Source organism: Stenotrophomonas sp. CCNWLW57 (assembly GCF_037203925.1).
Lineage (GTDB): Bacteria > Pseudomonadota > Gammaproteobacteria > Xanthomonadales > Xanthomonadaceae > Stenotrophomonas > Stenotrophomonas rhizophila_A.
The window spans coordinates 458,803-516,473 of the sequence record NZ_JBBCBJ010000004.1 but is presented as its reverse complement, the minus strand read 5'-3'; the positions used below and the strand labels follow the sequence as shown (position 1 = coordinate 516,473).

Annotated in this window: 49 protein-coding genes and 1 pseudogene (2 of these 50 only partly in view); 33 read left to right on the top strand and 17 right to left on the bottom strand. The window is 67.6% G+C overall.

Going from position 1 to position 57,671, the window contains the following annotated elements; genetic code table 11:
- Window positions 1-189 carry the 3' end of a DNA topoisomerase IV subunit A gene (parC, locus tag V9K91_RS12740; protein WP_095363323.1) on the top strand. The gene continues 2,055 nt to the left of window position 1, outside the view, so 189 of the gene's 2,244 nt are visible here — the last part of the coding sequence; its start codon lies beyond the left edge, outside the window; the stop codon is at window positions 187-189.
- A 114-nt stretch (window positions 190-303) separates the two neighbouring features.
- On the opposite strand, the gene V9K91_RS12735 is transcribed toward parC, so the two are convergent.
- Window positions 304-792, bottom strand: a complete 489-nt coding sequence (locus V9K91_RS12735) for a bacterioferritin (RefSeq protein ID WP_068850537.1) — start codon at window positions 790-792, stop codon at window positions 304-306.
- Window positions 793-920: 128 nt separating this feature from the next.
- Between V9K91_RS12735 and V9K91_RS12730 the strand changes: the two genes are divergently transcribed.
- On the top strand, window positions 921-3,290 hold the full coding sequence (locus V9K91_RS12730) for a penicillin acylase family protein (protein WP_336442800.1): 2,370 nt from the start codon (window positions 921-923) through the stop codon (window positions 3,288-3,290).
- 87 nt (window positions 3,291-3,377) lie between these two features.
- On the opposite strand, the gene V9K91_RS12725 is transcribed toward V9K91_RS12730, so the two are convergent.
- Both V9K91_RS12725 and asnB read right to left on the bottom strand, forming a co-directional pair.
- Window positions 3,378-4,772: a cation:proton antiporter gene (locus tag V9K91_RS12725; RefSeq protein ID WP_093533182.1), complete on the bottom strand. Its 1,395-nt coding sequence runs from the start codon at window positions 4,770-4,772 to the stop codon at window positions 3,378-3,380.
- Window positions 4,773-4,871: 99 nt separating this feature from the next.
- Window positions 4,872-6,566 (bottom strand): asparagine synthase B, encoded by a 1,695-nt coding sequence (asnB, locus tag V9K91_RS12720; protein WP_093533181.1) that lies wholly within the window; start codon window positions 6,564-6,566, stop codon window positions 4,872-4,874.
- A 330-nt stretch (window positions 6,567-6,896) separates the two neighbouring features.
- Here asnB and V9K91_RS12715 point away from each other — a divergent pair, with 330 nt between their 5' ends.
- Window positions 6,897-7,769 (top strand): tetratricopeptide repeat protein, encoded by an 873-nt coding sequence (locus V9K91_RS12715; RefSeq protein WP_093533180.1) that lies wholly within the window; start codon window positions 6,897-6,899, stop codon window positions 7,767-7,769.
- 72 nt (window positions 7,770-7,841) lie between these two features.
- A complete protein-coding gene (locus V9K91_RS12710) occupies window positions 7,842-8,525 on the top strand; it encodes a pentapeptide repeat-containing protein (RefSeq protein ID WP_336442801.1) in 684 nt (227 codons plus the stop codon).
- A gap of 141 nt (window positions 8,526-8,666) precedes the next feature.
- On the opposite strand, the gene dapE is transcribed toward V9K91_RS12710, so the two are convergent.
- From dapE to map, 6 genes are all read right to left on the bottom strand, one after another.
- On the bottom strand, window positions 8,667-9,812 hold the full coding sequence (dapE, locus tag V9K91_RS12705; RefSeq protein ID WP_249834000.1) for a succinyl-diaminopimelate desuccinylase: 1,146 nt from the start codon (window positions 9,810-9,812) through the stop codon (window positions 8,667-8,669).
- Window positions 9,809-10,171: an arsenate reductase gene (locus V9K91_RS12700; protein WP_249833999.1), complete on the bottom strand. Its 363-nt coding sequence runs from the start codon at window positions 10,169-10,171 to the stop codon at window positions 9,809-9,811. The genes dapE and V9K91_RS12700 overlap by 4 nt, the downstream gene beginning before the upstream one ends.
- 65 nt (window positions 10,172-10,236) lie before the next feature.
- Complete coding sequence (locus V9K91_RS12695) at window positions 10,237-11,871, bottom strand: hypothetical protein (RefSeq protein ID WP_306989270.1); 1,635 nt, start codon at window positions 11,869-11,871, stop codon at window positions 10,237-10,239.
- A gap of 159 nt (window positions 11,872-12,030) precedes the next feature.
- Window positions 12,031-13,083 (bottom strand): 2,3,4,5-tetrahydropyridine-2,6-dicarboxylate N-succinyltransferase, encoded by a 1,053-nt coding sequence (dapD, locus tag V9K91_RS12690; protein WP_249833997.1) that lies wholly within the window; start codon window positions 13,081-13,083, stop codon window positions 12,031-12,033.
- Complete coding sequence (locus V9K91_RS12685) at window positions 13,083-15,722, bottom strand: [protein-PII] uridylyltransferase (RefSeq protein ID WP_336442802.1); 2,640 nt, start codon at window positions 15,720-15,722, stop codon at window positions 13,083-13,085. Before V9K91_RS12685 ends, dapD begins: the two co-directional genes overlap by 1 nt.
- Window positions 15,723-15,724: 2 nt before the next feature.
- Complete coding sequence (gene map, locus V9K91_RS12680) at window positions 15,725-16,498, bottom strand: type I methionyl aminopeptidase (RefSeq protein WP_210131471.1); 774 nt, start codon at window positions 16,496-16,498, stop codon at window positions 15,725-15,727.
- Window positions 16,499-16,757: 259 nt separating this feature from the next.
- Here map and V9K91_RS12675 point away from each other — a divergent pair, with 259 nt between their 5' ends.
- From V9K91_RS12675 to tsf, 8 genes are all read left to right on the top strand, one after another.
- Window positions 16,758-17,291 (top strand): spore coat U domain-containing protein, encoded by a 534-nt coding sequence (locus tag V9K91_RS12675; protein WP_068850508.1) that lies wholly within the window; start codon window positions 16,758-16,760, stop codon window positions 17,289-17,291.
- Between the two features lie 7 nt (window positions 17,292-17,298).
- Window positions 17,299-18,054 carry a molecular chaperone gene (locus V9K91_RS12670; RefSeq protein WP_093533174.1) on the top strand — a complete coding sequence of 252 codons (756 nt, stop codon included), beginning with the start codon at window positions 17,299-17,301 and terminating at the stop codon, window positions 18,052-18,054.
- A 46-nt stretch (window positions 18,055-18,100) separates the two neighbouring features.
- Window positions 18,101-20,434, top strand: coding sequence for a fimbria/pilus outer membrane usher protein (locus V9K91_RS12665; protein ID WP_336442935.1), 2,334 nt, complete (start codon window positions 18,101-18,103; stop codon window positions 20,432-20,434).
- Between the two features lie 2 nt (window positions 20,435-20,436).
- Window positions 20,437-21,471 (top strand): spore coat U domain-containing protein, encoded by a 1,035-nt coding sequence (locus V9K91_RS12660; protein ID WP_336442936.1) that lies wholly within the window; start codon window positions 20,437-20,439, stop codon window positions 21,469-21,471.
- A gap of 67 nt (window positions 21,472-21,538) precedes the next feature.
- Window positions 21,539-21,808: a hypothetical protein gene (locus V9K91_RS12655; protein ID WP_336442803.1), complete on the top strand. Its 270-nt coding sequence runs from the start codon at window positions 21,539-21,541 to the stop codon at window positions 21,806-21,808.
- Window positions 21,787-22,503, top strand: a complete 717-nt coding sequence (locus V9K91_RS12650; protein WP_336442804.1) for a fimbria/pilus periplasmic chaperone — start codon at window positions 21,787-21,789, stop codon at window positions 22,501-22,503. The genes V9K91_RS12655 and V9K91_RS12650 overlap by 22 nt, the downstream gene beginning before the upstream one ends.
- 214 nt (window positions 22,504-22,717) lie before the next feature.
- Window positions 22,718-23,524, top strand: coding sequence for a 30S ribosomal protein S2 (rpsB, locus tag V9K91_RS12645; RefSeq protein WP_068850494.1), 807 nt, complete (start codon window positions 22,718-22,720; stop codon window positions 23,522-23,524).
- A gap of 126 nt (window positions 23,525-23,650) precedes the next feature.
- Window positions 23,651-24,529 carry a translation elongation factor Ts gene (gene tsf, locus V9K91_RS12640; protein WP_068850491.1) on the top strand — a complete coding sequence of 293 codons (879 nt, stop codon included), beginning with the start codon at window positions 23,651-23,653 and terminating at the stop codon, window positions 24,527-24,529.
- Between the two features lie 67 nt (window positions 24,530-24,596).
- Here tsf and V9K91_RS12635 read toward each other — a convergent pair whose 3' ends face one another.
- Window positions 24,597-25,292, bottom strand: a complete 696-nt coding sequence (locus V9K91_RS12635) for an AIM24 family protein (protein ID WP_095363443.1) — start codon at window positions 25,290-25,292, stop codon at window positions 24,597-24,599.
- 275 nt (window positions 25,293-25,567) lie between these two features.
- Between V9K91_RS12635 and V9K91_RS12630 the strand changes: the two genes are divergently transcribed.
- The 15 genes and pseudogenes from V9K91_RS12630 (at window position 25,568) to V9K91_RS12560 (ending at window position 44,741) form a co-directional block, all read left to right on the top strand.
- A complete protein-coding gene (locus tag V9K91_RS12630) occupies window positions 25,568-27,067 on the top strand; it encodes a GGDEF domain-containing protein (RefSeq protein ID WP_068850486.1) in 1,500 nt (499 codons plus the stop codon).
- Between the two features lie 124 nt (window positions 27,068-27,191).
- Window positions 27,192-27,920 (top strand): UMP kinase, encoded by a 729-nt coding sequence (gene pyrH, locus V9K91_RS12625; protein WP_068850483.1) that lies wholly within the window; start codon window positions 27,192-27,194, stop codon window positions 27,918-27,920.
- 105 nt (window positions 27,921-28,025) lie between these two features.
- Window positions 28,026-28,583, top strand: coding sequence for a ribosome recycling factor (frr, locus tag V9K91_RS12620; protein WP_068850481.1), 558 nt, complete (start codon window positions 28,026-28,028; stop codon window positions 28,581-28,583).
- Between the two features lie 2 nt (window positions 28,584-28,585).
- Window positions 28,586-29,356 carry a polyprenyl diphosphate synthase gene (gene uppS / locus V9K91_RS12615; protein WP_095363334.1) on the top strand — a complete coding sequence of 257 codons (771 nt, stop codon included), beginning with the start codon at window positions 28,586-28,588 and terminating at the stop codon, window positions 29,354-29,356.
- Window positions 29,353-30,177, top strand: coding sequence for a phosphatidate cytidylyltransferase (locus V9K91_RS12610; RefSeq protein ID WP_068850477.1), 825 nt, complete (start codon window positions 29,353-29,355; stop codon window positions 30,175-30,177). Before uppS ends, V9K91_RS12610 begins: the two co-directional genes overlap by 4 nt.
- A 2-nt stretch (window positions 30,178-30,179) precedes the next feature.
- Complete coding sequence (locus tag V9K91_RS12605; protein ID WP_068850474.1) at window positions 30,180-31,370, top strand: 1-deoxy-D-xylulose-5-phosphate reductoisomerase; 1,191 nt, start codon at window positions 30,180-30,182, stop codon at window positions 31,368-31,370.
- 34 nt (window positions 31,371-31,404) lie between these two features.
- Window positions 31,405-32,763: an RIP metalloprotease RseP gene (gene rseP / locus V9K91_RS12600; RefSeq protein WP_336442805.1), complete on the top strand. Its 1,359-nt coding sequence runs from the start codon at window positions 31,405-31,407 to the stop codon at window positions 32,761-32,763.
- Between the two features lie 73 nt (window positions 32,764-32,836).
- On the top strand, window positions 32,837-35,203 hold the full coding sequence (gene bamA / locus V9K91_RS12595) for an outer membrane protein assembly factor BamA (protein WP_068850466.1): 2,367 nt from the start codon (window positions 32,837-32,839) through the stop codon (window positions 35,201-35,203).
- A 319-nt stretch (window positions 35,204-35,522) separates the two neighbouring features.
- Window positions 35,523-36,545 (top strand): UDP-3-O-(3-hydroxymyristoyl)glucosamine N-acyltransferase, encoded by a 1,023-nt coding sequence (gene lpxD, locus V9K91_RS12590; protein WP_093533166.1) that lies wholly within the window; start codon window positions 35,523-35,525, stop codon window positions 36,543-36,545.
- Complete coding sequence (fabZ, locus tag V9K91_RS12585) at window positions 36,542-36,997, top strand: 3-hydroxyacyl-ACP dehydratase FabZ (RefSeq protein WP_093533165.1); 456 nt, start codon at window positions 36,542-36,544, stop codon at window positions 36,995-36,997. Before lpxD ends, fabZ begins: the two co-directional genes overlap by 4 nt.
- Window positions 36,994-37,779, top strand: coding sequence for an acyl-ACP--UDP-N-acetylglucosamine O-acyltransferase (lpxA, locus tag V9K91_RS12580; protein ID WP_093533164.1), 786 nt, complete (start codon window positions 36,994-36,996; stop codon window positions 37,777-37,779). The genes fabZ and lpxA overlap by 4 nt, the downstream gene beginning before the upstream one ends.
- Before the next feature lie 14 nt (window positions 37,780-37,793).
- Window positions 37,794-38,969, top strand: a pseudogene (lpxB, locus tag V9K91_RS12575) (lipid-A-disaccharide synthase); the annotation flags it as partial.
- On the top strand, window positions 38,966-39,625 hold the full coding sequence (locus V9K91_RS12570) for a ribonuclease HII (protein WP_095363337.1): 660 nt from the start codon (window positions 38,966-38,968) through the stop codon (window positions 39,623-39,625). The pseudogene lpxB and the gene V9K91_RS12570, both read left to right, overlap by 4 nt.
- A gap of 495 nt (window positions 39,626-40,120) precedes the next feature.
- Window positions 40,121-43,702 carry a DNA polymerase III subunit alpha gene (gene dnaE / locus V9K91_RS12565; protein ID WP_068850448.1) on the top strand — a complete coding sequence of 1,194 codons (3,582 nt, stop codon included), beginning with the start codon at window positions 40,121-40,123 and terminating at the stop codon, window positions 43,700-43,702.
- Window positions 43,703-43,781: 79 nt separating this feature from the next.
- On the top strand, window positions 43,782-44,741 hold the full coding sequence (locus V9K91_RS12560) for an acetyl-CoA carboxylase carboxyltransferase subunit alpha (protein ID WP_068850446.1): 960 nt from the start codon (window positions 43,782-43,784) through the stop codon (window positions 44,739-44,741).
- Window positions 44,742-44,797: 56 nt separating this feature from the next.
- On the opposite strand, the gene V9K91_RS12555 is transcribed toward V9K91_RS12560, so the two are convergent.
- Window positions 44,798-45,253 carry a CopD family protein gene (locus V9K91_RS12555; RefSeq protein ID WP_093533162.1) on the bottom strand — a complete coding sequence of 152 codons (456 nt, stop codon included), beginning with the start codon at window positions 45,251-45,253 and terminating at the stop codon, window positions 44,798-44,800.
- A 133-nt stretch (window positions 45,254-45,386) separates the two neighbouring features.
- Between V9K91_RS12555 and V9K91_RS12550 the strand changes: the two genes are divergently transcribed.
- Together V9K91_RS12550 and phaZ are read left to right on the top strand one after the other, a co-directional pair.
- On the top strand, window positions 45,387-45,983 hold the full coding sequence (locus V9K91_RS12550; RefSeq protein ID WP_068850442.1) for a class I SAM-dependent methyltransferase: 597 nt from the start codon (window positions 45,387-45,389) through the stop codon (window positions 45,981-45,983).
- Window positions 45,984-46,080: 97 nt separating this feature from the next.
- On the top strand, window positions 46,081-47,394 hold the full coding sequence (gene phaZ / locus V9K91_RS12545) for a polyhydroxyalkanoate depolymerase (RefSeq protein WP_095363339.1): 1,314 nt from the start codon (window positions 46,081-46,083) through the stop codon (window positions 47,392-47,394).
- A 259-nt stretch (window positions 47,395-47,653) separates the two neighbouring features.
- Here the strand turns inward: phaZ and V9K91_RS12540 are convergent, their stop codons facing one another.
- The gene (locus tag V9K91_RS12540) at window positions 47,654-48,670 is read right to left on the bottom strand and encodes a sensor domain-containing protein (RefSeq protein WP_095363340.1); all 1,017 of its coding nucleotides are present in this window, start codon (window positions 48,668-48,670) and stop codon (window positions 47,654-47,656) included.
- On the bottom strand, window positions 48,667-49,032 hold the full coding sequence (locus V9K91_RS12535) for a PadR family transcriptional regulator (RefSeq protein ID WP_068850434.1): 366 nt from the start codon (window positions 49,030-49,032) through the stop codon (window positions 48,667-48,669). Before V9K91_RS12535 ends, V9K91_RS12540 begins: the two co-directional genes overlap by 4 nt.
- A 148-nt stretch (window positions 49,033-49,180) precedes the next feature.
- On the opposite strand from V9K91_RS12535, the gene V9K91_RS12530 reads away from it, so the two are divergent.
- Window positions 49,181-50,080, top strand: coding sequence for a peptidylprolyl isomerase (locus V9K91_RS12530; protein WP_095363341.1), 900 nt, complete (start codon window positions 49,181-49,183; stop codon window positions 50,078-50,080).
- Window positions 50,081-50,096: 16 nt separating this feature from the next.
- Here the strand turns inward: V9K91_RS12530 and V9K91_RS12525 are convergent, their stop codons facing one another.
- Window positions 50,097-50,978 carry a DMT family transporter gene (locus tag V9K91_RS12525; protein ID WP_336442806.1) on the bottom strand — a complete coding sequence of 294 codons (882 nt, stop codon included), beginning with the start codon at window positions 50,976-50,978 and terminating at the stop codon, window positions 50,097-50,099.
- A gap of 160 nt (window positions 50,979-51,138) precedes the next feature.
- Here V9K91_RS12525 and V9K91_RS12520 point away from each other — a divergent pair, with 160 nt between their 5' ends.
- Window positions 51,139-52,098, top strand: coding sequence for a LysR substrate-binding domain-containing protein (locus V9K91_RS12520; RefSeq protein WP_210131484.1), 960 nt, complete (start codon window positions 51,139-51,141; stop codon window positions 52,096-52,098).
- A 104-nt stretch (window positions 52,099-52,202) separates the two neighbouring features.
- Complete coding sequence (locus V9K91_RS12515; protein WP_093533157.1) at window positions 52,203-52,496, top strand: hypothetical protein; 294 nt, start codon at window positions 52,203-52,205, stop codon at window positions 52,494-52,496.
- A gap of 43 nt (window positions 52,497-52,539) precedes the next feature.
- On the opposite strand, the gene V9K91_RS12510 is transcribed toward V9K91_RS12515, so the two are convergent.
- A complete protein-coding gene (locus tag V9K91_RS12510) occupies window positions 52,540-53,304 on the bottom strand; it encodes a DUF4349 domain-containing protein (protein WP_095363444.1) in 765 nt (254 codons plus the stop codon).
- Window positions 53,305-53,342: 38 nt separating this feature from the next.
- Window positions 53,343-53,699, bottom strand: coding sequence for a GFA family protein (locus V9K91_RS12505; RefSeq protein WP_095363344.1), 357 nt, complete (start codon window positions 53,697-53,699; stop codon window positions 53,343-53,345).
- 103 nt (window positions 53,700-53,802) lie between these two features.
- On the opposite strand from V9K91_RS12505, the gene V9K91_RS12500 reads away from it, so the two are divergent.
- A complete protein-coding gene (locus tag V9K91_RS12500; protein WP_095363345.1) occupies window positions 53,803-55,611 on the top strand; it encodes a DUF885 domain-containing protein in 1,809 nt (602 codons plus the stop codon).
- A gap of 563 nt (window positions 55,612-56,174) precedes the next feature.
- On the opposite strand, the gene smrA is transcribed toward V9K91_RS12500, so the two are convergent.
- Window positions 56,175-57,671, bottom strand: the 3' portion of a protein-coding gene (gene smrA / locus V9K91_RS12495) for a multidrug efflux ABC transporter SmrA (RefSeq protein WP_095363346.1). It continues 339 nt past the right edge of the window; only the last 1,497 of its 1,836 coding nucleotides appear in the window; its start codon lies beyond the right edge, outside the window; the stop codon is at window positions 56,175-56,177.

The window sequence follows — 57,671 nt, the reverse complement described above, 5'->3', positions numbered from 1 at the left end:
AAGCTGGCCACCGAGCGCGTGGTCGCGGTGGTGGCGGTGGGCCCGGGCAACACGCTGCTGGTGCGCAGCGGGCAGCGCACGATGAACCTGTCGTACAAGGACCTGGAGGCCTACCTCGGCAGCCGCGCCAGCCGCGGGCACCTGCTGCCGCGTGGGTGGCAGAAGGTGGAAGGGTTGTCGGTGGAATGATCGCCCAAGAAAAAACCGGGGATTTCCCCGGTTTTTTTTGTATCCATCGCTGGCTGGCTTCTGGCTGGCTGGCAGTGGGTTCCGCCCGACCCACGGTCGGGCGCTACCGGCACCTCAATGCGCGGCGGTGCCCTTCGCGTCCATCTTGCTGGTCTGGTACAGGGCCAGGCCGATGCGCTTGATCAGGCCCAGCTGCTGTTCCAGCCACCAGGCGTGGTCCTCTTCGGTGTCCTTGAGCTGGACCAGCAGCATGTCGCGGCTCACGTAATCCTGGTGCTGTTCGCACAGCTTCATGCCGGCCGCCAGGTTGTTGCGCACGCTGTATTCGGTGTCCAGGTCCTTCTGCAGCATGTCCTCCACGGTCACGCCCGGCTCGAAGCCGTGCGGACGCATGTCCGGGTTCCCGCCCAGGAACAGGATGCGGCGCAGCAGCGCGTCGGCGTGCTGGGTCTCCTCTTCCATCTCGTGGTTGAGGCGCTCGTACAGCGCGAACAGACCCTGGTCCTCGTAGCGGCGCGAGTGGATGAAGTACTGGTCGCGCGCGGCAAGTTCGCCGCGCAGCAGTTCCTTCAGGCATTCAATGACGTCGGGATGGCCTTTCATGGGGGAGCTCCTGTGAATCGATGGGAGCCATGGTGCCCTATCCCGGATCGCCGTGATCTAATCGGAATCAGTTGCATGCGCAGGCGCAGGTGGGGTCAGCCTGCATGACCTTCTTCGGGGAGCGTGGGATGCGTCGTTGGCTGAAACGGGGTGCGTGGGCGTTCGGGGTGCTGGTCGGGATCGTGGTCGTCGTGATCGGCGTGGCCTGGTTCCTGCTGCGCGGCAGCCTGCCGGCGCTGGAGGGCGAACAGTCCCTGGCCGGGTTGCAGGCCAGGGTCAGCGTCAGCCGCGATGCGCTGGGCGTGGTCACCATCGATGCCGGCAGCGAGGCCGATGCGATGCGGGCACTCGGGTTGGTGCATGCGCAGGAGCGCTATTTCGAGATGGACCTGATGCGCCGCGCGGCAGCGGGCGAGTTGTCCGAGCTGTTCGGTCCGGCTGCCGTGCCCACCGACCAGCGCATGCGGGTGCATCGCCTGCGTGCCCGCACCGATGCGCACCTTGCGCAGGCGCTGGGCGAGCGCCCGCAGGTGGTGCAGGCCTACGTGGAAGGCGTCAACCGCGGCCTGGGCAGCCTGCGCGTGCGCCCCTGGCCGTACCTGCTGCTGCGCCAGCAGCCGACCGCCTGGACCGCCACCGATTCGGTGCTGGCCGGGCTGGCCATGTACGCGGACCTGCAGGACCCCACCAACGAGAACGAGCTGGCCATGCGCCGGATCCGCGCGGTGGCACCCCCGGCGCTGTACGCGCTGCTCAGCCACGACGGCAGCGAATGGGATGCGCCCTTGTTTGGCCAGGCGCGCGGGAATGCGCTGTTGCCGCCCGCCGATGCGCTCCAATTGCGCAACGGCCAACGGCCGTCACCCTCTGCGCATGAAGGCAGCAGCGAGCGCGCCGGGCAGGACGTGCATGGCAGCAACAACTTCGCGGTGGCCGGCGCATTGACTGCCGATGGCCGCGCGATCCTCGCCGACGACATGCACCTGGGCCTGCGCGCGCCGAACCTGTGGTTCCGGGTACGCCTGCGCTACCCCGACCCCGCCGCACCGGACGGGCAGGTGGATGTCAGCGGTTTTTCGCTGCCCGGGTTGCCGGCGATCGTGGTCGGCAGCAACGGCCATGTGGCCTGGGGCTTCACCAACAGCTACATCGACAACGCCGACTTCATGCCCGTCCCCGCAGGTGCGGAAGGCGTCCAGGTGCACGAAGAGCGCATCCGTGTGGCCGGCGGGGCCGACGTCAGCCTGCGCGTGCGCGAAACCGCGTGGGGCCCGATTCTGCACGAGCGCGCCGATGGCAGCGGGGAAGCGTTGCGCTGGACCGCACAGCTGCCGGGCGCGGTCAGCATGGCATTCGCCGACATGGCGCGGGCCGGTGATCTCGACGATGCGCTGAAGATCGCCGACCGCGCCGGCATTCCCACCCAGAACCTGTTGCTGGCCGACGCGAAGGGCCGCATCGCCTGGCGGTTGATCGGCGCCCGCCCGGATCGCGCGGCGGACTGCCCGCCCAGCAGCTTCACCACCGTCGCACCGGCCCATTGCGCGCCGTGGGCGATCCGCAGCGACCAGTCGCCCGCCCTGGTAGATCCGCCCAGCCAGCGGCTGTGGACCGCCAACGGCCGCGTGCTGGATGGCGCCGAGCTGGCAGTGGCCGGCAACGCCGGCTACGACCTGGGCGCGCGTGGGCGGCAGATCCGCGACGACCTCAACGCGAAGCAGCGTTTCAGCGAACGCGACCTGCTGGCGATCCAGCTGGACGACCGCGCGGTATTCCTTGAACGCTGGTGGACCCTGCTGCGGCAGGTGGTCGAATACAGCGATGACCCGGCATTGAAGCGCCTGGAGGCAGCCAGCCGGCAGTGGGAAGGCCACGCGTCGGCCGAGGCGGTGAGCTACCGGATCGCACGCAGCTTCCGCAGCAAGGTGCAGGACATCATGACCACTGCGCTGCTCGCGCCGGCGAAGCAATCGCTGGGCGAAGACTACCTGGAGCCGAAGCTGGCGCAGGTCGAGGGCGTGCTGTGGCCGCTGGTGAGCCAACAACCCGCGCATCTCCTGCCGGCACCTTACGCGGACTGGAACGCGCTGCTGGCCGATGCGGCGCGGCAGGCGGAGATCGAGCTGGCGGAAAAGGGAGCGGACGTGTCCAAGCGCACCTGGGGTGAGCGCAACACGGCGGCCATCTGCCACCCGATCAGCCGCGCCCTGCCCGCCTTCGCCCGGCCGTGGCTGTGCATGCCGGCCGATGCGCTGCCCGGCGACAGCAACCTGCCGCGCGTGCAGGGCCCGTCCTTCGGCGCCTCGCAACGCATGGTGGTATCGCCCGGACACGAAGCCGACGGCATCATCCACATGCCCGGCGGCCAGAGCGGCCATCCGCTGTCGCCGTTCTGGGGCGCAGGCCACGAGGACTGGGTGCACGGCAAGCCGACGCCGTTCTTGCCGGGCAAGGCCCGTTACACGCTGGTGCTGGAACCTGGCAGGGAAGCGGACTGACCGTCCGCGGGGAAGCGGACTGACAGTCCGCTCTACCCCGTCGCGCACGCCGTCGCGCACGCCGTCGCGCGTACCGCCATCCGGTGGTTACGCGCGCACCTTCCAGCGCTCCATCCAGCTCAGCAACGGTCCGGTCATGGCGGTGGTCACCAGCGCCATGATCACCAGCACCGCGAACAGGCGGTCGCCGAGGAAGCCCAGCTCGTAGCCCAGGTTGAGCACGATCAGCTCCATCAGGCCGCGCGTGTTCATCAACGCGCCCAGTTTCCAGGCCTCGTGGTTGCCCATGCCTGCGCTGCGCGCGGCGCTCCAGGTGCCGAACAGCTTGCCCAGCGTGGCCACCGCGATCACCACCGCGCACAGCAGCAGGTCGCTGCCCTGCAGCGCATCGGCGCGCATGCGCAGGCCGGTCATGGCGAAGAACAACGGCAGCAGCAGGGTCACCGCGAACGGCTCGACCCGGGCGATCAACAACCCGCGCAGCTGCGCATTCGACGAGACGGCGACGCCGGCCGCGAACGCGCCGAACAGCGCATGGATGCCCAGCACTTCGGTAACCAGTGCACTGCCCAGCGACAGCAACAGCATGCCCAGCAGCCAGCGGCCTTCGCTGCCCGGTTGGATCACCTGGCGCGAGAACCAGGGTTTGACCACGCCCAGCATCAGCGCGATGAACACCACCACGCACAGCAGGCTCAGGCTGGCCGGCACCCAGCCGGTGGCCTGGGCGGCGGCCACGATCAAGGCCAGCAGGCACCATGCGGTGGCATCGCCGAGCGCCGCGCAGGCAATCGCGGTCTGTCCCAGCGGGGTCTGGGTGATGCCACGGTCCGCGAGGATGCGCAGCAGCACCGGGAACGCGGTGATGCTCAGCGAAATACCCACGAACAGCGCGAAGGCGGTGAAGCCCACGCCCTGCGGCCCGTGTTCGGGATACAGCCAGATCGCCAGCAGCACGCCCAGCACGAACGGCACGGCAATGCCGGCATGGCTCACGGTGAAGGCGAAACGGCGGCGGCCGCGCAGCCCGCCCAGGTCGAGCTCGGCACCGGCCACCAGCAGGAACATCAGCACGCCCAGCTGGCTGAGCATGCCCAGCGGGCCGAGCGAGCTGGCCGGGAACAGCGCCCCGTGCAGGCCCGGCAGCAGGCTGCCCAGCACCAGCGGGCCCATCATCAGGCCGGCGGCCATTTCGCCGATCACCGCCGGCTGGCCCAGCCGCTTCAACAGCGCGCCCGCGCCCTTGGCGACCACCAGCAGCACCAGCAGCTGCAGCAGGAACAGGCCCAACGGCGAGGCCAGGTGGTGGGCCCAGTCGCTGCCCACCACCGGTTCGGCCTTGGCGGCCACGGCCGGCAGCTCGGGTCCGGCATAACGCGCCAGCGCCAGGCCGATGACCAGCGGAATCCCGGCCCAGGCCAGGTAATGCCAACCCCACTTCATCCGCGGCACGCTGCCTCCGGTCTGTACGTCCATGAACATTCCCCAATGCATGAAGGGGGAATGTTACCCGGTAGCGCCGGCCGTTGGCCGGCCCACATGAACGCTGCGACCGTTGCCAGGGCCGGCCAACGGCCGGCGCTACCCCGCCAAGGCTTGCTCATGCACACCGGCAACGGCGCGGCCGGACGGGTCGGCCATGCTGGCGAAACTGGCGTCCCAGGCGATCGCGGCCGGCGACGAACAGGCGATCGACTTGCCGCCGGGCACGGTTTCAGCCGCGGCCTGGGTCGGGAAGTACTGCTCGAACACGTGGCGGTAGTAATACGCCTCCTTGGTCTGCGGCGGGTTGTGCACGAAGCGCTTGTCCGCTGCGGCCATCACCCGGTCGCTGATCTGGGCTTCGGCGTGCGCCTTGAGCCCATCAATCCAGCCATAGCCCACGCCATCGCTGAACTGCTCTTTCTGCCGCCACAGGATCGAATCCGGCAGGTAGCCTTCGAACGCCTCGCGCAGCACCGCTTTCTCGATCCGGCGCGCGCCACCGGCACCCTGCCCGACCATCTTGTGCTTCGCATCGATGCGCATCGCCACGTCGAGGAATTCGCGGTCCAGGAACGGCACGCGCGGCTCCACGCCCCAGGCCATCATCGATTTGTTGGCGCGCAGGCAGTCGTAGTTGTTCAGCGCATCCAGCTTGCGCACCAGCTCTTCGTGGAACTCGCGGGCGTTGGGCGCTTTGTGGAAGTACAGGTAGCCGCCGAAGATTTCGTCGCTGCCCTCACCGGAGAGCACCATCTTTACGCCCATCGCCTTGATCCGTCTCGCCAGCAGGAACATCGGGGTGGAGGCGCGGATGGTGGTGACGTCGTAGGTTTCCACGTGGCGGATCACGTCGGGCAGTGCATCCAGCCCTTCTTCGAAGGTGTACTCGAAACCGTGGTGGACGGTGCCGAGCGCTTCGGCGGCGATGGCAGCGGCGGCCAGGTCGGGCGAACCCTTCAGGCCGATGGCGAACGAATGCAGGCGCGGCCACCAGGCCTCGCTCTGGTCGCCATCTTCGATGCGGTGGCGGGCGTAGCGTGCAGCCACGGCGGCGACCAGCGAGGAATCAAGACCGCCGGACAGCAGCACGCCGTAGGGCACGTCGGTCATCAGCTGCCGGTGCACGGCGCGCTCGAACGCTTCACGCAGAGCCACGCGATCAGCGTCGACGCCTTCCACCGCGTCATAGTCGCGCCACGGGCGCTCGTAGTAGCGGGTGAGCGTGTCGGTGGCGCTGTCATACCAGTGGCCGGGCGGGAACTGCGCGGCGTCGGCGCAGGTATCCACCAGCGATTTCAGTTCGGAGGCCACCAGCAGGCGGCCGTCCTTGTCGTGGCCCCAGTACAGCGGCACCACGCCGATCGGATCGCGCGCGATCAGCACGCGCTTCTGGGTCCGATCCCACAGCGCGAATGCGAAAATGCCGTTGAGGCGGTTCAGGTACGACGCCGGGGTATCCTGCTGGTACAGCGCGTTGATCACTTCGCAGTCCGAACCGGTCTGGAAGGCGTACGGCTGGGTCAGTTCGGCCTTCAGTTCGCGGTGGTTGTAGATCTCGCCGTTGACCGCCAGGGCCAGGCTGCCGTCGTCGGACAGCAGCGGCTGCGAGCCGCCGGCCGGGTCGACGATGGCCAGCCGCTCATGGACCAGGATGGCGCCGTCATCGACGTACACGCCGCTCCAGTCCGGGCCGCGATGGCGCTGGCGCTGCGACAGGTCCAGCGCGTGGCGGCGCAGCGCGGTTAGGTCATCGCCGGCCTGCAGGCCGAACATTCCGAAGATCGAACACATGGGAACAGCTCCTGATGATGGGGGAATACACGTAATGCCCGCATTCGACCGGCCACAAAACAAAAAAACCCGCATCGGCCGATGCGGGTTTTCTGGGGTCCGGGCGTATGTTGCTTGTTCTAGCCCTGGTCGCAGTCCCGCATTGGCCGCGCACGATTATTCGCGCGCAGATTATTGCGGTTGTTGGTGGTGACGGCGGTGGCCAGGAGCGTGGACATGGATCGACCGTACCGCTGTTCTGGCCGTGGCGCAACTGTTGCGGGCGCAACCGATTCAGCCCCTGACGTGCCCCATCCCGGATAATCCACGCCTGCCTCATGGAACTCACGGATGAATCCCCTTCGTTTCCGCCTGTCGCTTTCCGCGCTGGCGCTGCTGGCCCTGGCCGCGTGCACCACCGCCCCCAACCGCCCCACCAGCGATACCGAAGTGAAGTGGCTCACCGCCGCCGAGCGCGGCGACATCGAGGGCATGCTGGAGCTGGCCGAACTTTACGAACGCTGGAACGACCGCCGGGCGCTGGACTGGTATGAGCGCGCTGCGGCCGCCACGCCCTGGAGTTTCCGCAATACCATTGCGGAAGAAGCGCTGGGGCGGATCTGGGCCAGCGGTGCGATGTATACCGGCCGTCGCCCTGAAGACACGCCGCCCCCGGTGCTGCGTGCGTCGCCGCGCAAGGCCGGGCGCTGGTACCTCGCCGCGGCCAACCACGGCAGTCCGGGCGCGATGCTGTCGCTTGCAAAATTCGAACGCGAACGTGGCCACGCGGCCGCAGCACTGCGCTGGGACCTGCGCGCCACGGTTTACCAGCGCTATTCGACCAGCAGTTCGGGCCTGCCCGCCGCGATTGCCCCGCAAGCCGGTGCACTGCACCCGCTGGTGGTCGATATCCAGCGGCGCGCTGCGCGCGGCGATGCGCAGGCCCAGGTGGACCTCGGCGCGCTTTACGAAAGGGGCATGGGCCTGGGGATCGAACGCGACCCTGCGATGGCGCTGCAGTGGTACCGCAAGGCCGCCCTGCAGGGCAACGTGTTCGGCCAGTACTTCACGGGCCTGCTCCTGGGCCGTGCGCCGCCGGGGGTGCCTCGGGATGAGGCGGCGGCCGCCGGATGGTTTGCCAAGGCCGAGGCACAGAAGTTCTTCCTTGCCGGTGAATCGTATTGGCGCAAGGGCATCCAACCGGCGTTCTGGACGTTTGATTGAACCGGGCTGTACACACTCGCCGGCGACCTTCAAGTCTGCCGGCGGGCGCGCGCTTCGCCCAGAATGGGCGGCATGAGTACCGCCACGTTCCGTGATGAAACCCTCTCCCGCGCCCGCATGCAGGCCATCGTCGCCGCGCATCCGCGTGCGGCCGTGTTCGAGGACTGCCGCTTCGACAATGCCGATTTCTCGCGGCTGGACATGGACGGTTTCCAGTTCACGCGCTGCTCGGTAGCGGGCACGTCCTGGCTGGCCGCCTCGCTGGAGGAAACCCGCTGGGAAAAATGCCGGGGCGGCGAGTGCGATTTCAGCTCGGCGCTGCTCAGCGATGCGGTGTTTTCGCACTGCGATCTGAACAACAGCCACTGGCGCCGCGCCACGCTGTCATCGGTCCGGTTCGAGGATTGCAAGCTGACCGGCGCGCACCTGCAGGAAGTGACAGGATGGGCGCTGGAGTTTCGCGATTGCCTCCTTGTCAGTGCGGACCTGCGTGGGCTGTCGTTCCGCAAGGCCACGCTGCAGGGAATGGATTTTTCCGATGCGGAGCTGTCCGGCTGCGATTTCCGCGATGCCGTGTTTGAAGGCGGCAGCCTGCGCAACGCGCAGATTCGCCTGACCCGCTTCGACGGCGCCGACCTGCGCGGTGCTGATATCACCGGGCTCAACGTGATGGACAGCAAACACTTCAGGAAGGCGGTGATTTCACCGCGCCAGGCAGGCGCAGCGCTGGCCGCGTTTGGCTTGATCGTGGCCTGATCCGGGCCGGCGGAGCCGAAGGTAGCGCCGAAGGTAGAGCCGACTGTTAGTCGGCTGCCGGCCGCCGCGGGGACCTTGGGTCTGCGCGTAGAGCAGCCGACTGACAGTCGGCTCTACCATCGGTGCGCGTAGAGCAGCCGACTAACAGTCGGCTCTACCTTCGGCGAGAAGGCGCTCGATCAGGCACCGGTACAGTTCCGGCAGCTTCTCCAGGTCGGCCACCGACACGTTCTCGTCCACCTGGTGGATGCTGGCGTTGACCGGCCCCACTTCGATGCACTGTGCGCCCAGCGGTGCGATGAAGCGCGCGTCCGAGGTGCCGCCGCCGGTGCTCTCCTCCGGCGCGGCGCCGGCGAATTCGCCCAGCACCTCGCGTGCCACCCGGCGCAGGGTACCTTCGGGGGTGTAGAACGGTTCCCCGCTGCGGTGCCATTTCAGCCGGTACTCCAGGCCATGGCGGTCCAGCAGCGCGGTGATCTCCTGCTCCAGTTCCGGCGCGTTCCAGAGCGGGTTGTAGCGCAGGTTGAACAGCACCTGCAGCTCGCCGGGAATCACGTTGTTGGCGCCGGTGCCGGCGTGGATGTTGGACACCTGCAGGCTGGTCGGCGGGAAGCTTTCGAAGCCATCGTCCCAATGCCGCGCGGTCAACTCGGACAGCGCCGCAGCGGCCAGGTGGATCGGATTGCGCGCCTTGTGCGGGTACGCCACGTGACCCTGCACGCCCTGGACGGTCAGCGTGCCCGACAGGCTGCCGCGCCGGCCAACCCGCAGCAGGTCGCCGAGCACGGCGGTGGAGGACGGCTCGCCGGTGATGCACCAGTCGATCTTCTGGCCGCGCTCGCGGAACAGGTCTGCGACCCGGCGCACGCCGTCGATGGCATCGCCTTCTTCATCGCTGGTCAGCAGCACTGCCAGCGTGCCGGAGTGGTCCGGATGGGCGGCCACGAACTGCTCCGCCGCGACCACGAACGCGGCCACGCTGCCTTTCATGTCGGCCGCGCCGCGCCCATACAGCACGCCGTCGCGGATCTGCGGATCGAACGGTTCACTGGTCCACGCCTCGACCGGTCCACTCGGCACCACGTCGGTATGGCCCAGCAGCACCAGCACCGGGGCGCCCTGCCCGTGCGTGGCCCACAGGTTGTCGACCTCGCCCAGGCGCAGGTGTTCGCAGGTGAAGCCGGCCTGCTGCAGGCGCCCGGCCAGCAGTGCCTGGCAGCCGGCATCTTCGGGCGTCACCGACGGCCGGGCGATCAGGTCGCAGGTCAGTGCAACAACGTCGTTCACGCGCCTACTCCGAACCGCTGCTTGAACCCGTTGTCGGAAAAGCCCTGGGTCATCACGCCGTCCGCGCTCACGACGACCGGACGCCTGATCAGCTGCGGGTACTCGCGCAGCAGCAGCTTCCACTCCGCGTCGGAGGCTGCGGCCTTGCGGTTCTCAGGCAGCTGCCGCCAGGTCGTGGAGGAACGGTTGACCAGCGCCGGGAACCCACCGGCCTGGGACGCCCAGTCCAGCAGCGTTTCCGGGCTGGGTTTGACGTCGCGGTAGTCGACGAAGGTGTACGGCACCTGGAAGCGGTCCAGCCACTTGCTGGCCTTCTTGCAGGTATCGCAGTTCTTCAATCCGTAAACGGTGGTGGTCATTGCCGCGGGTACTCTGGCTTGGATTCAACGGACAGGCAGGACGCGCCAGTATAGTGCCGCACCGATCACGACGCGGCCGATTTCTCGGCATGGTCGGTGAGCTCCAGCAGCAGCGTGCGCTGCCAGGAGGACAGTCCGGTTGCAGACGGCACCTCCCAGCCCAGCAGTGGCCTGCCCTTCGCGTCGACCAGCAGCGCCAGCTGCGAGGTCATGAAGCCGCGCATGCTCGACAGCTGCCACTGGTACTGCGGCGCATCCCACGGATCGGCCGCGTATAGGCGCATGCACACCGCGTCCATGTCCAGCATCATCTGCACGCGCGACGCGGCGCTCAGACGGGTGCGTCCCGCCGCAATCGACGCGATCAAGGCATTGCAGGCGGCGATGGCAGCTTCACGATCGAACCGGTCGCCTTCGTCGCCCAGCCGCACCAGGTCGCCCGCGGCCTGGCTGAAGCGGGCCAAGGCACTCGGCGGCTCCAGGTGTGCGATCTCGGTGGACAGGGGGCGGCGAACCGGGGTGGCGACGAAGGGCGGTGGCGTCACCGCCGCCGCCTCGGACGCCGCCCCCAGCGCGCTGCCCCGCAGCACCACGTTGGCGAAACTGCGGCCATCTGTGGGACTGCCTGCCAGGGGGCCACGCGGGGCTTCCCGCAGCGCCAGCCGCGTCCGCACCCAGTCCTTCTGCTGCGCCAACCATCGGCAGTAGTAGTGCGTGGCGTAGGCGAGGTAGTCCCGGAGCTGCTTGTCCTGGCCCATGCCACGGTACTCCCCGTCGCGCTGGTCCCAGATACCCCGCGAGGGCAACCGAGCCTCCTCGATGATCGGCTTGAGCGCGCGCGCGGCGTTGATCTGCAGTGCGTTGCTCTGGACGAATCTCCCGTTGCCCCGACTCAACTGCGCCAGTCGGCGCAGGTACTGCACACCGTACTTGGACACCAGGGCCAGCGTGCGACTCTCCCACCCCAGCAGCAGGTCCGGTTGCGCTTCCAGCAGCGCCGGCACGGTCAGCAGCAGGCTGTCGGCGGCCGGCCGCGCAAGCGGCGCGCCGATCCGCCGGACGAGTTGCTGTTCGGAGGCGCGCAGGGCGCTGACCAGGCCGAACGCCAGCGTCGCACCGCCAATCGCGTGGATCGGATGCTGCCGCAGCAGCGCCTCGAAGATCGGCGCCAGGTGTTCGCTGATCGTCGCCGCGCAGCGCGCCTGCAGCGGTGGATGATTGATCAGCTCCCCGAGGTGGAACATGATCACACTCACGTTCTCCAGGGTGAATTGCTGGCGCGCCCTGACCACCTCCACGCAGCGCTGGGTGGTGCGCACCAGGCGCTCAGCCTCGCAGGGCAGGCCAGCGCTCCGCCGCACCAGCTGGCAGAGGATGTTGAGCGCCTTCCCGAGCTGGATGTTCGGCGCGCGCCGGTCGTTTTCGGTATCACCGAAGCCGACACTGCCGGCCATCACCTGCGCCAGCGTGTCCAGGTCGGCGTCGATGGTGGACAGGTCGCCCTGTTTCACGATCTTCTCGTACAGCGCAATGATGATGTCCGCCGCAGTGAGGTCGCCGGGAAGGCGACCTGCGACCGCCGACACATTCTGGATATGGATCGGTACCACGGTGCCGGGCGGCGCTGCATCAGCCGCGCGAAGCGACGGCACCGGACGGACCAGCGGGCGGATCACCGACACTGCGTTGACGTTTTCCATGCACGACCCTTCTGCCAGGAGAACGGCAGCATAGGCATGCACGGACAGGGTGCGGGCGATGGCGGCGCCAAGCTGTGACCGGCTTTGCGAAGCCGCACCACAGCGCGCGGTGAAAGCGTCATCGGGGCATCGTGACGATGCCCCGATTGCGTCACCGCATCAGTCGGCCAGGCCGCGCAGCAGCTCGTTGACGCTGGTCTTGCTGCGGGTCTTGGCGTCGACCTGCTTGACGATGACCGCGCAGTACAGCGAGTGCGAGCCGTCCTTGGACGGCAGCTGGCCGGACACCACCACGCTGTACGGCGGCACCGAGCCGTAGCTGATCTCGCCGGTGGCGCGGTTGTACACGCGGGTGCTCTGGCCCAGGAACACGCCCATGCCGATCACGCTGTGGTGGCCGACCACGAAGCCTTCCACCACTTCCGAACGTGCGCCGATGAAGCAGTGGTCTTCAATGATGGTCGGGCTGGCCTGCAGCGGTTCGAGCACGCCGCCGATGCCGGCGCCGCCGGACAGGTGGCAGTGCTTGCCGATCTGCGCGCACGAGCCCACGGTGGCCCAGGTATCGACCATGGTGCCTTCGCCGACGTAGGCGCCGATGTTGGTGAAGCTGGGCATCAGCACCACGTCCTTGCCGAAGTAGCTGCCGCGGCGCGCGATCGCACCGGGCACCACGCGCACGCCGGCCCGGCGGAACTTCGCTTCGTCGAAGCCGGCGAAACGCGATTCCACCTTGTCCCAGAACGGCGCCGGGCGCGCGTCGACCACCGCCATGTCATTCACGCGGAAGTACAGCAGCACCGCCTTCTTCAGCCACTCGTTGACCTTCCAGCCACCTTGGCCATCCGGCTCGGCCACGCGGAACTCGCCGGTTTCCAGGCCATCGATCACGCGGCCGACCAGCGGCTTGGTCGAGCCTTCGATTTCATGCAGGGTCAGCGTGGCGCGGCGCTCGAAGGCGCTTTCGATGCCGAACTTGAGTTCTTCCACACCCGGGGTGGCCGGCTTGCGCAGCGACTTGCGCGCGATGTTCTCGGCGCGCTTGGCCGCCGTTTCTGCGGCACTGCTGGCCGCGGTCTTCTTGACCGGCGCCTTCTTCACGGCCGGCGCGGCTTTCTTCGCAGCGGTCTTCTTCACGGCCGGGGCAGCGGCAACGGTCTTCTTGGCCGCCGCGGTCTTGGCGGCAGTCTTCTTGGCAGGCTTGGTGGCCATCAGTGGGGGTCTCCGGCGTTTCGATCAGGGTCCAGGCAGCGCAGCATGGCGTCATGCAGCTGCTGCCGGGCGGTTTCGGTCAGGGGGTGGTCGTGCTCATCGCTGATCACGAACATGTCTTCGGCGCGTTCGCCAAAGGTGGCAATGCGCGCGTCATGCACGCGCAGGCCCTGGTTGCGCAGTACGAAGGCGACATCGGCCAGCAGCCCGGGGCGGTCGGGTGCGACCAGGCTGAAGCGGGTGCCGCCGGTGTCGTTGTCGTTGGCATCGCGGAATTCGATGCGCGGGGCGAAGCGGAAATGGCGCAACTGGCGTGGCACTACCCGCCGCGAGGGGCGCAGCCGCGACAGGTCGCCGGCCAGCGCCTCGCGCAGCGCCGCTTCCAGCCGCGGTGCATCGCCATCGGCGAAGCTGTCGGCCGGGGTCACTTCGAAGGTATCAAAAATGGTGTCAACCGGGCCATCCAGCACGCGCGCCCGGTGGATGCCATAGCCCTTGCGGTCCAGGGTCATCACGATCGCAGCGAACAGGCCGTCGCGGTCGGGCGAGTGCACGAACACTTCCAGCGCGTCGTCGTCGGCGGTGATCCGGCGCACCTTGACCAGGGTCTGGCCCTGCTTGACCGGCACCAGCGCGGCGGCCTGCCAGGCCAGCTGCTCGGGGCGCAGGCGGATGAAGCTCTCATCCGGCATGACGGTGAACTGGCGGTCGATGGTGGCGTCGTCGTAGCCGCGCTCGCGCACCAGCGCGCGCACGCTCTCGCGCGCCTCCAGCACGCGCTCGGCGGCCGGCATCTGGTTTTCCAGGCCATCGCGCAGCGCCCGGCGCGCGGCGAAGTACAGGTCGGCCAGCAGCCGATCCTTCCACGCATTCCACAGCTTCGGGCTGGTGCCGGCGATGTCGGCGCAGGTCAGCAGGTACAGGTAGTCGAGGCGGTCGCGGCTGGCCACCAGCGTGGCGAAGCGGTGGATCACGTCCGGGTCGGAGATGTCCTGCTTCTGCGCGGTGACCGACATGCGCAGGTGCTGCTCGACCAGCCAGGCCACCAGTTCGGTATCGGAACCGCTCAGCGCATGCGCCTGGCAGAAGTCGCGGGCATCCACCGCGCCGAGTTCGGAATGGTCGCCGCCGCGGCCCTTGGCGATGTCATGGAACAGCCCGGCCAGCAGCAGCAGTTCCGGCTTGCGCAGCCGCGGCCAGACCTCGTGGGCAATGGAGAAACGCTCGTCCGCCCGGCTGCTGGCGAACAGGCCGATGTTCCGCAGCACCATCAAGGTGTGCTGGTCGACGGTGTAGACATGGAACAGGTCGAACTGCATGCGCCCGGACACCTGCGCGAAGGCGGGAATCCATTGCCCCAGTACGCCCAGGCGGGCCATGCGCGCCAGCGTATCCACCGCGCGCGGGCTGCGCAGCAGGGTCATGAACTGTTCGCGCGCGGCAGTGCTGGCCTCGGTGTACGCCGGCAGCTCGGCCAGCGCTTCGGCCAAGGCCCGCGCGGTTAGCGAGTGCAGGCCGCGCACGTCGGGGTTGTAGGCCCAGCTGGAGAACAGCGCGAACACCTGCTCGATATCGCCCTGCGGCCACTGCGGGTCGTTGGCGGCCAGGTAGCCGCGGCGCAAGGAAAAGCCCACGCTGACCGGTTCGGGCACGGCCTCCCCGTCGAACTGTTCTTCAAAGCGCTGCAGCAGGCGGTCGCTGATCCGCCGCACCACGGTGGCGCTGCGGTAGAAGCCCTGCATCATCTTCTCGACCGCCAGGCTCTCCACGTCGTCGGCAAAGCCGAGCCGCGCGGCCAGGGTCTTCTGGTAATCGAAGCGCAGGCGCTCTTCCGGGCGGTTGGCCACCAGGTGCAGGCCGAACCGCAGCTGCGCCAGCGCGCAGCGCTCACGGCGCAGTGCAGCGGCTTCATCGGGGCCGAGGTGTCCCAGCCCGACCAGCGCTTCCAGCTCGCGCACGCCGAACGCGCGCAGTGCCATCCAGCCCAGCGTATTGAGATCGCGCAACCCGCCCGGACCATCCTTGATGTCCGGTTCCAGGTTGTCGGCGGTGTCGCCGAATCGCTCGTGGCGGGCCAGCAGTTCGTCGCGCTTGGCCAGGAAGAATTCGCGCGGCGGCCACAGGCCCTCGCGGTTGACGGCCTGTTTCAGCGCCTGGCGTGCCGCTTCGTCGGCCACCAGCGGGCGCGATTCGATCAAGGCGGTGAGCACGGTCTGGTCTGCGCTGGCCTGCACGCATTCCTGCGCCGACCGCACTGCATGACTGACCGGCAGGCCGCAATCCCACAGCAGCGCGAACAGGCGGGCCAAGGCCGCTTCATGCCGACGCTGCGCCTCGGGCGCGCCCAGCACCAGCAGGTCGATGTCCGAGCGCGGGAACAGTTCACCGCGCCCGTAGCCGCCCACCGCAAACAGCGCCAGCCCGGCATCGGGCGGCACGCAGCGCTGCCAGGCCAGCCGGATGAGATGGTCGGCAGCGCGGGCGCGCAGCGCCAGCAGCCGCTCGATGTTGTCGTTCTGGTCGAAGCGCCGGTACAGGCGCGCGTCGGCCTGCTGCAGGGTCTGGCGAGCCTCCGCCGCCCACTCGGGGTCGGCGACGGCGTCGGCCGGCGCGTCCAGGGTCGGGCTCGCCGGCAACATGCTCAGACCTGCGATTCGCCGGGCGAGAGGGTCAGCACATCCACGCCGGTCTCGGTGACCGCGATCATGTGCTCCCACTGCGCCGACAGCTTGCGGTCCTTGGTGACCACGGTCCAGCCGTCGGGAAGCACCTTGTTGTAGCGGGTGCCCTCGTTGATCATCGGCTCGATGGTGAAGGTCATGCCCGGCTGCAGCACCAGGCCCTGGCCCGGACGCCCGTAGTGCACCACCTGCGGTTCGTCGTGGTAGACCTTGCCGATGCCATGCCCGCAGTACTCGCGGACCACGCTGAAGCGCTCGGCTTCGGCCAGCGACTGGATCGCGTGGCCGATGTCGCCCAGCGTCGCGCCCGGCTTCACCGCACGGATGCCGGCCCACATGGCCGCGTAGGTCGTGTCGACCAGGCGCTTGGCCATCGTCGACGGCGTGCCGGCGTAGTACATGCGGCTGGTATCGCCGTGCCAGCCGTCCTTGATCACGGTGACATCGATGTTGACGATGTCGCCGTCCTTGAGGACCTTGGCTTCGCTGGGGATGCCGTGGCAGATGACGTTGTTGACCGATGTGCAGACCGTCTTCGGGAAGCCACGGTAGCCGACGTTGGCCGGCGTGGCCTTCTGCACGTTGATGATGTGGTCGTGGCAGATGCGGTCCAGCTCTTCGGTCGTCACGCCCGGCTTGACGTACGGGGTGACGATGTCGAGCACTTCGCTGGCCAGGCGGCCGGCGACGCGCATCAGTTCGATTTCCTCGGGGGTTTTCAGATTCACGCTCATGGCGCCCATTATCGCCGATCCGGGACCATTCTGAACGGGAAGGGCTGGAACGCTGACAGCCCACGTTCGGGTCGAAGCCCCACAGCGGCAGGGCCTGGGCGGGCTGGGAACGGAAAAACTGTGAAAACCGGCCAGTTTTCCTCACACCCCCCCTACAACATCGCTTTTATAAGGGGGTCAGCGCCGCCCCTGGCGCCCTCCCCCTGCAGTACGCCGGCATCGATTCGTTCATCCAGGACCCCCGTCCAAGGAGAAGACCATGCGATTCCTTCGCGCCCCGCGTCCCCTGCTGTTCAGCCTTGGCCTGGTGGCCCTGGCCTCGCCCGCCATGGCGGCCGACACCACCACCTTCAACGTGCGCATCATCATCACCAAGGCCTGCACGATCACCGCGGCCGCCGCGACCGATGTCGATTTCGGCACGGCGCTGTCCACCGCCACCACCCCGTCCAACGCCCAGGGCTCGGTCACCGCGCAGTGCTCGGCGCTGACGCCGTACACCATCGCGCTGAATGCCGGCTCCAACGCCGCGACCGCCAATGACGTCACCACCCGGCGCATGCGCAACACCGATGCGGCGGTGACCACCAACAACTTCGTCGGGTACCAGCTGTATTCCGACGCGGGTCGTGCAAACGTCTGGGGCGCGACCACCGGCACCAACACGGTGGCCGGCACCGGTACCGGCCTGGCGCAGGCGTATCCGATCTATGGCCAGGTGGCCAATCCCAGCGTTAACAACGCCGCCACCGGTACCTACCAGGACACGGTCACCGCCACCATCTCGTACTGAGGCCGCCATGTCAGCACTCGAACGGGGGCGCGTGCTGCGCTCCACGGCGGCTGTCTGCGCCTGTGCATTGCTGGTAGTGCTTGGCATGCCCGGCCTGCGGGCCGCCAGCCTGCAGGTTGCGCCTACCTCGCTGCAGCTCAGCGCCCGCCAGAACGCCGAAGCGCTGTGGGTCAGCAACAGCGGGTCGGCCCCGGTAAGCGTGCAGGCCCGCGTCTTCCGCTGGACCCAGCGCGACGGCCGCGACCAGCTCGACCCCACGTCAGACCTGGTGGTCAGCCCGCCCATGCAGTCGCTCGCGGCCGGACAGCAGCAGCTGATCCGCGTCGTGCGCGCCCAGCCGGAAGCGCCCGACGCACAGCTGTCGTACCGGGTCATCGTCGACGAGGTGCCCACGCTGGACCCCAACCGCCAGGGCATGCAGTTCGTGCTGCGCTACTCGCTGCCGGTGTTCATCCAGCCCGAGGGCAGCGCCGCAGGCAAGCCCGAGCTGCAGAGCAGCGTGCTTGTCCAGCCCGATGGCAAGGTGGTGCTGGAAGTGCACAACCGTGGCGATGGCTATGCGCAACTGGCCGATCTGGCGGTAGGTCCGCCAGATCGCCCGCAAGTCTTTCAGCCCGGCCTGATCGGCTACGTGCTCAGCGGCCAGACCATGCGTTGGCCGCTGGATATTCCTGCGACGCGGCTGGCCGGGGCCACGCTATCGGCGAAGATCAATGGCGGCGCGCAAGCCACGCCCCTGTCCCCGACGCCACCGGCTCGCTGAGGCCTGCGTGCGCGTTGCCCTGGCTGCCGGCGCGGTCTCGTCTGGAATGCCGGGCGCACCGGCATGGGCGGCCGAACTGCCTGCCGCCAGCGCCGAACTGGGGGCTGCCGATGATGTGATGCTGCCGGCGCCCACGCCCTTGACCGCACCGCAGACCCTGTACCTGGACGTCACCCTCAACGGCAGCCCCCGCGGCCTGCTGCCGTTCACCGAACTGGCGGGCCAGCTGCGCGCCGACCCGCCCGTGCTGCGTCAGCTCGGCTTCGCCGCGCCCGACGGCGCGCCGGTTGCACTGGACCAGCTCAGCGGGCTGGTGATGCGCTACGACGCCTCCCTGCAGACCCTGGCGCTGGAGATCCCGCTGGAACAGTTGAACCTGCCGGTCACCGAAGTGGGGGCCGCCACCCAGAGCACCCCGACGGCCAGTGCCTCGCCAGGCGCCCTGCTCAACTATGACGTCTATGCCAGCCACAACCAGGACGCCGGCAACCTGGCGCTCACCACCGAATGGCGGGTGTTCGGCATGGGCCGCGGCGTGCTGCGCAGCAGCCAGCTGCTGCGCACCTACCAGGATGGCCATAGCGACTGGCGCGGCGAAAGCGTGCGCCTGGACAGTGCGTGGCAGCTGGATTTTCCCGACAACGCATTGACCCTGACCGTCGGTGACTTCTTCAGCGGCTTCGTTGACTGGAGCCGCCCGGTGCGGATGGGCGGCATCCAGATCGGGCGCAACTACGGCCTGCAGCCCTACCGCGTGCTCACCCCCACCCCGAGCTTCCTGGGCGAGGCCGTGGTGCCGTCCAACGTCGAGCTCTATGTCGATGGCCTGCGCCAGTACAACGGCGAGGTACCGGTGGGGCCGTTCCAGCTGGCCGCGCAGCCGGGCATCAGCGGCACCGGCAATGCGCAGGTGGTGATCACCGATGCCTACGGCCGCATGCAGACCCTGGATTTTGCCTTCTATGGCACGCAGCAGCTGCTGGCTGAAGGCCTCTCGGACTGGTCCGCCGGCGTGGGTCGGATGCGTCGCGACTACGGCATCCGCTCATTCGCCTACGACAGTGCCACCGTGGGCAGCGCCACCTGGCGGCGCGGGGTCAGCAACCGCTTCACCGCCGAACTGCATGCCGAAGGCGGCGGCGGCGTGGCCAGCGCCGGGGCGGGCGGCTGGTGGCAGCTGGGCCAGGCCGGCGTCGTCAACGCGTCCTATGCGCACAGCCGCCGCGACGGTCTGCATGGAGGCCAGTGGGCGCTGGGGTACAGCTGGAACAACCGGGTGTTCAACCTCAACGCCGCCACCCGCCGCACGCATGGCAACTTCCAGGACCTGGGCAGCCTGCAGGGTGCGCTGCCACCGGACGTGACCGACCAGGTCACCGCCGGTGCCAGCCTGGGCCGGCTGGGCTCGCTGAGCGCCAGCTACCTGCGCCTGTCCTACCCCGATGGCGATGACCGCCGCTACGCCAGCGTGTTCTGGAACCGCACGTTCTCCGAACGCTGGTCGGCCTACGCCTCGTTCAACCAGAACCTGGACGACAACGCCGACCGCAGCGTGTACCTGTCGCTGTCGGCCAGCCTGGGCAACAACCGCCAGAGCAACCTGGCCGCCCAGCGCAATGGGGACCGCAATCTGTACACGGTGGATGTGTCCCAGCCGGTGCCCGGCGATGGCAGCCAGGGCGGTTACGGCTGGCGCGTGCAGGCCCGGCAGGGCGACGACGGCATCGGCGGGCTGGTCGAAGCCGGCTGGTTGAACCGGGTGGGCCGCTACTCGCTGGGCGCGGCGCGCCAGGGCGATGCCAACTTCGCCTATGCCAACGCCAGCGGCAGCGTGGTCTGGATGGGCGGGCACCTGTTCGCCGCACGCGAGGTACCCGACGCGTTCGCGGTGGTCTCCACCAACGGCGTGGGCGGCGTACCGGTCCGCCTGGAAAACCGGGTGATCGGGGTGACCGACGACGACGGCATGCTGCTGGTCACCCCGCTGCTGTCCTGGCAGCGCAACCGGATTTCGATCGACACCCTGGAGCTGCCGGCCGACATGCGTGCCGACCGGGTGGACACGCTGGTGACGCCGCGGCAGAGCGCCGGGCTGGGGGTCAGTTTCGGACTGCGCCGCACCCGCGCCATCACACTGGTCCTGCACGACGCGCAGGACCGGCCCGTGCCCGCCGGCAGCCAGGTGCGGCTCCCGGACCAGCGCAGCGCCACGGTGGGCTACGACGGCGAGGTCTACCTGGAAGATCTGCCGGCCCAGGCAGTGCTGCAGGTGGACACCGATGACGGGCGCTGCGAAGTGCGCGTGCCGGTCAGCCCGGCGCCGGGCAGCGCCGCGCTGCGGCTGGGGCCGCTGCGCTGCGTGGCCGGAGCCGGGCCATGAGCCTGCGCCTGCTGCTGGGGGGGTTGCTGGCACTGGCCGGGCTAGTGGGAGCCGGCGTGGCCCGCGCCGACACCACCTGCACCACCACCACCCCGGTCACGGCGGCCTTCGGCAACGTCGGCAACGCCGCCGCTGCGCCCAGCTTCACCACCACCACGTTCACCATCACCTGCAACACCACCGCGCTGAGCCTGCTGGCAACGGCGTCGGTGCGCGCCTGCATCGGCATCGGCGTGGGCAGCACCGGCGTGGCCATTTCACCGCTGCGGCGGATGACCAACACCACCGCCGATCCGCTCAGCTTCCAGCTATTCACCAGCGCCGCCTACAGCACCATATGGGGTCTGACCCCCGGCACCACGCCCGGGCCGCAGGTGGTGGACCTGAACTACTCGGTGCCCCTGCTCACCGGCGGCAGCGGCGCGGTCACCGTGACCATCTACGGTCGCATCCCAGCCAGCCAGACGCTGGCGGCCGGCAGTTACAGCACCTCGTTCAGTGGTGCCGACGTCCGCCTGGAATATGCCTACAACGAGGTCCTGCTGGGCACGGCCACCGCGCCGGCGGCGTGCACCACGGCCACCGGCGTCAGCGGGCACAAGATCGCCACCGGCGGCTTCCCGTTCACGGTCACCGCCACCGTGCTGCCGCAGTGCAGTGCCTACGTCACTACCGACATGGACTTCGGCACCAGTGCCGGCACGATCACCGCCAACATCGACCGCACGTCGACCATCGGCCTGACCTGCCTCAACCGCACCGCCTACACCATCGCGCTGGACAACGGCCTGTACGCGAACGGCAGCGTGCGGCGCATGCGGCACACCACCAACCCGGCCTTTTTCATTCCCTATGCGCTGTACCGCGAAAGCACCCGCACCCAGCGCTGGGGCAGCACCGCCAACGTGGACCTGGTCTCGGGCACGGGAACCGGCAGCGCCCAGACCCTGACCGTGTATGGGCGTGCACCGCCCACAATCGGCGCAGTGGCCGCCGGCAGCTACAGCGACCAGATCAAGGTGACGATCACCTACTGAGTCGGCCGCCCCCTCAAGACCGCCAGCGCCGGGCCGATATCCCAACGACCCCCCGCTGCCGATCCGGATGAACCGACGCCGCCGCGCCCGCCTCGCCACCTGCGTGGCGCTGACCACCCTGCTGTCTGCCGCCCACGCGGCCAATGCGCCGCTGCAGGTCCGCCTGCGGATCGTGGAGGCCTGCGCACTGGACGCAGACGCAGCGCGTGCCAGCTGCCGCAGCGCACACCGCCGCAGCGACGAGGAAATCCCGGCCCCGCCCCAGGTGCAGCAGCTGACCCCGGCGGACGAAGACGACGAAGACGCCCGCCGGCCATGGCTCACCCTGACCTTCTGATCCGCGCCTGCCTGCTGCTGGCGCTGCTTGCGCCGGCCGCTGCGCAGGCGCTGGACATTTCCCCGCTGCGGGTTGCGCTGCGCCCGGACCAGCAGGACGCCGAACTGTGGCTGCACAACGAGACGGCGCAGCCTTGGTCGGGCCAGGCGCGGTTGTACCGGTGGGAACAGAGCGCCGACGCCGAACGCCTGACCCCGGCGCAGGACGTGGTCGTGAGCCCAACCCGGCTGGCGCTGGCACCGAATGCCCGGCAGCGGGTACGGGTGGTCCGGATCGGACCCGCACCAAGCGCTGAGCAGGGGTACCGGCTGGTGCTCCGCGCCGCACCCGAAAGCCCGCCGCTGCAGGTGTCGCTGCCGGTGTTCGTGGCCGGGCCGCAGCCGCGCCCGGCGCCCGCCCTGTCCGCCGGCCTTCGCGACGCCGCCGGCCACGCCCTGCTGGCGCTTTACAATGGCGGCACCGGCCACGCGCGGCTGGTGGACCTGACCTTCATTGGCCCCGACGGACGCGCCACGCTGCTGCTTCCCGAGCTGGCCGGCTATGTCCTGGCCGGCAGCACCCGCCGATGGGCCCTGCCCGGCCCCGCCACAGCCTATGCCGGGGGCCGTTTCCGGGCCCGGATCGGCGACGCGGAACCGGCCGACATCCCGGCCGCCAGCCCGCCAATTGCGCCGCACCGCATGCCCGGGCTATAATCGACCGGATTTCTTCGCGCCCTGTGCGCAGGAAACCCGTCAACACCGGACGTCACCGGTGAATCCACACCTGCCGCCCATATCCGTGCCGGGGTGCTCCGCGAGGAGTTCGGACACGGAAGCGACAGGGAAGCCAAACCCCGGAACCCCCCCGCCTTGCGGCGGACCGCCCTCTATCACCCGTGGCGGCCGGTTCCCTATCAGGAGTATTGCAATGCCCCAGGTCACCATGCGTCAGATGCTGGAAGCCGGCGTCCATTTCGGCCACCAGACCCGTTACTGGAACCCCAAGATGGGCCAGTACATCTTCGGCGCCCGCGGCAAGATCCACATCATCAACCTGGAAAAGACCGTTCCGCTCTTCAATGACGCGATGAACTTCATTTCCAGCGTCGCGCAGAAGCGCGGCACCATCCTGTTCCTGGGCACCAAGCGCAGCGCCCGCGAGTCGATCCGCGAAGAAGCCGAGCGTTGCGGCATGCCGTTCATGAACCAGCGTTGGCTGGGCGGCACCCTGACCAACTTCCGTACCGTGAAGCAGTCGGTTGCCCGCCTGAAGGAACTGGAAGCCGGCGAAACCGACGGCACCTTCGACAAGCTGGTCAAGCACGAAGTGCTGGGCCTGCGTCGCGAGCGTGACAAGCTGGAAGCCTCGCTGGGCGGCATCAAGGAAATGAACCGCCTGCCGGACGCGATCTTCGTGATCGACATCGGCCACGAAGACATCGCCATCAAGGAAGCCAAGAAGCTCGGCATCCCGGTGATCGCTGTCGTCGATACCAACTACAACCCGGAACTGGTCGATTACGCGATCCCGGGCAACGACGACGCCATCCGTGCCGTGCAGCTGTACGCCCGTGCCGCTGCCGACGCCGTGCTGGAAGGCAAGGCTGCTGCTCCGCACGCTGCCACCGTCCGTGAAGAAGAGTTCGCCGACGCCCCGGCTGCCGAAGAAGCCAAGCCGGCCCGCCGCGCTCCGGCCAAGAAGGCTGCTGCCGACAAGGGCGAAGCCCAGGCCTGATCCAGGCCCGCGGTGGGCGCCTGGCGCCCACCGCTCCTGTCCGCTGCCACTGGCGCGATGACAGGATGCTGTCACATGGGCCGGCCACGATGCCGGCCCAACCCCTTTCTTTCGTGAGGAATTCCCGTGGAAATCACTGCTTCCCTGGTCAAGGAACTGCGCGAGCGCACTGGCGCCGGCATGATGGAGTGCAAGAAGGCACTTACCGAAAACGGCGGCGACATCGACGCTTCGGCGGAGTGGCTGCGCAAGTCGGGCCTGGCCAAGGCCGACAAGAAGGCTGACCGTGTTGCTGCCGAAGGCATCATCGTGTCGGCACAGGACGGCAACAAGGCCGTGCTGGTCGAAATCAACTCCGAAACCGACTTCGTCGCCAAGGACAGCAACTTCCTGGACTTCGCCAAGGCCGTTGCCTCGGTCGCGCTGAGCTCGGGCGCTGCCGACATCGACGCGCTGAAGGCCGCCAAGCTGCCGTCGGGCGAAACCGTCGAAGAATCCCGCGCTGCGGTCATTGCCAAGGTCGGCGAAAAGGTCGACGTGCGTCGCATCGTCCGCCTGGAATCGTCGAACAACGTCGCGGCCTACGTGCACGGCGGCCGCATCGGCGTGCTGGTTGAACTGGCCGGCGGCGACGCCGAGCTGGCGCGTGGCCTGGCCATGCATGTGGCTGCAATGAACCCGCCGCACAACAAGGCTGCCGACGTGCCGGCCGAGTTCGTTGCCAAGGAAAAGGAAATCGAACTGGCCAAGATGTCCGACAAGGACAAGTCCAAGCCGGCCGACATCCTCGAGAAGATCATCAGCGGCAAGATCGCCAAGATCGTCAACGAAGTCACCCTGTACGGCCAGCCGTACGTGCTGAACACCGACCAGTCCGTCGAGCAGGTGGTCAAGGCCGCCGGCGCCGACGTGATCGGCTTCAAGCGCCTGGCCGTTGGCGAAGGCATCGAGAAGGTGGTGGAAGACTACGCCGCCGAAGTGATGAAGCAGGCCGGCCTGGCCTGATCCATCGCCTCAAGCGATGACACGAAAAAGCCCGGCGCAAGCCGGGCTTTTTTGTGGCCAGCGACCCTCAGCCCTTCGCCTGGAACGAAACTTCCTCATACGGCTGCACCACCACCCAGCCTTCGCCGGCGAAGCGCAGCTGCAGGGTTTCGCCCGAACCGCGCCCGACCAGCGTACCCAGCGAAATGTCGGTGACGATCTCGGGCGTCAACGAGCCCGACCAGGCCACCGTTGCGTTCGGGTCGGTGAACACCGGGCCGCCCTGCGCCGTCACCGGCAGCGTCAGCGGCTCGTAATGCGAGGTGATCGCCACGATCCCGTGCCCACTCAGGCGGATGTTGAACAGCCCGCCCGAGAGCATGCCGGCCACCTTGCGCATCATGGTGATCCTGGACTCGATGCCCGTCTCAAACGCCAGCACATCGTTGCCGTTGACGAAAATCGACTCGCCCGCCAGCCGCAGCAGCGTCACCTGCTTGCCCGCATCGGCCAGGTAGGCCCGCCCCTGCCCCTCGATCTTCATCAGCTGCAGCCCCTCACCGCTCACCATTTTCTTCAGCAGCGTGCCCAGCCCCTGCTCCAGCAACCCCTGGCGGGTGAACTTCACCGCCCCCTTGCGCGCCACCATCGAACCGGCCTTGGCCCAGACCATGCCGTTCACCCGTATCTCGAGCATGTGCGGGCTCTCAAGCTCGAATGCATCCGCACTGACATCTTTTTCGTGCGTGCTGGCGAGGAATTCCTGAAGCGACTTTACGGCCATGGGGTCCATCCTTTTTCATTGGAGGCCGCATGGTACCCGCGCCACCCACCGCATTGCAGCAGCGGACGCCACTCGTGCCACTCCCCCATCCGCCAGCGGATGTGGTACCAAAGAGCTCATTGCCCCACCGCCGCACGATCTGCCCGTTGGTTTTGCATCGAAAGGCACCTCGACCCCCACCTGTCGCAGGCAACATTTCCCACAACGCAAGCACCAACACTCAAATCTGTGACGCACACCATGTATTCTTGCCACATCACCTCAGTATTCCCGCCATGCCTCCCGAGCTGACAGCCGCCCTGGCGCTCTGCCGCAACCTGCCCTCGCCGCCCGGTATTGCCCTGCGCATCATCGAACTGGCGCAGGACCCGGAAACCGACATCACCACGGCCGCCGACGTCATCGCCATCGACATGGCGTTGAGCGCGCGCATGTTGCGCATTGCCAATTCGCCGCTGTATGCCAGCCGCCGCCGGATCGAGAACCTCGGCCAGGCACTGACCATGCTGGGGCTCAACGCCACCGTCAGCCTCGCCCTGGGCTTCACCGTCACCCAGGACCTGACCGCCCCCGGACAGGGACAGGACGTGCGCGAGCGCGCCTGGCGGCGCAGCATCCTCAGCGCGCTGGCGGCCAGCCTGCTCGGCCAGGCCCGCGGCCTGCGCAAGGCCGAAGAACTGATGCTGGCCGGCCTGCTGCAGGACATCGGCGTGCTCGTGCTGGCCCAGAGCGAGCCCGAGCGCTACCTGCCGCTGCTGCGCCAGGCCCGCGACAACGAGGCCCTGATCGCCCTCGAACGTGAGCACCTGGACTGCACCCATGCCGAGGTGGGCGCGTGGATGGCCGAACAGTGGGATCTGCCCCGCTACCTGGTGGACGCCATTGCCCGCAGTGAATCGCCGGCCGCGGCCGAGGACAACTTCCAGGCCTGCGTGGCCCTGTCCGGCGCGGTCGCCGACATCTGGCTCAGCGCCGACGCCGATGCTGCCCGCGAACATGCGCTGCAGCAGGTCAACGAGACCCTCAAGCTGGACAGCGCCCAGTTCGACCAGGTGCTGGCCCGGATCGGCGAAGCCCTGCCCGAGATCAGCGCCCTGTTCGAGACCACGCTGATTTCGCCTGCGCGCGTGCAGCAGCTGATCGACCATGCCCAGGAGCTGGCGACGCTGCGCAACCTGCGCGAAATGCAGGATGCCGCCCTGGCCCGCCAGCGCGCCGACGAATTCGAGGCACGCGCCAACCGGCTGGCCGAACAGGCCCACCGCGACGCCCTGACCGGCGTGCTCAACCGCCGCCAGCTCGAGGCCGTGCTGGAACAGGAGTTCCTGCGCGCCACGCGGCACGGCTGGCCACTGTCGGTGGCCTTCATCGACCTGGACGATTTCAAGAAGATCAACGACGCCCACGGCCACCTGCTCGGTGACCAGGTGCTGCGCGAGTTCGCCACCCAGCTGCAGGAACACCTGCGCAACAGCGATACCGTGGCCCGCTTCGGCGGCGAGGAATTCATCGCCCTGCTGCCCAACACCACCGAGCTGGTGGCGCTGGACGTGGTGCGCCGGGTGCTGGCCAGCATCGTCAACACCCCCATGGCAGAAGTGGCCGACGGCCCGCTGTTCGTCACCTTCTCCGCCGGCGTGGCCACCCAGGGCGGCTATGAGCGTTTCGCCGATGTTCAGGACCTGCTGAAGGCCGCCGACGACGTGCTGTACCGTTCCAAGAACCTGGGGCGCAACCGCGTGATTGCGCGTTCACCGGGGACCGCCACGGCCTGAATGGAGTCAGGAAGCGGCGATCCACCGCTGTGGCAGGGCTGCGCCGCAGTGCAGCAGATTTTCCACGCCGAGTGCCGCCGCATCCAGTAGAATTCCCGCGTTTTCCACGCATCCAGAGGCCACCATGTCCAATCTCTCCTATCGCCGCATCCTGCTGAAAGTTTCCGGGGAGGCACTGATGGGGGATGAGGACTACGGCATCGACCCCAAGGTCATCAACCGCCTGGCGCGTGAAGTGATCGAAGCGCAGCAGGCCGGTGCCGAAGTGGCGCTGGTCATCGGCGGCGGCAACATCTTCCGCGGCGCCGGCCTGGCCGCCGGCGGCATGGACCGCGTCACCGGCGACCAGATGGGCATGCTGGCCACCGTGATCAACGCGCTGGCCATGCAGGACGCGCTGGAGAAGCTGGGCGCCAAGGCCCGGGTGATGAGTGCCATCAAGATCAACGACGTGTGCGAGGACTACATCCGCCGCCGCGCCATCCGCCACCTGGAAAAGGGCCGCCTGGTGATCTTCGCCGCCGGCGTCGGCAGCCCGTTCTTCACCACCGATTCCGGTGCCGCGCTGCGCGCCATCGAAATCGGCGCGGACCTGCTGCTCAAGGCCACCAAGGTCGACGGCGTGTACGACAAGGACCCCAACAAGCACAGCGATGCGGTCCGCTTCGACAGCCTGACCTACGACGAAGTGATCCGCCGTGGCCTGGAAGTGATGGATACCGCCGCCTTCGCCCTGGCCCGCGACAGCGACCTGCCGCTGCGCGTGTTCGACATGGGCCAGCCGGGCGAACTGCTGAAGATCCTGCACGGCGAGAACATCGGCACCCTGGTGCGCGGCCGCGACGCCACCTGACCGGCGCGCCGGCCACGGCCGGCACCCGCCCGTTCAGCGCGGACCTTGGTTCACCCCATTTCGCCTATAATCGCCCGATTCCCAGTGACACCCAGGATTCGGGCGATGCTCAACGAAATCAAGCAGGACGCGCAGACGCGCATGGCAAAGAGCATCGATGCTCTGAAGCAAACCCTGACCTCCATCCGCACCGGCCGTGCTTCGCCGGCCCTGCTGGACCGGATCACGGTCAAGGCCTACGGCACCGACACGCCGCTCAACCAGGTCGCCTCGATCAGCGTCTCCGAAGGCCACTCGCTGGTCATCACCCTGTTCGACAAGGGCATGATCAAGGACGTGGAAAAGGCGATCTACGCCTCCGACCTCGGCCTGACCCCCAACGTGGCCGGCACCGTCATCCGCCTGAACCTGCCGCCGCCGACCGAAGAGCGTCGCCGCGAGCTTGGCAAGCAGGTGCAGAAGGAAGGCGAAGGCGCCAAGATCGCCATCCGCAACATCCGCCAGGATGCGAACAAGGCCATCGCCGCCCTGCTGAAGGACAAGTCGATCAGCGAAGACGACAAGAAGCGCGGCGAAGACGACATCCAGAAGCTGACCGACAAGTCCATCAAGGACGTCGACAGTGTGGTTGCCGAAAAGGAAAAGGAACTGATGGCGGTCTGAGCATGACCCAGGCCCCGACCAGCAGCTCCACCGCCGCCGTGCCCCGCCACGTTGCCATCATCATGGATGGCAACGGACGCTGGGCGCAGAAGCGCCGTCGTCCGCGCGTGATCGGCCATCGGGCCGGCGCGCGCGCGGTCAACCGCACCATCGATTTCTGCCTGGAGCGTGGCATCGCCGCGCTCACGCTGTTCGCCTTCTCCAGCGAAAACTGGGGCCGGCCGAGCGACGAAGTCGACGCACTGATGAAGCTGTTCCTCAATGCACTGGACCGCGAGGTGGATGAACTCCACCGCCGCGGCGTGCGCGTGCGCTTCATCGGCGAACGCGAGCGCTTCGGTGCCGGGCTGGTCAGCCGCATGCAGCTGGCCGAGCAACGCACCGCCGGCAATACCGCCATGACCCTGAGCATCGCCGCCAGCTACGGTGGCCGCCAGGACATCGCCAGGGCCGCACGCGAACTGGCCGCCGAGGTCGCGGCCGGGCGCCTGCAGCCCGAACAGATCGACGAAGCTCTGCTGGGCAGCCGCGTCGCCCTGGCCGACCTGCCGCCCCCGGATCTGTTCATCCGCACCGGTGGCGACACCCGCGTCAGCAATTTCCTGCTGTGGCAGCTGGCCTATACCGAACTGTGGTTCACCGAGGTGCTGTGGCCCGAGTTCGACGCCGCCATCCTGCAGCAGGCGCTCGACGCCTACGCTGCACGTGAACGCCGCTTCGGCCTGACCAGCGCCCAGATCGCCGCCCTGGCCACCGAGACGTCCACCCCATGACCAAAACCCGAGTCATCGCCGCGCTGATCATGGCGCCGGTCGCCATCGCCGCGATCCTGCTGCTGCCCACCCAATGGCTGGCCGCCGCCGCCGCCGCCGTGTTCCTGATCGGCCTGTGGGAATGGCTGAAGCTGGCCGACGTGGACGACACCCTCGCCCGCACCGTGCTGCTGGTGCTCAACTTGGTGCTGATGGTGCTGATCGTGTGGGCCGACGCCGGCACGCTGGTGCTGTACCAGATCGCCGCGCTGGTCGGCATCGGCTGGTGGCTGCTGGCCCTGCTGTGGCTGCGCTTCTTCACCTTCGGCGCCGAGCCCGGCAGCCCGGCGCGGTCGCTCAAACTGCTGGCCGGCACCCTGGCCATCGTGCCCGCGTGGGCCTCGCTGGTGCTGATCCACGCCAGCGGCGACAAGGGCCACCTGTGGCTGCTGACCGCGCTGGCCGTGGTCTGGGCTGCCGATTCCGGCGCCTACTTCGCCGGCCGTACCCTGGGCCGCACCAAGCTGGCCCCGCGCATCAGCCCCAACAAGACCTGGGAAGGGCTGGGCGGCGGCATGCTGGCCGGCCTGCTGGTGGCCCTGGTGTTCGGCTGGATCGCCGGGGTCGCGCCTGGGCACGTGGTCGGCCTGGTCATCACCACGGTGGTCGCCGTGTTCGCCTCGGTACTCGGCGACCTGTACGAAAGCCTGCTCAAGCGCCATGCCGGCGCCAAGGACTCGGGCCACATCATTCCGGGCCACGGCGGCGTGCTGGACCGCATCGACGGCGTGCTGGCCGCGCTGCCGGTGTTCGCGCTGGGCAAGGAAATCTTCGGATTCTGAGCATGCAGAGCACTACCGCCCCCCGCCGGGTCGCCGTGTTCGGTGCCACCGGCTCGATCGGCGCATCCGCGCTGGACGTGATCGCGCGCCACCCGGACCGTTACCGCGCCACCGTGCTGGCCGCCGGCACCCAGGTGCAGGCGCTGGTCGCGCTGTGCGCGCTCCACCGGCCCGCGCATGCGGTGATCGCCAGCGAAGCGCTGTATGCGGATCTGCGCGATGGCCTGCGCGCCGCCGGTCTGGACACCCAGGCGCATGCCGGCGCCGCCGCGCTGGACCAGCTGGCCGCCAGCGACGCATGCGACACCCTGGTCGCCGCCATCGTCGGCGCCGCGGGGCTCTCCTCGACCCTGGCCGCCGCCGGCGCTGGCAAGCGGATCCTGCTGGCCAACAAGGAATCGCTGGTCCTGGCCGGCGAGCTGCTGATGCAGCGCGCCACCGCCGCCGGGGCCGAGATCATCCCGATCGACAGCGAACACAGCGCCATCTTCCAGTGCCTGCGTTCGCGCGACGCCAGCCTGGACCAGGCCGGTGTGCGCAGGATCCTGCTCACCGCCTCCGGCGGCCCCTTCCGCGGGCGCAGCCGGGCCGAGCTGGCCGAGGTCACCCCGGCCCAGGCAGTTGCCCACCCGAAGTGGTCGATGGGCCCGAAGATCTCGGTCGATTCGGCGACGTTGATGAACAAGGGGCTGGAGGTCATCGAGGCCCACCACCTGTTCAACATCCCCGGCGAGCGCATCGAAGTGCTGGTGCACCCGCAGAGCCTGGTGCATTCGCTGGTCGAATTCGTCGACGGCTCCACCCTGGCCCAGATGGGCCTGCCGGACATGCGCACCACCCTGGCCGTGGGCCTGGGCTGGCCGCACCGCATCGAATCCGGGGTGGGCGGGCTGGACCTGCTGAGCCAGGGCCGGCTGGATTTCGAGGCCCCCGACACCGACGCCTTCCCCTGCCTGCGCCTGGCCTGGCAGGCGATGGCCGCCGGCGGCACTGCCCCGGCGGTGCTCAATGCGGCCAATGAAGTGGCTGTTTCAGCGTTTCTTCAGGGGCGGATCGCTTTCCTAGCCATTCCAGGGCTGGTGGCTAACGCTCTTTCAACACTGCCTTCCGCGTCCGCCGATACACTGGAGGGCCTGCTGGCCGCCGACCAGCACGCCCGCCAGATCACCCAAGCCGCCATCGACCACGCCTGAATGCCCTTCCCGCTCCTTTCCCGCGACGTCCACCATGGGTGAATTCATCGGCTCCGTCTGGTGGATGATCGTCAGCCTTGGCCTGCTGGTGACGTTCCATGAGTTCGGTCACTACTGGGTCGCGCGGCGCTGTGGCGTGAAGGTGCTGCGCTTCTCGGTCGGCTTCGGCAGACCGCTGTGGATGCGCCGCAACCGCAACGGCACCGAATTCGCCATCGCCGCCATCCCACTGGGCGGCTATGTGAAGATGCTCGACGAGCGCGAGGTCGAGGTACACCCGGCCGAACGCGGCCTGGCCTTCAACCACAAGAGCGTCTGGCAGCGCATCGCGATCGTGGCGGCAGGCCCGATCGCCAACCTGGTGCTGTGCGTGGCCCTGCTGTGGGCCATGTTCGTACTGGGCAAGCAGGATTATTCGGCCACCATCGGCCGCACCTCCGGCATGGCCCAGGTGGCCGGGCTGCAGGCCGGTGACCGCGTGCTGAGCGTGGATGACCGCAGCGTGGTCACCGCAGGCCAGGCCGCCATGGCCCTGACCACGGCCGCCATGGACCGCCACGATGCGAAGGTGGAGGTGGTCGATGCGCAGGAGCAGGTGCGCACCCGCACCCTGCCGCTGTCGCAGCTGCCGGCCGGCTTCGATGAGCGCTGGGTGGCCTCGCTGGCCGGCCTGACCTGGCAGTTCCACCTGCAGCCGGCACTGGTCGAACAGGTGCTGCCCGATTCCGCCTCCCAAGGCGTGCTGTTGCCGGGCGACCTGGTGGTGGCCGTGGATGGCCAGCGCATCGATGCGGCCGACCAGGTCTCCCCGGCCATCCTCGCGCTGGGCAAGCGCGGCGGCCCGGGCATGATCGAGGTGCTGCGCAACGGCGACCGGCTGGCGCTGGAAGTCACCCCGCGCCAGGGCAAGGACGGCCGCGGCCAGCCCACGTGGCAGATCGGCATCGGCTTCCCGCAGGCCAGCGCGCCGGCCTATGACACCACCCTGCAGTACGGCCCGCTGGCGGCCATCCCGGCGGCGCTGCGCGAAACCGCGCGCGCGGCGGGCGATTCGCTCGGCATGATGCGCCGCATCGTGACCGGCAATGCCTCGCTGCAGAACGTTTCCGGCCCGGTCACCATCGCCCGGGTAGCCAACCAGACCGCCCAGCGCGGCCTTGATTGGTTCCTCTGGTTCTTGGCCGTACTCTCGCTCAGCCTGTGCATCATCAACCTGTTGCCCATCCCCATCTTGGACGGCGGGCACCTGCTGTATTACCTTATCGAGTTGGTCAAGGGCAGCCCGCTCAGCGAGCGTGCCATGGCGGCCGGCCAGTACATCGGCCTGGCCATGCTGGCCGGACTGATGGGACTGGCGTTCTACAACGACATCCTCGGTCTGTTCCCGCGATGAACTTTTACCCTTTTGTCGTCGTCTTATGCGCCGGCATCCCGCAACATCGTATTCGACTCCAACCGGACGTGACATGACGCGACTCCCCAATCGCCGCCTGCTTGCCCTCGCACTCGCCGCCGGTTTCGGCGCGCCCGCCCTGGCCCAGGCAGCCGAGCCCTTCACCGTCAGCGACATCCGTGTCGATGGTCTGCAGCGCATCACCTCCGGTACCGTGTTCACCTACCTGCCGGTGGAACGTGGCGAGACCCTGACCGACAACAAGGTCGGCGAGTCGATCCGTGCCCTGTACAAGACCGGCTTCTTCGAGGACGTCCAGCTTGAGCGGCAGGGCGACATCCTGGTGGTCACGGTCAAGGAACGCCCGGCGATCAACAAGCTGACCGTCACCGGCAACAAGGACATCAAGAGCGACCAGCTGCTCAAGGGCCTGAGCGACATCGGCCTGAGCGAAGGCGGCACGTTCGATCGCCTGAGCCTGGACCGGGTGACCCAGGAACTGCGCCGCCAGTACAACGACCGTGGCAAATACAACGTCGAGATCACCCCGACCGTCAGCCCGCTTGACCGCAACCGCGTGGACATCACCATTGCGATCAAGGAAGGCAAGGCCGCCAAGATCCAGCACGTGAACCTGGTCGGCACCGAGAAGTTCGAGTCCAAGGACATCCTGGAAACCTGGGAATCCAAGGAGCACAACTGGGCATCGTGGTACCGCCGCGACGACCAGTACTCCAAGGAAAAGCTGTCCGGCGACCTGGAAAAGCTCAATGCCTGGTACCTGGACCGCGGCTACGTGGACTTCAGCATCGATTCCACCCAGGTCTCGATCAGCCCCGACAAGCGCGACATGTTCATCACCGCCGGCGTGACCGAAGGTGAGCAGTACAAGATCTCCGAGATCAAGGTCACCGGCGACACCATCCTTCCGCAGGAAGACGTGGAGCGCATGCTGATCCAGAAGTCCGGCGATACGTTCTCGCGCGCCCTGCTGGAATTCAGCTCGGACGCCATCACCAATTCGCTGTCCAACATCGGTTACGCGTTCGCCAAGGTGAACCCGATCCCGACCAGCAACCGCGCCGAACGCACCGTGGCGATCAACATGCAGGTCGTGCCGGGCCCCCGCGTGGGCGTGCGCCGCATCGTGTTCAAGGGCAACACCCGCACCTCCGATGAAGTGCTGCGTCGTGAAATGCGCCAGTTCGAGAACAGCTGGTACTCGCAGGCCGCGATCGACCGTTCCAAGATCCGCCTGCAGCGCCTGGGCTACTTCGAATCGGTGGATGTCGAAACGCCGCCGGTCACCGGCAGCAACGACCAGGTCGACGTGGTCTACAACGTCAAGGAAACCACCTCGGGCAGCTTCGTGTTCGGCCTGGGCTATTCGCAGTCCTACGGCATGACCACCTCGGTGCAGCTGTCGCAGAACAACTTCCTGGGCGGCGGCAACCGCGTGTCGGTCGAAGCGTCGCGCAGCAGCTACCTGCAGCGTTACGGCTTCTCCTACACCAACCCGTACTTCACCGACGACGGCGTGTCGCTGGGCTACAACCTGTCCTGGCGCGAGCTGGATTACTCCGACTTCAACACCGCGCAGTACAACAGCACCAACGGTGCGGCGCAGGTGGTGTTCGGCGTGCCGATCACCGAGAACGACACCGTCTCGCTGATGGTGGGCATCGACAGCAACCAGATCACCACCTACCAGGGTGCAACGCCGCAGGCGATCATCGATTACATCGATGCCATCGGCCAGCGCACGTTCCACTCCTGGCGCACGGAGCTGGGCTGGGCGCGCGACACCCGCAACGATTACTTCATGCCCACCCGCGGCATGTACCAGCGCGTGGGCCTGGAAACGACCCTGCCGGGTTCGACGGTCGAGTACTACAAGCTGAACTACCAGGTCTCCAAGTACTGGCCGATCATCCCGTCGCTGGTCATCAATACCCGCGCCGAGGTCGGCTACGGCGACTCCTACGGCAACGATGTCACCCGCGTGATCACCAACCCGGATGGCACCACCCGCACCGTGACCGCTTCGGGCCTGCCGTTCTTCGAAAACTTCTACGCCGGCGGTACCAACTCGGTGCGCGGTTTCGAAGACAACACCCTTGGCCCGCGCTCGGAGCCGACCGCTTCGTACAACCGTGGCCAGCCGCTGGGTGGTTCGCTGAAAACCGTGGGTTCGGTCGAAGCCTACTTCCCGCGCCTGTTCGACAGCCCGTCGGCCCGCGTCTCGGCGTTCTTCGACGTCGGCAACGTGTACAACGGCGTGGACAACTTCAAGGCCAACGAACTGCGTGCCTCGGCCGGTGTCGCCCTGCTGTGGCGCGCCCCGGTCGGCCCGATCTCGATCAGCTACGCCTTCCCGCTCAAGAAGGAAGACGGCGACGAAATCGAACGCCTGCAGTTCACGTTCGGTGGCCAGTTCTAAACCCACCGATCGCACACGAAAACGCCGGGCCCAGCCCGGCGTTTTTGTTTGTGGGGCTTGGCCGCTCTTGATCACCCTTGGCCACCGACACACCGTCGGAGGGCCGGCGGGTGCGGGGGTACGGGGGCTTTACCAAACATGGATGTTTGGTAAGAGCCCCCAGGGATGGGTTCACGGCGCCCCCCGTACCCCCGCACCCGCCGGCCCTGCGCGCGAACCCCGCAGCCCACAGGCTGTTCGCCTGAATCCGGCCGGCGCCGCATACCATCGCTGAACCCCCGAACATGACCGAAGTCACGCCACACGGTAAACTCCCGGCGTGAACACTCCTACCTATACCGCCCAGCAACTCGCCGAGCAGTTTGGCCTGCAGGTCCATGGTGATGGCAGCACCGCCATCCGTGGCGTGGCCACGCTTGCCCATGCCGGCCCCGGCCAGCTGACCTTCCTGGCCAACCCGCGCTACCGCGCCCAGCTGGCCGACAGCCAGGCCGGAATCGTGGTGCTGCGCGCCGACGACGCCGACGCCGCGCCCGGTACCGCGCTGATCGCCAAGGATCCCTACACCACCTTCGCCAAAATCGGCGCGCTGTTCGACATCGCCCCGACCCGGCCGCCGGGCATCCACCCCAGCGCCGTCATCGATCCCGAGGCCCAGGTCGCCGCCAGCGCCCACATCGGCCCGTTCGTCACCATCGGCGCGCGCAGCGTGATCGGCGAGAACTGCATCATCGGCGCCGGCAGCATCATCGGCGAAGACTGCAGCCTGGACAGCGGCTGCGAACTGATCGCCCGCGTCACCCTGGTCACCCGCGTCCGCATCGGCAAACGCGTGCGCATCCATCCCGGTGCCGTGCTCGGCGCCGATGGCTTCGGCCTGGCGATGGACGCCGGCAGCTGGATCAAAGTGCCCCAGCTGGGGGGCGTGCGCATCGGCGACGACTGCGAGATCGGCGCCAATACCTGCGTCGACCGCGGCGCCCTCGAAGATACCGTGCTCGACAACGACGTGCGCCTGGACAACCTCGTCCAGATCGCCCACAACGTCCAGATCGGTGCCCACTCGGCCATCGCCGGCTGCACCGGCATTGCCGGCAGCGCCAAGATCGGCCGTTACTGCCTGCTCGGCGGCGCCGTCGGCGTCGTCGGCCACCTCGAGATCTGCGACAAGGTGGTGATCACCGGCAAGTCCGTGGTGCGCAACTCCATTACCGAACCGGGCGAATACTCGTCCGGGACCCCATTGACCGACAACCGCACGTGGCGCAAGAACGCCGCGCGCTTCAAGCAGCTCGATGCACTGGCCCGTCGCATCCTGTCTGTAAGCAAGGAGAAGGAATGAGCCACCCACAGAAGCTGCCGGACATCACCGAAATCCAGGCGTTGATCCCGCACCGCTATCCCTTCCTGCTGGTCGACAAGGTCGTCGCGATCGATTACGAGAAGCGCACCATCGTTGCCACCAAGAACGTCAGCATCAACGAACCGTTCTTCCAGGGCCACTTCCCCAGCCAGCCGATCATGCCCGGCGTGCTGATCATCGAAGCCATGGCCCAGGCCGGCGGCGTGCTGACCCAGCTCACCCTGGGCCGCGACGCGCAGTCCAAGCTGTTCTACATGGTCAAGGTGGACAAGGCCCGCTTCAGTAAGCAGGTGGTGCCGGGCGACGTGCTGGAAATGCATGTCGAGATCAAGCGCGTGATCCGCAACATGGCGGTGTACGACTGCGTGGCCAAGGTCGACGGCGAGATCGTCGCCTGCGCCGAAGTACTCTGCGCCGGCACCCGCGAATGAACGGGCCGCTCATCCACCCCACCGCGGTCATCGACCCGTCGGCGAAACTGGCGGCGGATGTACGTATCGGTGCGTTCTGCCTGATCGGTGCCGATGTCGAGATCGGCGAGGGCACCGAAGTCGGCCCGCACTGCTCGATCCACGGCCCGACCCGGATCGGCCGCAACAACCGCTTCATCGGCCACGTTGCCGTGGGCGGCGAACCGCAGGACAAGAAGTACGCCGGCGAGCGCACCGAACTGGTGATCGGCGATGACAACGTGTTCCGCGAATTCGTCACCCTCAACCGCGGTACCGGCGGCGGCGGTGGCGTCACCACCATCGGCAACGGCAACTGGATGCTGGCCTATACGCACGTGGCGCACGACTGCCACGTCGGCAACCAGTGCGTGTTCTCCAACAACACCACCCTGGCCGGCCACGTGACCGTGGGCGACTACGTGATCATCAGCGGTTTCGCCGGGGCCCACCAGTTCTGCCGGATCGGGGCGCACGCCTTCCTGGGCATGGGTGCACTGACCAATGGCGACGTGCCACCGTTCACCATGGTCGGCAGCGATTCGCTGGGCCGCCCGCGCGGCATCAACAGCGAAGGCCTCAAGCGCCGCGGCTTCGATGCCGAGCGCATCGCCAGCATCAAGCGCGCCTACCGCACGTTGTACGTGGCCGGCCTGCCGCTGGCCGAAGCCAAGGTGCAGCTGGCCGAACAGGCCACGCACAGCGCCGACGTCAAGGACATGCTGGACTTCATCGAGCACGCCGAGAGGCCCCTGCTGCGATGACGGCGCCGGGCTCTTCGCGACCGCTGCGGATTGCGCTGGTTGCCGGTGAAGCCTCCGGCGACCTCCTTGGCGCCGGCCTGGTGCGCGAACTGCAGCAGCGGTTCCCGGACGCCGAGTTCGCCGGGATTGGCGGCGATGCAATGCGCAGCGCCGGCTGCCTGACCTGGTTCGATGCCAGTGAGCTGGCGGTGATGGGCCTGACCGAAATCCTGCGCCACCTGCCGCGCCTGCTGAAGCTGCGCAGTGAGTTCCGTGCGCGGGTGCTGGAGTGGCAGCCGGACGTGTTCATCGGCATCGACGCCCCGGACTTCAACCTGGGCGTGGAGCGCTGGCTGAAAGAGCGCGGCATCACCACGGTGCACTACGTCAGCCCATCGGTCTGGGCGTGGCGCGAGAAGCGTGCGGAGAAGATCGGTGCCAGCGCCGACCTGGTGCTGTGCCTGTTCCCGATGGAACCGCCCATCTACGCCCGCCATGGCATCGACGCGCGCTTCGTCGGCCACCCGATGGCCGATGACATCCCGCTGCACAGCGACCGCGAAGCGGCCCGCGTGGCCCTGGGCCTGCCGGTCAACGCCAAGGTGCTGGCTGTGCTGCCGGGCAGCCGGCTGGGCGAGATCAGCAAGCTGGGCGGCGCGTTCTTCGAAGCGGCCTGGCAGGTGTCCGAACGCATTCCTGGCCTGCACGTGGTGGTGCCGGCAGCCAACCCGGCCTGCCGTGCACTGATCCAGGAGCAGCTGTCGCGCTCGGCGCTGCCGGTGGCCTACTCGCACCTGCTGGACGGCCAGGCACGCACGGCGATGATCGCCGCCGACGTGGTGGTACTCGCCTCGGGCACGGCCACGCTGGAGACGATGCTGGTGAAGCGGCCGATGGTGGTGGGTTACCGCGTGGCGGAGCTGACCTACCGGATCGTGAAGGCGCTCGGCCTGATCAAGGTAGACCGCTTCGCGCTGCCGAACATCCTGGCCGGCAAGGACCTGGCACCGGAGCTGATCCAGCACGACTGCGTGCCGGACAAGCTGGCCGAGGCGATCATGCAGTGGTTCGATCAGCCGCAACGCGCCATCGAGATCCAGGACACGTACGAAAAGCTGCACCTGCAGTTGCGCCAGGACGCGTCGGCGCGCGCGGCCGACGCGGTGGCGGAACTGCTGGCACGCAAGCCGCGCGGGAACGCGCCGGCATGAGCCGCCGCCACGCTGCGGCGGCCTCGCTGGCGCTGTTCGACGGGGCGGCGCTGGCGACGGTCGCGCCGCGCTATGTGGCGGGGGTGGACGAAGCCGGTCGCGGGCCGCTGGCCGGCCCGGTGGCGGTAGCGGCGGTGGTGTTCTGCCCGGACCGCCCGCGTCTGAACGGGCTGGACGATTCCAAGCAGCTCACGGCGATCCGCCGCGACCAGCTGTTCGACAGGATCCAGCAGCGTGCGCTGGCCTTCCACGTGGTGATGGTGGACGTGACGGAGATCGACACGCTCAACATCTACCAGGCCACGATGCTGGGCATGCGCCGGGCGGTCGAGGCGGTAGCGCACGTAGCGCAGTTCGCGCGCATCGACGGCAACGTGGTACCCAAGGGCCTGCCCTGCCCCGCGCAGGCGCTGGTCGGAGGCGACGCGCTCGACCGCGCGATCATGGCGGCCTCGATCCTGGCCAAGGTCAGCCGCGACCGCTACATGCTCCAGCTGCACGAGCAGCACCCCGAATACGGTTTCGACCAGCACAAGGGCTACGGCACCCCGGCCCACCTGGCCGCCCTGCGCACCCACGGCCCCTGCCCCCACCACCGCCGCAGCTTCGCGCCCGTGCGTGATTGCCTGGACAGCGCGTTGGTTGCTGCTGTCTGACGCAACAGCAACCGCAACAGCCAAAGCAAAAGCAAAAGCGGCACTTCCGGTTCGGCTGGCTTGGGCGGCGGGTGTGGGTTTGCGGGACACGCTGCAAGTACGTCCATGTAAGCTCGTTCGCGCCATCCATGGCGCTCTACGGTCCCGCAAACCCACCCCCGCCGCCCTTTGACAGTTGGCTGGTGCCCAACGGAGGTCAAAGGCGGAGCCCTTGCTCCCGCTTTTCCGTGCGAGCCGACCTTCCGTTGGGGGCGGCGCCGGGGGCAGGGGTACGGGACCTTTCCTTGCAACATGGATGTTGCAAGAGAGCCCCCAGGGATGGGTTTACGGCGCGTCCCGTACCCCTGCCCCCGGCGCCGCCCCAGCCGATAGCCCAACCGCCCAAGCGCTTTGGCTTTGGCTTCGGCTTGGCTTCCGCCTTAACCCAATGCCCTGTCAAGCCTTGTTCCGCTTGCCCCGCGCGGCTACCCTGACCGGGCATTACATTGGCCCGGCATGTCCACTTCCCGTTTCGTACATCTGCACGTCCACACCGAGTTTTCGCTGGCGGATTCGACCATCCGTGTCCCGGCGAAACCGGATCAGGCTGACCCGAAAAAGGCCAAGCAGGCCAACCTGCTCAGCCGCGCCGTCGAACTGAACCTGCCCGCGTTGGCAGTGACCGACCTGAACAACCTGTTCGCGCTGGTCAAGTTCTACAAGGCCGCTGAAACGGTCGGCATCAAGCCGATCGCCGGTGCCGACATCATGATCGCCGAAGAGGGCATGACCCCCTGGCGCATGACCCTGCTCTGCCGCGACCGCGAAGGCTATCTCAGCCTGTCGCGCCTGCTCACGCGTGCCTGGATGGAAGGCCACCGCCCTGAAGGCGGCGTGGCGGTGCACCCCGACTGGCTCAAGGGCGGCTGCCACAACCTGTTTGCCCTGGCTGGCCGCGACAGCCTGGCCGGGCGTCTGGCCGGCGAAGGCCGGCATGACCTGGCCGAGCAGCAGCTCGCCGACTGGCAGCGCGTGTTCGGCGACGGCCTGCATCTGGAGCTGACCCGTACCGGTCGCGAAGGCGAAGAAGCGTTCAACCAGTTTGCCCTGGTGGCCGCCGGCCAGCGTGGCCTGCCCGTGGTGGCCAGCAACGACGTGCGCTTCCTGCGCCCTGACGATTTCAGCGCGCACGAAGCCCGCGTGTGCATTTCCTCCGGCCGCGTGCTGGACGATCCCAAGCGCCCGCGCGATTACAGCGACCAGCAGTACCTCAAATCGCCCGAAGAGATGTGCGCGCTGTTCGCCGACATCCCCGATGCGATCGACAACACGCTGGCGCTGGCCGAACGCTGCAACATCGAAATGCGGCTGGGTACCTACTTCCTGCCCAACTACCCGGTGCCGGAAAACGAAACGCTGGACAGCTGGATCTGCAGCGAATCGCGCAAGGGCCTGGAAGCCCGCCTGGAAAAGAATCCGCTGGCCGAAGGCAAAACCCGCGAGGACTATTTCGAGCGGCTGGAATTCGAGCTGGCCACCATCATCAAGATGGGGTTCCCCGGCTACTTCCTGATCGTGGCCGACTTCATCCAGTGGGGTAAGAACCAGGGTATTCCGATCGGCCCCGGCCGTGGTTCCGGTGCCGGTTCGCTGGTGGCCTGGGCACTGCAGATCACCGATCTGGATCCGATTCCGTACAACCTGCTGTTCGAGCGGTTCCTCAACCCCGAACGCGTGTCGATGCCCGACTTCGACATCGACTTCTGCATGGACCGCCGCGACGAAGTCATCGACTACGTCGCGCGCAAGTACGGCCGCGAACGCGTCAGCCAGATCATCACCTACGGCACCATGGCCGCCAAGGCCGTGGTGCGCGATTCCGGGCGCGTGCTCGGTTTCCCGTATGGCCTGGTCGACGGGGTATCCAAGCTGATTCCCAACATCCTGGGCATTTCGCTCAAGGATGCGATGGGCGAAGGCAAGGATTCGGAAATGGCATCGCCGGAGTTGATCCAGCGCTACCAGAACGAAGACGACGTGCGCGACCTGATCGACCTGGCGCGCCAGCTCGAAGACCTTACCCGCAACGCCGGCAAGCATGCCGGCGGCGTGGTGATCGCGCCGGAACCGCTGGCCGAATTCTGCCCGCTGTTCGCCGAACACGATGAAGGCGGCCGTGGCCGCAACCCGGTCACCCAGTTCGACAAGAACGACGTCGAAGAAATCGGCCTGGTGAAGTTCGACTTCCTCGGCCTGCGCACGCTGACGATCATCGACTGGGCGGTCAAGGCGATCAACAAGCGCCATGCCCGCGCCGGCATTCCGCCGATCGACATCACCGCGCTGCCGCTGGACGATGCGCCCACCTACAAGGACATCTTCGCCAACGGCAACACCGGCGCGGTCTTCCAGTTCGAATCCTCGGGCATGCGCCGCCTGCTGAAGGACGCGCGCCCCGACCGCTTCGAAGACCTCATCGCGCTGGTGTCGCTGTATCGCCCCGGCCCGATGGACCTGATTCCCTCCTTCAACGCGCGTAAGCACGGCCAGGAAGAAATCATCTACCCCGATCCGCGTACCGAAGCCATCCTGAAAGACACCTACGGCATCATGGTGTACCAGGAGCAGGTGATGCAGATGGCGCAGATCGTCGGCGGTTACTCGCTCGGCGGCGCCGACCTGCTGCGCCGCGCGATGGGCAAGAAGGTGCCGGCCGAAATGGCCAAGCACCGCGAGATCTTCCGCGAGGGTGCGGCCAAGGGCGGCGTGGACGGCCCCAAGGCCGACGAAATCTTCGACCTGATGGAGAAGTTCGCCGGCTACGGTTTCAACAAATCGCACGCTGCCGCCTACGCGCTGGTCAGCTACCAGACCGCCTGGCTCAAACGCCATTACCCGGCCGAGTTCATGGCGGCCACGCTGTCCTCGGACATGGACAACACCGACAAGGTGGTGGGCTTCCTGGCCGAAGTGCGCAACCTCGGCCTGACCGTGCTGCCGCCGCGCGTGAACGAGTCGGCGTACATGTTCGAAGCCTCCAGCGCCGACACCATCCAGTATGGCCTGGGCGCCATCAAGGGCGTGGGCCAGGGGGCCTGCGAAGCAGTGGTTGACGAGCGCCTGGCCAAGGGCCGCTACGCCTCGCTGCTGGATTTCTGCATGCGCATCGAATCGGGCAAGCTCAACCGGCGCACGCTTGAAGCGATGATCAACTGCGGCGCACTCGATGGCCTCGGCAAGAACCGCGCTTCGCTGATGCTGCAGCTGCCTGAAGTGCTCAAGGCCACCGACCAGATGTCGCGCGAGAAGGCCTCCGGCCAGAACTCGCTGTTCGGCGCGCCCGACCCGGTCAGCACCGCGCTGCAGCTGGACCTGCCTGAAGCCAAGGAATGGGGGCTGGGCCAACTGCTGGACGGCGAACGCGAAACGCTGGGGTTCTACCTCAGTGGCCATCCGTTCGACCCGCATGCCGACGACGTCAAGGAACTGGTCGGCACCGACCTGGGCATGCTGGAAAAACTGATTCCCCCTGCCCGGCCCAGCAAGGATGGCGAAAAGCGCGCCTGGCGCCAGGAAACCCCGGTGATCCTGGCCGGCCTGGTGGTCGGCGTGCGCCGCAAGGGCGAAAGCCAGGTGTTCATGCAGCTTGAAGACGGGAAGGGCCGGGTCGAATGCAGCGCGTTCACCGATGGCCTGGCCGAGTTCGGCCACCTGATGACCAAGGACCGCATCCTGGTGGTCAAGGGCGGCCTGCGCGAGGACGAGTTCAATGGCGGCTATGCCCTGCGCATCCGCCAGTGCTGGGACTTCGAGGAAATCTGCGCCAATTACGCCACCCGCCTGTCGCTGCGCCTGGACCTGCGCCAGGGCGACCCGGTCTGGGCGCGGGTGAACGGCCTGCTCGACCGCCACCGTCCCGGCCGCACCCCCCTGCGCCTGGACCTGCTGCTGGGCACCGAGCAGGGCCCGGTAGCCGGCATGCTGGACGTAGCCGGCGACACTGCCGTGCGCGTGGACAGCCAGCTGGTGGACGCCCTGCGGGCCGACCCGGCGGTCCGGACGCTGAAAGTCCGGTACAGCCCGCCATGGGCCAACTAGCCCCTGACCAGACGACGGCGTACGGGGCATTTAGACGCATTCGGCTACACTTTCCCTCTTTTCTTCACGACGGCTTCCGATGAATCCGAACTACCTCGACTTCGAGCAACCCATCGCTGATCTGGAGGCAAAGATCCAGGAGCTGCGCAGCGCAAGCGCCGGCCCGGCGGTCAATGTCGAGGCCGAAGTGCGCACCCTGCAGGACAAGCTGCGGCTGCGTACCGCGCAGATCTTCCGCAACCTGACCTCGTGGCAGGTGCTGCAGCTGGCCCGCCATCCTTCGCGCCCTTACACCGCCGACTACATCCGCATCTTCTGCGATGAGTTCCAGGAACTGGCCGGCGACCGCGCCTTCGCCGACGACAAGGCCATCATGGGTGGCCTGGCCCGCATCGGCGGCCGTTCGGTGATGCTGATCGGCCACCAGAAGGGCCGCGACACCAAGGAAAAGATCAAGCGCAACTTCGGCATGCCCAAGCCGGAGGGCTACCGCAAGGCGCTGCGCCTGATGAAGATGGCCGAGCGCTTCGGCCTGCCGGTGCTGACCCTGATCGACACCGCCGGTGCCTGGCCGGGCATCGATGCCGAATCGCGTGGCCAGTCCGAAGCGATCGCGCGCAACCTGATGGAAATGGCCGAACTGAAGGTGCCGGTGATCTGCACCGTGATCGGCGAAGGCGGCTCCGGCGGCGCGCTGGCGCTGGGCGTGGGCGACCGCACCGTGATGCTGGAATACAGCGTGTATTCCACCATCAGCCCGGAAGGCTGCGCCTCGATCCTGTGGAAGGATGCGGGCAAGGCCAAGGATGCCGCCGAACAGCTGGGCCTGACCGCGCCGCGCCTGAAGAGCCTGGGCCTGGTCGACAAGGTCGTGCGCGAGCCGACCGGCGGAGCTCACCGCAACCCGAACCAGATGGCCAAGCGCCTGAAGGCCGTGCTGCTCAACGAGCTGGACGCGCTGGAGAAGCTGTCCACCGAAGACCTGCTGCAGAAGCGTTACGAGCGCCTGCGCAGCTACGGCGCCTACGAAACGGCCTGATCGGCCGTTGCGATTGCGGCAAGAAGAACCGGGCCATGCGCCCGGTTTTTTGTCCCTCAGAACGGCTTGGCCAGCACCAGCCAGACCACGCCGATGAACAGCACCAGCGGCAGTTCATTGAACCAGCGCAGCGCGCGCGACGACGGCAGCACCTTGCCCTTCACCGCGCCCTTCAGCAGCCGCCCGGTCCACGAGTAGTACACCAGCAGCAGCACCACCAGCCCCAGTTTGGCGTGCAGCCAGCCTGCCGCACCTGGCGCGACCATGGTGGGGAAGTCCGGAATCACCCGGTAGCCCAACCACAGCACCAGCCCCAGGATCAGCGCGAAGCCGAACATCATGTGGCCGAACTTGTACAGGCGCAGGCCCATCAGCTGCAGGCGCTCCACGACGGGCAGCTGCCCGGCGGTCTCACTCAGGTTCACCAGGATCCGCGGCAGGTAGAAAACCGCCGCCATCCACGCCACCACGAACAGCAGGTGGAAGGTCTTGACCCAGTAGTAGGACTGCATGCGCTTGCTCCGGCGGCTGGCTTGGGATGTCGTTCATTCTGGCCGATTCACGCGGGCTGCGCATGCGCGGCAGATTGACGCAGCGGGCTCGGCTACCATGTGCACCCACCCCGTCCTCGATCCCTGTCCCCGCATGCAGAAGACCTACGACCAGGCCTACTTCCAGCGCTGGTACCAGCCCGACCAGACCGGCGGCGCGGCGCGCCTGGCGCGCAAGGTCGCACTGGCCGTCGCCAGTGCCGAGTACTACCTGGAGCGCCCGATCCGCAGCGTGCTGGACATCGGCGCCGGTGAAGGCGCCTGGCGCGCGCCGCTGCTCAAGCTGCGCCCGCGCGTGCAGTACATGGGCTTCGACAGCAGCGACTATGCGGTGCAGCGCTACGGCCGCAGCCGCAACCTGCACCCGGCCCGGGTTGGCGATTTCGCCTGGCTGCGCCCGTGCGCGCCGGTGGACCTGCTGGTCTGTTCGGACGTGATGCACTACGTGCCCACCCGCGAGCTGCGCCCCGCCCTGGCCGGTTTCGCCGAGCTCACCGGTGGCGTGGCGTTCCTGGAGGCGTTCACCGCCGAGGACGAGTTCGAAGGTGACCATGAAGGATTCCAGGCCCGCCCGGCGGCCTGGTACCGCCGCCAGCTGACGGCCGAAGGCTTCACCGCGCTCGGCTCGCACTGCTGGCTGTCGCCCGCACTGGCGGGCCACGCCGCTGCCCTGGAACGCAGTGGCCGTTGATCTCACGGCCGGTTGCGACGGATCCGCCTATTAAGGCGTTCCCGACCCGGGTGAGGTATGCTGCGCGGCAACATAAGACCATACATATTCGGACGTCATGCTCTATCAGCTGCATGAATTGACCCGCAACCTGCTCGCCCCGTGGGTGCACCAGGCCCAGGCCAACGCCAAGTTCTTCGCCAACCAGGGCCACTGGTGGTCGCAGATGCCCGGTGCCGACCGCCTGTCCGCGGTGAACGAGCTGTTCCATCGCATCGGCAAGGATTACGAGAAGCCCGAGTGGGGCATCAACGAAATCGAGGTCGACGGCGAGCGCGTGCCGATCGTGGTGCACGAAGAAGTCGTCAAGCCGTTCTGCAAGCTGCTGCGCTTCAAGCGCCACAGCAACGAAGCCGACCAGCTCAACACCATGCTCAACCAGCCGTTCGTGCTGGTGGTGGCGCCGCTGTCGGGCCACCACGCCACGCTGCTGCGCGACACCGTGCGCACCCTGCTGCGCGACCACCGCGTGTACGTCACCGACTGGGTCGACGCGCGCATGGTGCCCGGCAGCGAAGGCGAGTTCAGCCTGGACGATTACATCGCCTACGTGCAGGAATTCATCCGCCACCTCGGTGCCGAGAAACTGCACGTGGTCAGCGTGTGCCAGCCGACCGTACCGGTGCTGGCCGCCGTTTCGCTGATGGCCAGCCGTGGCGAAACCACGCCGCGTTCGCTGGTGATGATGGGCGGCCCGATCGATGCGCGCTGCAGCCCGACCGCGGTGAACAACCTGGCCACCCAGAACCCGCTGTCGTGGTTCGAGAACAACGTGATCCACACCGTGCCGCCGGGTTATCCGGGCGCCGGTCGCCGCGTGTACCCGGGCTTCCTGCAGCACGCCGGTTTCCTGTCGATGAATCCGAGCCGGCACTTCAGTTCGCATTGGGATTTCTATGCCGACCTGGTCAAGGGCGACATGGAAGATGCCGATGCGCACCGCCGCTTCTACGACGAATACAACGCAGTGCTGGACATGCCGGCGCGCTACTACCTGGATACCATCCGCGTGGTGTTCCAGGAATTCCTGCTGCCGCGCGGCGAGTGGTATGTACAGGGTGAGCTTGTGGATCCCGGTGCGATCACCGGGACCGCGCTGCTGAGCATCGAAGGCGAGCTGGACGACATCGCCGGCCTGGGCCAGACCGAAGCGGCGCAGGAACTGTGCACCGGCATTCCGGCGGCGCGCCGTGAGCACTTCGTGGTCGAGGGCGCCGGCCACTACGGCATCTTCAGCGGCCGCCGCTGGCGCGAAACCGTGTACCCGAAGGTGCGCGATTTCTTCGCCGCCAACGCGCAGGCTGCGGCGAAGCCGAAGAAGGCAGCCAAGGCCGCCAGCAACGTCACCCCGATCCGTAAGAAAGTGGGTTGACGACCGGTTGCGCCGACGGTTGTCGGCGCTTCGATCCGGATCATGAACGTCTGACGGGCGGTTTCGATTGGGGCTGAACGCCGGTCGGATCACCGTGGCCTGATCTCGACGACTTCGGATGCTTGCGCCGCGCTGCGCGCGGTGTCCGGCCAACGGCCGGACCTACGAATTGCTACGGGCCCATCCGGATCATGGTCAATCAACCAAGGGCTCCGGATGCCTGGCGGTAGCGCCGGCCGTTGGCCGGCCGTCGGTAGACTTAGAGGCGTACCAGCAGGTGTTTCGCCATCTGGCCGTGCAGGTGGCCGATGAAGCGCGCCAGGTGCATGGTGCAGAACAGGATCACCACGCCCAGTACCGCCAGCGCGGGGGTGGCCCACAGCGGCAGCACGACCAGTTCGCTTTCGAAGTACAGGCTCGGGGCGCCCAGCGCGAACATCGAGGCCACCGGCGCCCAGATGAAGACCAGCGCCACCGTCAGCAGCGTGACCGCGATGGTGAAGTAGATGATGCCCAGCGGCAGCATCAGCATGAAGTACAGCATCGTCAGCCAGGTGCGTCCATCGGTGAACATGTCGCCGATGCGCTGCAGCCAGCTGCGGCTGCGGTCGGCATAGCGCGGCCGACGCGGCATCCGCTCGCCGAGCAGTGCTTCGATCAGCCGCCCTTCCAGCAGCGCCAGGCCGCGCACCGAACCGAAGAAGAGCACGGTCATCGGAATGCCGATGATCAGCACGATCAGGCCCAGCGACATCGACAGGCCGGTGATTACCCAGGTGAAGAAGAAGATGCCGGTCGCCAACGACAGCAGCATGTAGAACAGCGCGCCGTAGGTCCGCGGTTCCAGTGCCACGCCGAAGAAGCGCGCCAGCGCCGAGCGGTGCGGCGGCGGAACACGGTCGGTCGGCGGTGCATCGCCGCCGGCTGCGGCCGCTGCGGCGGCAACACCCGGCGCCACCTGCGCCGGCACTACCCGGGCGATCGGCCGCACGCTGGCGCTCGGGGTGCGCAGCGCGCGGTTCACGGTGATTTCGGTTTCGCGGTAGATCTCGGCCACTTCCTCCGGCGCACCGTAGCTGCCGGCCACGTCGGCAATCACCTCCGCCTCGCTGCGGCCCGGCTGGGCGGCCAGTTCCGAACGCAGGTATTCCTCGGCGTCGTACAACGCGTCCTGCACCATCGCCGGATCGGCGTCATGCAGCGCGGCGCGCAGTTGTGCCAGGTATTCCCCGATGGTGGTCGGCAGGCCCCCGCCCGCCCTGTTCTGTTCGTTCATTGCAGTACCCCTTCCAGCACGGAATCAACGGAATCTCGGGTGGCACGCCAGGCCTGGCTCCACAACGCCAGCACCTCGCGGCCGCGTTCATTGATGCGGTAGTAGCGCCGCGGTGGCCCGGCCACCGACGGTTCGATCTGGCTTTCCAGCAGCCCGGCCCCTTCGAGGTTGCGCAGCACCGGGTACAGCGCGCTCTGCTTGCCGCTCAGCACGCCCTCGCCGGTCCGTTCCAGTTCCTTGGCGATCAGGTAGCCGTACAGCGGCTCCCCGGCCTTGGCCAGCACCGCCAGCAGGGCCAGCGACACGGTGCCGGCACTGAGCTCCTTCTGGAACTTCTTCAGGTGGACCTCGTGGTCGCTCATGACGATCTCCAGCTAGCGTGGAGTCAACACTAGTGCGAAGTCAGCTATAGCGAACGTGCCGTTAGTCACCCTGCCGGGGGACAGGGTGGGCTGGCGGCCGGAGCCGGGCTTCGCGCAGAATCGGGGATCGTTCATCCCGGGGTCCACCATGTCGCCACGCCGTCCCGCCCTGCTTGCGCTTGCCCTCTCCTGCCTGCTGCCGGGCCTGGCCACCGCAGCCACGCCGTACCGCAGCGCCCAGCAGATCCTGGAAGCCTCGCCCGCGAGCGACTGGCGCACGCCGGATCCGGCCAACCTGCTGGTGATGAAGCTGGATGCCGGTGAGGTCCTGATCGAGCTGGCCCCGGCCTTCGCGCCGCAGCACGTGGCCAACATCCAGACCCTGGCCCATGAGCATTTCTGGGATGGCGAGAGCATCTACCGCGCGCAGGACAACTTCGTGGTGCAATTCGGCGATGCTGATGCCGATGACGCGGCCAAGGCCAAGCCGCTGGGCTCGGCCAAGCGCAAGCTGCCGGCGGAGTTCCAGCGCGACAGCAAAGGGTTGAAGGTCAGCGTGCTGCCCGATCGCGACGGCTGGGCCGACCAGACCGGCTTCGTCGACGGCTTCGCGGTGGGCCAGGACCGGCAGGACGGCAAGACCTGGCTGGCGCACTGCTACGGCGCGCTGGGTGCCGGCCGCAACAACGACGAAGACAGCAGCATCGGCGCCGAGCTGTACGTGGTCACTGGCCAGTCGCCGCGCCAGCTGGACCGCAACATCACCGTGGTCGGCCGGGTGCTCAAGGGCATGGAGCTGCTCAGCGCGCTGCCGCGCGGACCGGCCCCGATGGGCTTCTACGCCGACGCTTCGCAGCGCACCGCGATCCGCTCGATCCAACGCGTGAGCGACCTGCCGGAAGCGCAGCGACCGACGCTGCAGGTGCTGCGCACCGATTCAAAGACCTTCGCCGATACGGTCGAAGCGCGCCGCAACCGCGTGGACGACTTCTACAAACGCGCCGCCGGGCATATCGACCTGTGCAACATCCCCGTGCCCGTGCGGTAAGGGATGCCGCGTCGCGTCAACGTTTCTGGCTGGCGGCGACGCTGCCGAGGATCAACGCGCCGGCGACCACCATCGCCCAGGTCACCGGCTCGCCCAGGAACAGCCACGCAAACAGCGCGCCGAACATCGGCACCAGGTAGGTCACGGTGGAGGCGCGCGCCGGGCCAATCCGCGCGATGAGGCGGTAGAACATCAGGAATGCAAAGCCGGTGCAGACCACGCCCAGCGCGATCGCGCACGCCCACGACACGGCGGGAATCGGCGCGTCCGGCCAGTGGGTCAGCGCCATCGGCAGCATCAGCAGCGCCGCGCTGCCCAGCGTGGCGCCGGCCGACGCCGCTGGCGGCAGGCCGGTCATGTGGCGCTTGACCAGGTTCACGCCCAGGCCGTACAGCAGCGCAGCCAGCGAGCCGGCAATCACCGCCGCGCCGATGCTCAGCCCGGACACCTTGGCGGTGGCCAGCACCACCACGCCGCCGAAGCCGACCAGCAGCGCAATCGCGCGGCGCATGCCGATCTTCTCGCCGAAGAACAGGAACGCGATCAGCGCGGCAAACAGCACGGTCATCGCGTTGCAGATCGCGCCGATCGCGGCCGGTGCGCGCTGCGCGGCCCAGGCGAACAGGACGAACGGAATGGCGGAGTTGATCAGGCCGATCGGCACCAGCCACAACCAGCGCCGGGCCGGGAACTGCGCGCGCGCCTGCCAGAGGAACGGCAGCAGCACCAGCGCGCCCAGCAGCAGCCGCACTTCCACCAGCGCATAGGGGCCGAACGACGGCACCGCCACGCGCATGAACAGGAACGAGCAGCCCCAGATCGCGCCGAGCACGGTCAGCTCCAGCGCGGTGCGCCAGTCGCGCTCGATCGCCCCCGCACTCACCGGCGCGCCGCTCACGGGCGGCCCCCGGCATGGCAGGAACTGGCAGCGACGGCAGCGGGGACGGGCAGCAACATGGCGCGGGCTCCAGGGATCAGACACGCAGCATCTACCTGCCGCAGGGCCTCGACAAGCGCGTAGTATCCCTGCAAGCCACAAATATGATTCAGGTCTCGCCATGATCCTGCGCCCTGCCCTGCTGCCCGCGCTCGGGGTGTTCGCGGTCGCCGCGCGCCACCAGAATTTCGCCCATGCCGCCGAGGAACTGCACCTCACCGCCAGCGCGGTCAGCCACCACGTGCGACGGCTGGAAGCGCTGCTGGGCACAGTGCTGTTCCAGCGCCATGCCCGTGGCGTGCGCCTGACCGCCGAGGGCCGCCAGCTGGCCGACGCCGCCGCCGCCGCCCTGAGCGACATCAACGCCGTGGCCGGCAACCTGCACCCGCAGGCCGATGTGGTGCCGCTGCGGATCACTACCCTGCGCTCGCTGTCCTACTGCTGGCTGGTGCCGCGCCTGCCGCGTTTCACTCGCCTGCATCCGCGCATGCGCATCGAGCTGCAGACCAGCAGTGAACTGGTCCGCTTCGACGAGAACGGTCCGGAACTGGGCATCCGTTACGGACTGGGCCAGTGGCCGGGCCTGGCCGCCCACCACCTGATGGACGACGAACTGTGCCCGGTGGCGTCACCGGCCCTGCCGGGGGTGTCGGCGCTGCGTGAGCCCGCGCAGATCGCCACGCTGCCGCTGGTCAGCGACATGTCACCGCAGGGCTGGCGCGACTGGTTCCGGGCCGCCGGCGTGCGTGGCCTGGACCTGACCGCGCAGCACATCTTCAGCGACAGCACCGATGCCATGCGCGCGGCGGTGTATGGCATCGGCGCGGTGCTGGCGCGCAAGCACATCGCCCAGCCGTACCTGCAGCGCTATGAACTGGTGCGCCTGCCCGGGCCGGCGCTGAAGGCGCGCTATGCGTATTACATCGTGCACGCCGAACACCGGCCGCTCAGCCCGACGGCGGTGGCGTTCATGGACTGGCTCAAGCGCGAAGCCCAGGACGAACGTACGCCCGTGCCGGCGTTGCCGGATGAATTGTTGAACCGCCCTCACGACCAAACGCCTCACGACCAACGGTCGTGAGCTACCGGCGGGTGAATGTCGCCCAACCACCGGCCCGGCAACATTCACCCGCTTTTGCCCGGCGCATCGCTACGGTGGAATCCCCACTCCCACGAGACCTTCCCATGGCCATGCTGCGACTCAGGATCACCGGTACCGAAGACGATGCGCGCGCCATCAGCGACCTGCTCCAGAGCATCGAGGGCATCGAGCACGTCGAGGAAACCGACGATCTGATGCCGCACATGGACGATGACGATTCCAGCTCGGCCGGCCTGTCCGATGACATCGGGCCGGGCACGCATGAGCTGGAAGTCGAGGTCGGCAATGAAAGCACCGCGCAGAAGGTGCGCGATGCCGTGCAGGAGCTGGCGCTGGAACTGGATGTGTTCGTCGAATACGAAACCGACGAGGGCTGACGTGGCAACCCATCGGTAGGTATGCACCGTTGGTGCATACGCGTTACGGCATGGACGAAGCCCGGCGGCGCCGACGCCACAGTTTCAGCCCAACCCAGCCCAGCAGCCACAGCACCAACGTCACCGGCAGCAGCGCGGCCACCGCGCGGATCACGAAGGCCACGCTGCTGGTGACGGTCGCGCCGAAGTCGCCCAGCGCCTCGCCGATCTCGCTGCGGCTGCGCTGGCCTGCGGGCGTCTGGAAACGCAGCGTGAGCAGCTGGGTGTCGATCCGCCGCCGCTGGTTGGCGGCGTCCTTGTTGGCCTGCTCCAGCCCTGCCTCGATTTCGGACAGGCGCTGGGTGATGACCAGCAGGTCGGCGACCTTGATGCCCTTGTCGTCCTGGTAGGCGAGCAGGCGTTCGTGTTCCTTCTGCAGGCGGGCCTTGGTCAGCGCGGTGTCCGCGACCTGCTGGGCGAGGTCTTCGGCCTGGGTGTTGCGCGAGGCGACGTCGCCGCCCTGCCCAGCCAGCCCGATCATCGGTTCCACGCCCTTGGGCGCGATCCGCACCCGGATCGAGCCGGATGGATACTCGCCGCCCTGCTGGCCGACCTGCAGCACGGCGCAGTCGCCGAACCTGCTGGACTGGCAGGCCTCGCTGATCTGCTTCACCCGCGGCCCGATCTGCGCGGCATCGAGCTGGATGTCCACCTCGTGCTCATACGCCAGCGCCGCACCTTCCGGCGAGGCCACCGCACCGGCCGCACCGGCACTGGCCATCTCCGCATGCTGCTTGCCACTGCATCCGGCAAGCGCCACCAGCAGCATCCCTGCCCAGGCGCCGCTGCGCCACATCGTCCCTGTCGTCACACGCTGGCTCCATCGTAGAAATTGATCTTCAGCCCACCCAGTTCCAGCCCGGGCAGGCAGCGCACGTTCACCGCCACCATCGCCTGACCGCTGCGGGGGTCCACGCCCTCGCTGAACGGGGCAATGCCGCACTCACGGCAGTAATGATGCTGCAGGTGGTGCTTGTTGAACTGGTAGGTGGCCAGCTGCGCAGGGTCCGTGTTCAGGCTCAGCGCCGTGCGCGGGCCGAACCACAGCAGACCACCGCGCCGCCGGCACAGCGAGCAGTTGCAGTCCACCACGTCGGTGATGGGGGCCTCGGCCTGGACCACGAACGCAATCTGCCCGCAATGGCAGCTTCCCTCGTACTGCATGGCACACCTCCCGGCGGGAAAGGCCCATGGTAATCCAATGGCACGGGCGGTCGCCCGTCGGCAGCGCCTATGCTGGGCGATTGCCCACAGCACAGGATCGCCGATGCGCCAGCATCTTCTTGCCCTTGCCCTGATCGCCGCCCTGGGTGGCTGCCAGCAGGCCGACGCCCCCACCGCCCCGGCCGGTACCGCGGCAACCGCCCCCGCCGCAGATGCGGCCGTGGATGCCGCCTTCGCCGACCTGTCCAAGCGCGCCTTGGACACCTGGATGCAGCTGTCGCCGATCAGCGCCACCCAGATCGGCGATCACCGTTACGACAGCGAGATCGACGATCTGAGCGCGGCCGGCCAGCAGAAGATGCTGACCGCCTACAAGGGCCTGCTCGGCGAACTCGACAAGGTCGAGGTGGGCAAGCTCTCGCGCGAAAACCAGGTGGATGCGGCCATCCTGCGCAACCAGCTGCAGTCCGAAATCTGGAACGCCGAAGTGCTGCAGGCGTCCAAGTGGGATCCGCAGATCTACAACGGCACCGCCGGCAGCGCGCTGTACGGTCTGATGGCGCGTGAGTTCGCGCCGCTGCCCGACCGCCTGAAGTCGGCCACCGCACGGATGGAGAAGCTGCCGCAGATCTTCGCCCAGGCCCGCGAGAACCTGGACCCGGCCCGCGTGCCGAAGATCCACGCCGAAACGGTGTCCAAGCAGAACAAGGGCATCCTGAGCATCGTCGATACCTTCATCACGCCCCACATCGGTGAACTGCCGGCCGAAGATGGCAAGCGCCTGCAGGCCGCCATCGACGGCCTGAAGAAGGCGGTGGACGAACAGCAGACCTGGCTGGACAAGACGCTGGTGCCGAACGCCAAGGGCGATTTCCGCATCGGTGCCGAGCTGTACGACCAGAAGCTGAAGTTCGCGCTGAACTCGTCGCTGTCGCGCGCCGAGATCGGCGAACGCGCCCGTGCCGAACTCAAGCGCGTGCGCCAGGACATGTACGGCATCGCGCAGACGGTGCTGAACGGCAAGCCGGGCGCCCCGGCGCTGCCGGCCAATCCGAGCGACGAACAGCAGCAGGCGGCGATCGAAGCGGCGCTGGAGCTGGCCTACGCCGACAAGCCGGCGCGCGACAAGGTGGTCGACGATGCCAAGGCAGCGCTGGCGCAGTCCACCGAGTTCGTGCGCAAACATGACCTGATGACCCTGCCCGACGCGCCGGTGGACATCATTTTGATGCCCGAATTCCAGCGCGGCGTGGCCGTGGCCTACTGCGATTCGCCGGGTCCGCTGGACAAGAACCTGAAGACGTTCTACGCGGTGTCGCCGATTCCGGACGACTGGACCGACAAGCAGGTTGATTCATTCCTGCGCGAATACAACAGCCGCATGATCCACCTGCTGAGCATCCACGAAGGCACGCCGGGCCACTACCTGGAAGGCTGGCATTCGGGCAAGTTCCCGTCGACGCTGCGTGCGGTGCTGCGCTCGGGCCTGTTCGCCGAAGGCTGGGCGGTGTACACCGAGCGGATGATGCAGGAGCAGGGTTACCTGGACAACGATCCGCTGTTCCACCTGGTGCAGCTGAAGTTCTACCTGCGCACGATCTCCAACGCGATCCTGGACCAGGGCGTGCACGTGGACAACTGGACGCGCGAGCAGGCGATGCAGCTGATGACCCACGATGCCTTCCAGCAGGAAAGCGAGGCATCGGGCAAGTGGGTGCGCGCGCAGCTGACCTCGGCGCAGCTGCCGACCTACTTCGTCGGCGCGCAGGAGCACTTCGACACGCGCAAGGCGATGCAGGAAAAGCAGGGCGACAAGTTCAACCTGAAGGCCTACCACGACCAGATGCTGTCCTACGGCGCCCCGCCGGTGCGCTTCGCACGCCAGCTGATGCTGGACCAGCCGATCGAGTGATGGTGGTTGCCGGCCACGGTTCGGCACGTGATATGGAAACGGCCCGGTGATTACCGGGCCGTTTTTGTTTCGCGCGTAGAGCAGCGTTTCAGGTGCTGCGTGCTGGGGAGGCCGGCGGGCAACCCCCTACGGGACACGCCGCAAGTACGTCCTTGTAGGCTTGGCAAAAACATCCATGTTTTTGACAGTCCCTACGGAGGTTACCCGCCGGCCTCCCCTCATGCATTGCGCGGGGCGGAACGGAGAGCAGCGACGCAGGGCGTCGCTCTACGGGTTTCGATCATTTTCATGCGTCATCGGATGTTTCATTCGTCCCGGCAGTCGTTTGGGAACCGACCCTACCGCGTAGAGCGACGCCAGGCGTCGCTGCTCTTCTCGCCGCCGATCGCGATGCCCGAGGGGCAGGCCGGCGGGCAGCCCCTGTAGGGACTGTCAAAAACATGGATGTTTTTGCCAAGCCCCCATGGATGGGTTTACGGCGTGTCCCGTAAGGGGCTGCCCGTCGGCCTGCCCAGCATGGAACAACTGAAACGCTGATGTTGACGTTGGACGTTGACGTTGCCTTACCCAGCGTCCGCCGCGACGAACCCACCGGTCTGCCGCGCCCACAGGCGTGCATAGAGACCACCCGCGGCGACCAGCTCGGCGTGCGTGCCGGTTTCCACGATACGGCCCTGGTCCATCACCACCAGCCGGTCCATGCGCGCGATGGTGGACAGGCGGTGCGCGATGGCGATGACCGTCTTGCCCGCCATCAGCTCGTCCAGGTTGTCCTGGATCGCCGCTTCCACTTCCGAATCCAGTGCCGAGGTCGCCTCGTCCAGCACCAGGATCGGCGCGTCCTTGAGCAGCACCCGCGCGATGGCGATGCGCTGTCGCTGGCCGCCGGACAGCTTGACCCCGCGCTCGCCCACGTGCGCGTCATAACCCTGCCGCCCTTCGGCGTCACGCAGCGTGTCGATGAAGGCGGCAGCGCGCGCCTTGCTCACTGCCGCACGCAGTTGTTCCTCGCTGGCGTCAGGCCGCCCGTACAACAGGTTGTCGCGGATCGAGCGGTGCAGCAGCGACGTGTCCTGCGTAACGACGCCGATCTGCCGGCGCAGGCTTTCCTGGGTGACCGCCGCGATGTCCTGGCCGTCGATGCGGATGTGCCCGCTTTCCAGGTCGTACAGGCGCAGCAGCACGTTCACCAGCGTCGACTTGCCCGCGCCCGACGGACCGACCAGGCCGATCTTCTCGCCCGGCTTCACGCTCAGGTCCAACCCGGCGATCACCCCGCCCTGCTTGCCGTAGTGGAAATGGATGTCATCGAACTGCACCCCGCCTTCGTGCACCACCAGCGGCACCGCATCGGCGCGGTCCTGCACGCTCAGTGGCTGCGAAATGGTGGTAATGCCGTCCTGCACCGTGCCGATGTCCTCGAAGATGCCGTTGATCGTCCACATGATCCAGCCGGACATGTTGTGGATGCGGATCACCAGGCCCGTGGCCAGCGTGATCGCGCCCACCGTGATGTTGCCGTGGCTCCACAGCCACAGCGCCAGCCCGCAGGTACCGGCGATCAGGAAGCCGTTGACGATCGCGATGGTCAGGTCCATGCCGGTGGTGATCCGGGTCTGGCGGCGGTGCTTGACCGCCAGTTCCTCGATCGCTTCGGCCACATAGGCCTGCTCGCGCCCGCCGTGGGCGAACAGCTTCAGCGTGGGAATGTTGGTGTAGCCATCGACGATCCGGCCCATCGCCTTGGAGCGCGCCTCGGACGCGATCCAGGCACGCTCCTTCGCACGCGGCACGAAGTACACCATGATCACCACGTAGGCTGCCAACCACAGTACCAGCGGAATCATCAGCCGCCAGTCCGCCTGCGCGAACAGGTACAACGCCGTGCCGGTGTACACCACGATGTACCACAGCGAATCCACCATCTGCACCGCCGACTCGCGCAGCGACGTACCGGTCTGCATGACCCGGTTGGCCATGCTGCCGGCGAAATCATTCTGGAAGAACGACAGGCTCTGGCGTACCACGTAGTTGTGCATCAGCCAGCGCGACCGGTTGCT

Coding starts and splice junctions, on each gene's coding strand:
- V9K91_RS12735 (WP_068850537.1), bottom strand. CDS start 792: ATGAAAGGCCATCCCGACGTCATTGAATGCCTGAAGGAACTGCTGCGC.
- V9K91_RS12730 (WP_336442800.1), top strand. CDS start 921: ATGCGTCGTTGGCTGAAACGGGGTGCGTGGGCGTTCGGGGTGCTGGTC.
- V9K91_RS12725 (WP_093533182.1), bottom strand. CDS start 4,772: ATGTTCATGGACGTACAGACCGGAGGCAGCGTGCCGCGGATGAAGTGG.
- asnB (WP_093533181.1), bottom strand. CDS start 6,566: ATGTGTTCGATCTTCGGAATGTTCGGCCTGCAGGCCGGCGATGACCTA.
- V9K91_RS12715 (WP_093533180.1), top strand. CDS start 6,897: ATGAATCCCCTTCGTTTCCGCCTGTCGCTTTCCGCGCTGGCGCTGCTG.
- V9K91_RS12710 (WP_336442801.1), top strand. CDS start 7,842: ATGAGTACCGCCACGTTCCGTGATGAAACCCTCTCCCGCGCCCGCATG.
- V9K91_RS12700 (WP_249833999.1), bottom strand. CDS start 10,171: ATGACCACCACCGTTTACGGATTGAAGAACTGCGATACCTGCAAGAAG.
- V9K91_RS12695 (WP_306989270.1), bottom strand. CDS start 11,871: ATGGAAAACGTCAACGCAGTGTCGGTGATCCGCCCGCTGGTCCGTCCG.
- dapD (WP_249833997.1), bottom strand. CDS start 13,083: ATGGCCACCAAGCCTGCCAAGAAGACTGCCGCCAAGACCGCGGCGGCC.
- V9K91_RS12685 (WP_336442802.1), bottom strand. CDS start 15,722: ATGTTGCCGGCGAGCCCGACCCTGGACGCGCCGGCCGACGCCGTCGCC.
- map (WP_210131471.1), bottom strand. CDS start 16,498: ATGAGCGTGAATCTGAAAACCCCCGAGGAAATCGAACTGATGCGCGTC.
- V9K91_RS12675 (WP_068850508.1), top strand. CDS start 16,758: ATGCGATTCCTTCGCGCCCCGCGTCCCCTGCTGTTCAGCCTTGGCCTG.
- V9K91_RS12670 (WP_093533174.1), top strand. CDS start 17,299: ATGTCAGCACTCGAACGGGGGCGCGTGCTGCGCTCCACGGCGGCTGTC.
- V9K91_RS12665 (WP_336442935.1), top strand. CDS start 18,101: ATGCCGGGCGCACCGGCATGGGCGGCCGAACTGCCTGCCGCCAGCGCC.
- V9K91_RS12655 (WP_336442803.1), top strand. CDS start 21,539: ATGAACCGACGCCGCCGCGCCCGCCTCGCCACCTGCGTGGCGCTGACC.
- V9K91_RS12650 (WP_336442804.1), top strand. CDS start 21,787: ATGGCTCACCCTGACCTTCTGATCCGCGCCTGCCTGCTGCTGGCGCTG.
- rpsB (WP_068850494.1), top strand. CDS start 22,718: ATGCCCCAGGTCACCATGCGTCAGATGCTGGAAGCCGGCGTCCATTTC.
- V9K91_RS12635 (WP_095363443.1), bottom strand. CDS start 25,292: ATGGCCGTAAAGTCGCTTCAGGAATTCCTCGCCAGCACGCACGAAAAA.
- V9K91_RS12630 (WP_068850486.1), top strand. CDS start 25,568: ATGCCTCCCGAGCTGACAGCCGCCCTGGCGCTCTGCCGCAACCTGCCC.
- pyrH (WP_068850483.1), top strand. CDS start 27,192: ATGTCCAATCTCTCCTATCGCCGCATCCTGCTGAAAGTTTCCGGGGAG.
- frr (WP_068850481.1), top strand. CDS start 28,026: ATGCTCAACGAAATCAAGCAGGACGCGCAGACGCGCATGGCAAAGAGC.
- uppS (WP_095363334.1), top strand. CDS start 28,586: ATGACCCAGGCCCCGACCAGCAGCTCCACCGCCGCCGTGCCCCGCCAC.
- V9K91_RS12610 (WP_068850477.1), top strand. CDS start 29,353: ATGACCAAAACCCGAGTCATCGCCGCGCTGATCATGGCGCCGGTCGCC.
- V9K91_RS12605 (WP_068850474.1), top strand. CDS start 30,180: ATGCAGAGCACTACCGCCCCCCGCCGGGTCGCCGTGTTCGGTGCCACC.
- rseP (WP_336442805.1), top strand. CDS start 31,405: ATGGGTGAATTCATCGGCTCCGTCTGGTGGATGATCGTCAGCCTTGGC.
- bamA (WP_068850466.1), top strand. CDS start 32,837: ATGACGCGACTCCCCAATCGCCGCCTGCTTGCCCTCGCACTCGCCGCC.
- fabZ (WP_093533165.1), top strand. CDS start 36,542: ATGAGCCACCCACAGAAGCTGCCGGACATCACCGAAATCCAGGCGTTG.
- lpxA (WP_093533164.1), top strand. CDS start 36,994: ATGAACGGGCCGCTCATCCACCCCACCGCGGTCATCGACCCGTCGGCG.
- V9K91_RS12570 (WP_095363337.1), top strand. CDS start 38,966: ATGAGCCGCCGCCACGCTGCGGCGGCCTCGCTGGCGCTGTTCGACGGG.
- dnaE (WP_068850448.1), top strand. CDS start 40,121: ATGTCCACTTCCCGTTTCGTACATCTGCACGTCCACACCGAGTTTTCG.
- V9K91_RS12560 (WP_068850446.1), top strand. CDS start 43,782: ATGAATCCGAACTACCTCGACTTCGAGCAACCCATCGCTGATCTGGAG.
- V9K91_RS12555 (WP_093533162.1), bottom strand. CDS start 45,253: ATGCAGTCCTACTACTGGGTCAAGACCTTCCACCTGCTGTTCGTGGTG.
- V9K91_RS12550 (WP_068850442.1), top strand. CDS start 45,387: ATGCAGAAGACCTACGACCAGGCCTACTTCCAGCGCTGGTACCAGCCC.
- phaZ (WP_095363339.1), top strand. CDS start 46,081: ATGCTCTATCAGCTGCATGAATTGACCCGCAACCTGCTCGCCCCGTGG.
- V9K91_RS12540 (WP_095363340.1), bottom strand. CDS start 48,670: ATGAACGAACAGAACAGGGCGGGCGGGGGCCTGCCGACCACCATCGGG.
- V9K91_RS12535 (WP_068850434.1), bottom strand. CDS start 49,032: ATGAGCGACCACGAGGTCCACCTGAAGAAGTTCCAGAAGGAGCTCAGT.
- V9K91_RS12530 (WP_095363341.1), top strand. CDS start 49,181: ATGTCGCCACGCCGTCCCGCCCTGCTTGCGCTTGCCCTCTCCTGCCTG.
- V9K91_RS12520 (WP_210131484.1), top strand. CDS start 51,139: ATGATCCTGCGCCCTGCCCTGCTGCCCGCGCTCGGGGTGTTCGCGGTC.
- V9K91_RS12515 (WP_093533157.1), top strand. CDS start 52,203: ATGGCCATGCTGCGACTCAGGATCACCGGTACCGAAGACGATGCGCGC.
- V9K91_RS12510 (WP_095363444.1), bottom strand. CDS start 53,304: ATGCTGCTGGTGGCGCTTGCCGGATGCAGTGGCAAGCAGCATGCGGAG.
- V9K91_RS12505 (WP_095363344.1), bottom strand. CDS start 53,699: ATGCAGTACGAGGGAAGCTGCCATTGCGGGCAGATTGCGTTCGTGGTC.
- V9K91_RS12500 (WP_095363345.1), top strand. CDS start 53,803: ATGCGCCAGCATCTTCTTGCCCTTGCCCTGATCGCCGCCCTGGGTGGC.